The following is a 45,819-nucleotide window of genomic DNA, read 5'->3' on the forward strand; positions in this document are numbered from 1 at the left end:
ATCCCAGCCACCATATTGGCGGGGAAGCTGCGGATCAGCACGTTGTAGGTTTGCACCGCTTCGTTGTAACGCTTTCTCTCGACGGCGATCCGGTTTTCCGTTCCGGCCAGCTCATCCTGGAGCCGCAGAAAATTTACATTGGACTTTAAATCCGGGTACTTTTCGACAACGACCAAAAGCCTGCTCAAGGCGCCGGTAAGCTCGTTATTGGCAGTTATTTTATCGGGAACGTTTGACGCCCCGCCTACCCTGGCGCGCGCGTTGGTCACCTCGACGAGAACGTCCTTTTCCTGTTTCGCATAGCCCTTTACCGTTTCCACCAGATTCGGGATCAGGTCGTATCGGCGCTGGAGCTGATTTTCCACCTGTGCCCAAGACGCCTTGACCCCCTCGTCGAGGGTGACGAACTGGTTATACGTGCCCTTGAAAAAGGAGTAAAAGGCGCCAGCCAGCAACACGATCACAATGACAGCGATCAAAAATATTTTCTTTCCACTTGTCATAACATCCTCCTGTAAATGTTGTAAAACCAATAAATGTAACCGTTTCCGGTTATCGGTTTCCAGTTTCCGGCTATCCAATTTAAGAACATCGTATTTTGCTAACCGCGAACCGGTAACCGGTAACCGTGAACCGCCAACCGTGAACCGTGAACCGCCAACCGTGAACCGCCAACCGTGAACCGGTAACCGGTAACCGGTAACCGGAAACCGTGAACCCATGTCCTTCCATTACATCTCCAGCCGGTCGATCTGTTTGCAGAGGCGGCCGACGGACAGCAAATAGTTTTGGAAGAGCGTTTTTATTTCCGCTGCGGAAAAATGATCGGCCCCCCTACGGACATCCTCGCAATTCAGAAAGACGTGAGCATTGAAACCGAAGGTATCCCCTGCGGCAGTTATAATATCTCGTTTATTGTTGGGAATTTCTATACCTTTCATATAGAGAAGGGCGCTGAAGAGGGAGATGAAGGAGGTCAGCGAAAGGCCGATCAGCTCCCTGATTTTTTTAGGCTTTCCTTCCGTCGCCAGCCAGCCTGTCCTCAAATGCAGCAGTTTTCCCCGGAGTTCCCGCTCGATCTGGAGACGGACGTATTTATTGTCGAAGGAGAGAGGCGCCAGCATGTCTTCGCCGTAAACGAGCTTGTACCGGTGTTTGATGTTCAAGAATTCCACCGGGTACGAGTCCAGGGAGCCGGATATGTAAGAAGGGGTGAAGAAGAGGGGCAGCGCCACGGCGCCTTTGCGCCACCTCTTGATCATTTCCATCGCTTTTTCCAGTGATTCGATCCCCCCATCGGTCAGGGTTATCATGAAATTGAGGTCCGATTTGCCGGGCAGGTAATCAGCCCCGGCGCCGCTGCCGTAAAGAATAATTGATAGCAGTTCATCGCCAAAAACCGCCTGGCAGTCAGCGATGATAACAGGGAAAATATCTTCAGGCTTTTTGGGTATTTTGGACATGCGCCACCCCCTTGTTCAGAATCCGCGGCTCGAGCCGCCCCCGCCGCTCATACCGCCGCCAAACCCGCCGAAGCCGCCGCCGAAACCGTCGTCGCCGCCGCGCCTTCCCCCGCCGCCGCTGTTCATCAGCAACAGCAGAATCCAGGGCAGCATGGCCCGGCCCTGTTTTGTCCCGAGGAGAAATCCCGCGGCGACAATCAGCAATAATAATTGGAAAATGCTTATTTTTCTTTGCGGTTTTACCTGTTTTTGAGGCGGGCTGTTCACGCCTTCGGCGCCGATGGTTACGCCGGCGTCTTTGGCGACGATCTTGGCAATAACCGATAATGTTTCATAAAGGCCCTTGCCGTAATCGCCGGCGCGAAAATTGGGAACGGCGTGCTGATCGAGAATTTCGCCGGTCAGGCCGTCGGGCAGAATGCCCTCTACCCCGTAACCTGTTTCGATGCGAACCCGCCGCTCCTTGACGGTCAGAAGGATCAGCGCCCCCTTGTCCTCGCCTTTTTTCCCGATTCCCCACGCCTGGTAAAGGCGGTTGGCATAGTCGTTCAGGTCGCCCTCCCCGATCGTGGGTATGGTGGCGACAACCAGCGCCGTCCCCGTGCTTTGAAAAATTTCCCGGGCGATATTTTCCATTGGGGCTTTATAGACGTCCGGAATTACGCCGGCGAAGTCGTTGATCGCCCCCGCTGGTTTCGGAAAAGCGGCATCGGCTGCCGAAGCCACTGACGCGAAAGTCATGAATGCCAGGGCAAACAGCAGGGAGACGATTATTTTGAAAGAGGATTTGTTTTTCATCCGCGTATCATAACCATAAGAGAGTAAAATAGCAATAGCTACAGACTCTCATCCAGCGGCATTATGAAAAGGCGGACACCGGCATGGGGACTTTCGCTCTCCAACTCGCGGATATATTTCCGGATATGCGGGAGTTCCTCATCAGGAAGGGTGAAAAAGAGGACATTATTTTTACCGGGCCAGATGTGTGTGCCCAGCTTCGGTTCGGTTTGGGTTCCCTCGCCGCGGGCCTCGACCATCTTGGTGTAACCGTTGATTCCCGCTTCCTTGACAGCCGCAATTACCAACTCATCGGCTGCCTCTGTATAGACAAGCATGCACATCTTCATGGCTTTTCACCTTCCTGCGTCATTTTTTAGATGGCGTCCTTTTTTACCAGGCCGCTTTTCACTTTCCTGTTCCGCGTGAAGAAATTCTGGAAGTCGTCAAACAGGTCGTAGGCGGCGGGAACCACGACCAGCGTCAGAAAGAGGGATGTTAGCAGGCCGCCGATCACCGCGATCCCCATCGGCGCCCTTGTCTCGGCTCCTTCCCCCACCCCGAAGGCAACCGGAATCATCCCGAAAACCATCGCAAAGGTCGTCATCAGAATCGGCCTCAGCCGGACCGGGCCGGCATGGAGGATTGCCTCGCGTTTGGAATAGCCGCGTTCCCGCAAAATGTTTGCGTAATCGACAAGGAGGATCGCGTTTTTCTTGACGAGCCCCATTAACAGAATCAGGCCGATGAAACTGAAAATGCTCAGGGTCTGCCCGGTTAGCAGCAGCGCGCCGAAGGCCCCGATAAAGGAAAGGGGCATCGCCAGAAGCACCGTGAACGGGTGGACAAAGCTTTCGAACTGGGCGGCCAGCACCATGTAGGCCATGCCCACCCCAAGCATGATCGCGAACATTAGAAAGCCGAACGATTCCGTCATTGTATCTGCTTGCCCGCTGTATTTGGGGATGTAATCGGGGGGCAGGATGCCCGCGGCGATTTCGTTCAAATCGGTCATGGCCGCGCCCAGCGGCTTGTCTTCCAGACTGGCGAAGAGGGTGATTGCCCTCTGCCGGTCAACCCGGTTGATGACGCTGGGCCCGCCTCCCTCGTGAATCCAGATCAGGTTGCGCAACTCAACGAGGTTCCCGCTCTTTGAGCGCACGTAAAGCAGACCGAGATCGTCGGGATTGCTCCTATCTTCGGGATTAAGGCGGATGCGCAGGTCGTAGCGCTTGCCCCGGCTGTCGTCCTTGAACTTGGTAACCTCCGCCTCGCCGCTGACGAGCAGGTTGATCGCTTCGGCAATAGTCGCCACGTCAACGCCGAGATCGGCCGCCTTGTCGCGGTCGATCGTCACCTTCAGCTCCGGTTTTCCCATTTCGAGCGAGGTGTCGATATCGACGAATCCCTGTTTTTTTGCCAATGTCGAGGAAATCTGCCGGGTATAATCCCGGAGCGCCTCGATATCGTTTCCCCGAATGCTGTACTGGATCGGCACCTGCCGCTGCCCGCCGCCGATCATCGAAAAATCCTCTGCCGAGGCTTTAAGACCAGGAAATTCGTGTAATCTTTGACGAATTTCCTTTTTCAGATCCATTTGGGTTTTGGCGCGCTCGCTTTTCGGCTTCAGCGAGACCATCATAATCGCCCGATACACCGTTCCCCCGATTCCCTGAACGTAATAAACCGCCCGAACCTCCGGCATTCCCCGGACGATCTGCTCCGCCGGCTGGAAGAGTTCATCCGCCTTGGCGACCGAGTAGTCGATTGGCGCCTCGAGACGGACGAGGAACTGCCCCTGATCTTCAGGCGGGGTGAGTTCCTTGCCGAGAAAGCGGGTCATGTAGATGCTGCCGATAAAAAGAACAAGCGCTCCGATCAGCATGAGCCCTCGATGATTCAGCGAAAAGCGCAGAACATGGCGGTAGCCGTTTTCTACTTTCTTATAGCCATTTTCGAAGAGCGCTGAAAAGCGGCTGGTTATGCCGGGGCGGGAAGAAGCAGCGGCGCCTTTATGAAGATCAACGCGTTTGAGAAAAATAGAGGCGAGCATCGGCGTCAGCGTAAAGGAAACCAGAAGCGAGATGAGCACCGAAAAGACGACCGTTAGGGCGAACTGGATGAAAAAGCGGCCGATCATTCCCTTCATGAACGCGACGGGCAAAAAGATCGCGACAATCGCGAAGGTGGTCGCCATGACGGCCAGACCGATCTCCGAGGTTGCAAATGTTGCCGCCTCGCGCGGGGCCATTCCCTCTTCGACATGCCGGTAGATGTTTTCGATGACGATGATCGCGTCGTCGATTAGCAGGCCGACGGAGAGGGTGAGGGCAAGCATCGTCATGTTATTGAAGGTGAAATCGAAGGCGCGCAAAAGCGCAAATGTGGAGATGATCGAGATCGGGAGCGCCACGGCGCTGATCAGCGTCGTCCGGACGTTGCGCAGAAAGATGAAGACGGCGAGGATGGCAAACAGGCTTCCCAGAATAAGGTGTTTTTTCACCTCGTCGATCGAGCGGCGGATGAAGTTGGACTGGTCGATCGCGATGTTGAGGGTCATCCCCGGCGGCAGCGTGGCGCGGATATTATCAATTTCCTTCCTGACCGCGTTGACGACGGCGACGGTGTTCGTCCCCGACTGTTTCTGAATCCCCATTGCCACCGCCGGCACGCCGTTGAAGCGGACGATGGAGCGTTGTTCCTCCATCCCGTCTTCCGCCCGGCCGACGTCGCGCAGGCGGATCGGGGCGCCCTTGTCATAGGCAACGACCAGATCGTTGAAAGCGGCGACGTTGGGAAATTCCCCTTTGATTTTGACCGTGTACTCCTTCGTCAGGCTCTCGATCCGGCCGGCCGGCAGTTCGATGTTCTGTCGCTGGAGGGCGGAAGCTATATCGCCGGCTGTCAGTCCGTAGGCCTTGAGCCTTTTCGCGTCGAGCCAGACCCGCACCTGCCGGAGCCGCAATCCCCAGAGCTGGATGTCGCCGACGCCGTTTATCCGCTGGAGTTTTTCCTTGAGCACCTCATCGACGTAAGTGGATATATCTCTGACCGATTTCTGTCCGGCCAGATTCAGCCACATTACCGCCGTTGCGTCGGGATCTACCTTCGCGATCCGCGGCTCTTCGATGTCTTCAGGGAGCTTGTTTCGGATCAGCGCCACCTTTTCCCGGACATCCTGCACGGCCAGATCAATGTCCCGCTCCAGGACGAACTCCACTGTGATGCGCGAGCCTCCTTCGGTGCTGCTCGACGTGATCGATTTTACCCCGTTGATCGTATTTACCGCTCCTTCGATCTTGTCGGTGATGTCAACGTCAATTACCTCGGGGCTTGCCCCATTGAGGTGGGTGGAAATAGTCACGATCGGGAAATCGACCTTCGGAAAGAGATCGACGCCGATTTCCGGATAACTGACCACGCCCAAAACCACCAGGGCCATGATGAACATGGTGGCGAAAACCGGTCTCTTGACGGAGGTGTCAGCGAGCCACATGAACCAGCGCTCCTTCCATCAGATTGTTTTGTCCCACGGTCACAATGACTTCCTTGTCGTGCAGGCCTTCGACGATTTCCATGTATTCCCCGTATTTACTTCCTGTTATCACGTTTTTCTCCCGGGCCTTCTCTCCCTCGACGACAAAAAGTTTCGTTTTGGAGTTATCATAGAGGAGGGAGGTAACCGGCGCGACGACCCTCTCCCGCGCGGGGCCGGTATAGAGGGTTATCCGCGCGAAGAGGCCCGGTTTGAGACGTCCGTCGGCATTGGCGACGAGCGCCTCCACCTGGAGGGTGCGGGTGCGTTCATCGAGGGCCGGCAGGATGGCGGAAAGCCGGCCGCGAAATTTTTGATCAGGAAATGAATCAGTAATAAAGTCAACCTCCTGTCCCAGTTTTAGACTTCCGACATCCTTTTCGGAGACGGAAAAGATCAGCTTCAGCAGATCGGTCCGGACGATTGACGCCAGAAAGGAGCCATTGCGGACGTAATCGCCCGCCGTTGCCCTTTTTTCCTTAACGGTTCCCGCAAGCGGGGAAAAGATTCTGGTGCGGGCAAGCCGTTCTTTTGCCAGGTTTTGTCCGGAGTGGGCCCGGGCGACCTCCGCTTCGGCCAGCTTGACGCGCGCGGCAATATCGTCAAATTGCTGCTTAGTCAAAAGCTCCTCCCGGTAGAGGGCCTCCTTGCGCTCATACTCCTGCCTTGCGTTGGCAAGGCCCGTTTCACTCTGGGCAAGCTGGGCAGCCGCCTGTTCGAGCGCCAGCCGATAATCCGTGGGCCGGATCTCGGCGATTGCCTGACCCTTCTTGACGGCAGTGCCCTCATCAACGGAAATTGAATCGAGAATGCCGTCCAACTCGGAGCTGACAGTGACTTGATCGCGGGGTGCGAGCGAACCTATTGATTCCACAAACGGTCGGAGCGAGCGTGTTTCCGCTGCTTGCACCCGCACGTTTACCGCCGCCTGTTTGCGAACTTTTTCCGGCGGTTTAGTGCAGCCGATGAAGCCGATTATAATAAATACGATTAGAATCAAGATGGTCTGCCGATTGATGAACATATCTGGCGACAGAGATTCCTGTCGATCCGGGAACTGCCGGTTTTTACTCATTTACCGCTCCTTCTAATGCTGATTTTTCCCTCTTATTTTCACGCGAAATGCATGCCGATAAATTGTTGATTTATAAATGGTTCCCTTCCAGGCAACCTCGACGGGCATTAAAATTCGTTTTTTGAACATTAAACTTCGTTTTCATCCTTCTTTGTGACGGCAAGCCGTCATGAGGGTTTCACTTTCCCGGCGCGGGGATGCCAATTGCTGCCAGGGCCCACGGCAGACCGGCGGCTTTTTTGAGACGCAACGACGCCAGTTGGAGACGGAAAGCTGCCGCTGCCGCCTTCCGTTCCGCTGAAACCAGTAGCGTATTGGCATCCATCACGTCAAGGCTGTTGGCCAGCCCGACTTCAAACTGTCGAAAAACCGCATGATAATTTTCGCGGGCAAAAAGCAGTTGGTCTTCGAGAAAGCGCAGGATGCCCTGTTGCGTCGTCAGCTCCAGGTGGGCAGCCTTCACCTCAATAGCAATCTCCTTTTTTACATCCTCTATTCGCAGATCTGCCTGGCGTTCGCGCACCCTCGCCTCGGAAACGTCTGCCTTCCTGAGGCCACCGTCGAAAAGCGGAAAATTCAGGGCGATTCCCCCATAAAAACTATCCCTGTTGAGGCTGCTGGTAGCCGGTTGCTGATCGGCGCCGGCGTACGCGCCGGTAACAGTCAGCGAAGGCAGAAACGCCCCTTGGGCAAAGCTGATCTGGCTGCTTGCCATCTTTTTTTGCATCTTGAGGCTTTTAATTTCCGCCCGACGAAAAAGAGCCTGTTTCTGGAGTTCGTCCAGTTCCGGGATCTCAACTTTTCGGGCAGGTTCCGGCTGGAGCGTGAAGGGGGGCTGAATTCCTACCTGGCTGGCCAGGACGGCGATCGCCAGCTCGAGGGTATTTTGAGCCTGGAGCTGATCGGATTTTGCCCCGGAAAGCTCGCTTTCGGCACGCAGCAGCGCCGTTTTGGTCACGTCGCCGATGCGTAGCCGTTTTTCGGCCGCATCCCGATAGCGGCTCAACCTCTCCAGATTCACAGCGGCGATCTCGAGATTGCGCCCGGCCAGCAGGACGTCGTAATAGGCCGCCGCGACATTGCCGAGCAGGTAATCATCGCGCAGCGCCTCGACATCATAACGGGTTTTGAGAAGCGATTGCCGGGAAATTTCGAGCGCCGTCAACTCGCGGCCGCTGAGCGAAAGGGTTTCGTCCATCCTGACGCCCCAAGTGGAGGCGCTCTCCGGCTGCAAGACGCTGCCGGCGCTTGTAAATTTACGTTCGGAATACCGTGTCATGCCGCCCGCCGCTGTAAGGCGCGGATAAAGGTAGGAACGGGCCTTTTCGGTTCCGATTTCTGCAAGCGCGATGTTCTGCTCGGCGAGTTTCAGCTTTTCCGAGGAGGCCAGGGCGATTCGGCAGAGATCCTCCAAGGTGTAAGAATCGGCAAAAAGAGGGGCGGGCGCAGCCGCCATAATCAACAGCAGGATTCCTGCCTGCATAAATCTCATACTTTGCTTCATCACTGTTCCTTAATATGAAAATACCCCGTCCGCCATCTTTTCCTTAACGGGAGAGGGTTGTTCTGGGAGTGATTTTCATCCTTCGCAATGTCTGTCACGGGCATGATCTGAAAACTTAAAAACTGGCTACCCCATATTTTATGAGAGAATGGTATGAAGAGCGCCCACAATTGTCAAGGGGAATTTATTCTAAAATCATTTCTGTTGACACTTTTTCCTATTTAGGTTTAAACAACTCCACACTCATCGGCAGTTTATCCGAAAACCACAGAGCCTTTGGAATAATTGTATGGGAAGGCAAATATTACATAAACAGACGTATTCCTCTCTGGCCATCTTTCTGGTTGCCATTGCGGTGTTTTTTATAGCCTTTAGGGGCCCTCTTTATGCCGGATTCTGGGATAAGATCAATGAAAATCTGCTGCTGATGCGCTTGGTCGGGATCGGGCAGTTCATTGGCTATCAGCGAAACGTTGATACTAAAGACCCGCTTTTCCCGATTGAGGTTGTCAGCGACGGTTTCAAAATGATCCGTGTTTACCAGGATCTTAGGGGCGCCTATCTGGTTGAGTGGAGTTGGCGGGTGCTTTTGAAAAACAAGTCATCCCGCGCGCTGGGAATCACCTTAGAGTACAAACTGCAAGATGAAGATGACTTTCTGGTGGCCGCAAGCAAGGAATCTTTGCCGAAAATTGAGGCAGGGGGGACGGTTGCCCTCGAAAAAACCGACTATCTCCTCTATGATACAGCCAAAAGGGTTGTGAACAGCAACTGGTACGTCCATCTTCAAAACTGAGGGGCGGAGGTTTTTCGCTGGATAATTCATCTTTTTCTTAATCTTGACAGCCGCAACGATTTTGTTTAAGCTCTCGGCCCAATGTGCAACCGGTTATTATCAGAAGATGAGCCGGGCGCCGGAAAAGGGGATGGGGGAACTCTAAAAGCTGTACTGCTTTGCCATTGCCCCTGCGAATGAATGACCACGCGGACGGAGGGTTAGACAAATTCAAGGTTTTATAATTAAATTTTGAGGGGAATGGAGTTTATGAAGAAAAAAGCGGTTTTAGGAATTTTTTTGGGGTTATCGGCGGTTTTCATGATGCTTGCGGCAGCGGCTGTTGCTGCGGAAAAGGTTTATATCAACGGGATTGACGCCAATTTCCCGCCGTTCGCGTATGTTGACAAGGCCGGCAATCCGGATGGATTCGACGTCAAGGCGCTGGACTGGATTGCCAGGGAGATGAAATTCAAGGTCAAACATCAGCCGATGGACTGGGACGGCATTATTCCCAGCCTGAAGGCAAAAAAGATCGATGTAGTCGCCTCCGGGATGAGCATCACCGAGGAGCGCAAAAAACAGGTTGATTTTACGACTGCCTACTGGAAGATTAAACAGGTTCTCGTCGCGAAGAAGAATGCCGCGGTAACCGCCGAGAAGGCCCTCGCCGACGGCAACAAGATCGGGGTGCAACGCGGCACCACCGAGGCGAAGTGGATCGAGGAGAATCTGATCAAAAAGGGCGGCAAGAAATTCGAGCTCGTCCAGTACGATTCCGCGCCGCTGGCAATCGAAGATGTGGTGAACGGTCGGATTATTGCAGCCGCGATGGATGACGCCCCGGCGCTCGACGCGGTCAAGAAGAAGCCCGTCAAGATTCTGGGCGGTTTCGGGATGAAGGATGAAGAGTTCGGCTACGCAGTGCGCAAGGATGACAGGGAGTTTCTGAAAAAGCTTAACGATGGGCTGAAAAAACTGATGAAGTCGCCCTACTGGGCTGAGCTGAAAAAGAGCTACCTTGACAAATGATGTTGGCGCGGAGGAAGTCAGACCAGAGCTTTGAAAAATGCTGAATTACCGGGGCGAAGAAAAACTCTTAAGACATTAAGACAGATGCCGGAAGGTCAGCGTGCCGACGCCTTTTAAAATTGTGCGTTTCGTTTCCGTAGAAGCGCGTATCGGGAAGGCCCCTCCAGAAAGGGGCCTTCCATTTTTCAGGGTCTTGTTAAGCCAATGCCGGAAAGTTTGATCGCTATTATCGACGCCCTTCCGTATCTGTTGCAGGGTTCACTGGTTACCATCGCCGTTGTCGCCGGGGCGCTGAGTTTTGGTTTTCTGATTGGCGTTCCGCTGGCGGCCGGGCAGGTCTATGGCGGCGCGGCGATCCGCCGGAGCGTCGGAGTTTATGTCTGGTTTTTTCGCGGCATCCCGCTGCTTGTTTTTCTTTTTCTCTTTTACTTCGGTCTCTGCACGGCCCTGGGGATCAACCTTTCGGCCTTTACCGTCGCAATCATTGTGCTGGGTCTGATCAGCTCCGCCTACCAGTCCCAGATCATCCGCGGGGCGATTCAGGCGCTGCCGGAGGGACAGTTGAAGGCGGCGCGGGCGCTGGGTATGAGCGATTTTATGGCGATCTCCTCCATTATTATTCCCCAGGCGCTACGGCTTTCCATCCCCGGTTTTTCCAACGAATACTCCATTCTGCTGAAGGATTCGGCGGTTACCTACGCGCTCGGCGTGGCCGAGATCATGGCGCGCACGCACTTTGTGGCGACCAGAACCTATCAGCACTTCCCGCTCTATTTTGCGGCGGGGGTTATTTTCATGATCCTTACCTGGCTTGGCGTAAAAGGGTTGCGGCTTCTTGAAGACAAGGTAAGAATCCCCGGATATTCACATAATTGAACGCAGGAATGAAATGACGTCTCCTATTTTGCGGATTGAAAATCTATCGAAAAGATATGGGCAGCGGGAAGTTCTGAGAGGGGTGTCGCTGGAGGTGGACAAGGGCGACTTGAAAATCCTCATCGGTCCCTCCGGAGCGGGGAAAAGCACGTTTCTACACTGCATCAATTTTTTGGTGAAGCCGGATCAGGGGCGGGTCTGGCTGGACGAGCGGGAGATTCATCCCGAGCGCAAACGCGAACTGTACGCCTACCGCCAGAAGGTGGGGATGATCTTTCAGGATTTCAACCTCTTCGATCACCTCAACGCCTTGGAGAACGTCCGGATCGGTCTTACTAAGGTCAAGGGGATAGGCCGGGAGGAGGCGGGTGAGCGCGCACGGCTGGAACTCGAACGGGTCGGTTTGAAAGAGCATATCCAGAAGTACCCGGCCCAGTTGTCGGGGGGGCAGAAACAGCGGGTCTCGATCGCGCGGGCGCTGGCTATGGACCCGGAGGTGATGCTTTTGGACGAGCCCACCTCGGCCCTCGATCCGGAATTGATCGGCGAGGTGCACGCGGTTATCCGCGATCTGGGCGCGAACGGGATGACGATGATCATGGCGACTCATCAGATTGGCTTTGCCAGTTCGCTGGCAAGCGAGATCATCTTTATGGAGAACGGCTTGATCGTTGAGCAGGGAACGCCGGACAAGATATTCAACGATGCCGAACATTCGCGAACCCGCGAATTCTGCTCAAAGATCACCGATCTCTATGGGGAACGCGGATGACCGAAGGACTGCTCTATATACAAACAGAAGTCCTGCCCGCGCTTTTCCGGGGGTTCGGGGTCAGTTTGCAGCTCATTGTTCCCTCGGCGCTCGCCGGCCTCACACTCGGAACAGCCGTCGGGGTTTTCCGGGTGTACGGCAGCAGTCTCGTCCGCCGGGCGGCCGATGTCTATGCCGCCTTGTTTCGGGGGATCCCGCTTGTCATCCAGCTTTTCATCTGGTATTTCGGCTTGCCCTACTTCAACATCTACCTTAGCCCGTTTGCCGCGTCGGTTCTCGGTTTTTCACTCTGCAGCGGGGCTTACAATTCAGAATATGTTCGGGGGGCGCTCTTGTCGATCAAGCGGGGGCAGATGCTTGCCGCCGAATCGCTCGGTTTCAGCCGAATCCGGATGATTGTCTCGATCATCCTGCCGCAGGCGGTGCGCCGAGCCCTGCCCGGGTGCGGAAATGAGGTTATCTACCTGATTAAATATTCCTCGCTGGCCTACATGGTGACCTGTATCGAGCTTACCGGCGAGGGGAAGATCCTGGCGTCGAACTCCTTCCGGTTCACCGAGGTGTTCCTGATAGTCGGGGCCTGCTACCTGCTGATGACGTCGGTTGCGGGGTTGATCCTTGCCCGGATGGAAAATCATTTGAGAATCCCCGGCTTCGAGCAGCAGCGAACGTGAAGTACACCCTGTATCTTGCTTGTCGCAATTCCTTTTCAACACAGGAAATATCAATATTTTGACAAGATATTCACATAGTTACGCTTAAAAATGACGCAAGATGCCATAAGATTATATAGTTATATAGATATACGTTTATAATCTATGTTCTGTAAGCATCCGGAATGTCACTGTAAAAAATGATCTTTGGTAAAGCGCTTGACAAATAAAACAACTTGTAGTCGATTAATCACGCGGAAGCATCATCAACCCCGAAAAAATAAAGCGCCGGTTTCATGCGTTTACCGCCGGTATCTGGAACGGCGAAGTTAATCTCAAGGGCCATGACTTTTACTGAAAAAGGAGGATCGACGAATGAAGAAGCATAGTTGGGGAAAGGTTTGGTTTGCGGCCGCGGTATTTGCGGTGGTGCAGATAATAAGCGGACCCGCAGCATTGTGGGCGAAGACGGAAATAAGACTTTCTAACCAGTTGCCGCCTTCCCACCACATTTCCAAGGGGCTGGCAGTATTTGCCGAAAAGGTAAAGGAGTATTCCAAAGGCGCGGTTGAGGTGAAGGTGTTTGATTCCGCGCAGCTTTTCAAGGATACAGAGATTGTCGAGGCGCTTCAGGAAGGACTGGTCGATTCCGGGCTTGTTCCCATCAACAAATGGTCGGGAATGATTCCCGCTGCCGATGTCTTTGAGATGCCGTTCATTTTCAAGGATTTCTCTTCAACAAAGCAATTCATCGAAGCGGGGGCAGGGGAGCTGCTCGACGCGGAGTTCCAGAAAAAGGCCGTTAAAACCCTTTTTTGGGTTGATTACGGCTACATCCAGTTTTTCAACAACAAACGTCCTCTAACAACCCCCGCTGATTTCAAGGGGCTGAAAATGAGATCCTTCAGCAGTGGCGATGCCGAGACGCTCCGGGCGCTCGGCTCGGCGCCTACGGTCATGAGTTCCTCGGAGATGTATATGGCGCTCCAGCGGGGAACGGTTGACGGGGCGACAACCGGAATGCCTGCCGCGGTTTCCCGCAAGCTTATGGAAGTGCAGAAGTACATGACGGAGGCAAACTATACGACGGCGCAATTTGCCGTGCAGGCGAATCTGAAGAGCTGGCAGAAGCTGCCGAAGGATCAGCAGGAAGCCATCCTGAAAGCAGGGAAAGATGCCGAGGCATGGATCCGTGGGGCAATTGCCGATTCGGAAAAAAAGGCCAGGGAGACGATTGTAAAGGCGGGGGTGGCGATTCAGACGCTGACGCCGGCAAACCGCAAGCTGTTTATCGCGGCGACCGAGCCGGTGCGCAAGAACTTTGCCGACAAGACAGGCGCTTTGGCCAAAAAACTGATGGATATCGCGCTGGGAATGAAATAATTCAGAGGGACGGTGCGGTGCGCTCTTGCTGCCGCACCGTCCCTCAAAAGCGTTAAAGCCGCTGCGGCTGATTTTCCCTGTCTCCGGGAAAAGTGAAAGGGCGTGCCATGATGGAGAAAATCCGGGCGATCATTGAAAAAAGCAACCTCTATTTAGGAATTATCAGCGGGATGGGGATCCTTTTCATGGGACTGATCCTGGCTTACGAGGTTGTCTGCCGCTATATTTTTAACGCACCGACGATCTGGACACAGGAGGTTTCCATCTACCTGTTCATGTGGACGATGCTCGCGGCTTCGTCTTATACGCTTCAGACCGGCAAGCACGTGCGCGTAGATCTGCTCTTGGAGAGAATGCGCGTCAGAACAAGGCTGCTTACGGAGGGGGCGACCGGCATTGTCGGCGCCTTGTATTGCCTGATTGTTGCGCAGCAGGCCTGGCAGATGCTGGCCATGTCGATTGAATACGGAAAGCTGTCGGCCACCCCGCTGCGGGTGCCTCTGTGGATACCTCAGTCGGCCCTGCTGATCGGTTTTGTGCTGCTTACCCTGCAATTTATCATAATCGTTCTGAAGAGGTTATCGGAATTGCGCGCCATAGGAAACAGGGGGGCAGTCAGATGATAACATTTCTCATTGTCCTTGCCCTCATTTTAATTCTGCTTTTTGCCGGATTGCCGGTGGCCTTTTCCCTCGGCTCGGCCTCGGTGTTGCTGCTGTTTTTTTACGACCTGCCGCTGAAGATTATCGGCAGCACCGTTTTCGGCTCGCTGGACAGCTTCGTTCTGCTGGCCATTCCGCTTTTTGTCATGATGAGCCAAGTGCTGCTCGACGGCCGGATCGGGGATGACCTGTTCGATACCGTCAATGTTTGGGTCCGCCATCTGCCGGGAGGGCTCGCGATCGCGACCGTTATTGCCTGCGCGTTCTTCGCGGCGATCACCGGCTCCGGGGCCGCTTCGGCCGCGACGATCGGGATGGTGGCGTATCCCGCGATGCTGGCGCGGGGATATGACAAGAAATTTACGCTGGGATTGCTGGGAACCGGCGGCACGCTGGGGATACTCATCCCGCCCAGCATTCCGCTTATCATCTACGGCGAGGTGGCCGAGGAGTCTGTCGGCAGGCTTTTTATGGCCGGAGTCGTTCCCGGGATTGTCCTGACGACGATTCTGGTTCTGTACGCGGCCTTTCGCAGCGTCAGAGGAGGTTATCAGCGTCTTGAGCCCGCGTCCTGGCCGGAGAGGCTGCGGGTGACGAGAAAGAACCTCTGGGGCATCATGCTGCCGGTTATAATTCTGGGCGGCATTTACAGCGGCATTTTCACGCCTACCGAGGCCGCCGCCGCCGGGCTGGTTTACAGCCTCTTCATCACGCTGTTCATTTATCGCACCATTCGCTTACGCGATGTTCCGGAGATTGGCCTCAAATCGGCAGCCACTTCGTGCATGATCGCGATGATTATCACCGGAGCGATGCTGTTCGGCAGGGTTATGACTTTGCTGGAGATTCCCCAGCAGCTCACGGAACTTATCATTCAGTGGAAACTTTCCCCTCTCATGTTCGTGGTGGCGATGAATATTCTGATGATTCTCCTGGGGTGCATTCTGGAGACCGTCTCGATCATCCTGTTGACGATGCCGCTGGTTGTTCCGATCATCCATACGCTGGGGATCGACCCGATCTGGTACGCGATCGTGCTTACCGTCAATATGGAGATGGCGCTGGTGACGCCGCCCGTCGGGATGAACCTCTACGTCATCAGCGGGCTTGCTCCGGAGATCCGCATGGCGGAGGTGATCAGGGGCATAACGCCCTTTATCATCATCCTCTTTCTTTTCCTTGTTTTAACGATCGCTTTCCCGGCGATGAGCACCTGGTTGCCGTCGGTTATGTGAGCTCTCAAGAGGTCATCCCTTGGCGATATAATCAGCAATCAAATCGCCTACTTCTTTTGTGCCTCGGCCCATGTTTCCGGAAGCGAGGCTGCGGATGTCCTGGATAAGCGCCTTTTTTACCGCATTTTCGACGCGCGCTGCCGCGGCGGATTGTCCCAGATGTTCGAGCATCATGGAGGCCGCCATGATCGCGGCCAGCGGATTGATAACGTTTTGTCCGGCGTATTTCGGCGCCGAACCGCCGATGGGTTCAAACATCGAAACCCCGGCGGGGTTGATGTTGCCGCCGGCGGCGATTCCCAGCCCGCCCTGGATCATCGCGCCGATGTCGGTGATGATGTCTCCGAACAGATTGTCGGTGACGATTACGTCGAACCATTCCGGGTTCTTGATCATCCACATGGAAACCGCGTCAACATGGGCGTAATCGGTGGTTACATCCGGGTATTCCGCCGCCACCAGGTGAAAGACCCGTTCCCAGAGATCAAACGCATAGGTCAGGACGTTCGTTTTGCCGCAGAGCGTCAGTTTCTTGCGTTTGCCCCGTTTTCGGCAGTATTCGAAGGCATAGCGAATACAGCGCTCGACGCCGTAGCGGGTGTTGATTGACTCCTGGATCGCCACTTCCTGTTGAGTTCCTTTTCTCAGGAACCCCCCCCCGCCGGTGTACAGACCCTCCGTGTTTTCCCGGACGACGGCAAAGTCAATCTCTTTGGGGCCCTTGTTCTTCAACGGCGTTTCCACGCCGTCATAAAGGGCAACCGGCCGGAGGTTGATGTACTGATCCAGCCGGAAGCGCAACTCCAAAAGCAGACCCTTTTCCAGGATGCCCGGCTTCACGTCTGGGTGGCCGATTGCCCCGAGCATAATCGCATCCATTTTTGCAATTTCCGCCAGAACGCTTTCCGGAAGGATTTCGCCTGTCTTGAGAAACCGCTCGCCGCCGAGATCATAGTGGTGCAGATCGAAGTGGAGCTGGTCGCGGCTCCCTGCCGCTTCCAGGGCTTTCAGCGCCTCCCGGATCACCTCCGGACCGGTGCCGTCGCCGGGAAGGACGGCGATGGTAAATGTCGTTTTTCCGCTCATGTTTTGTCTCCTTTTTTTGTGGTAAAATTCTGCATCGATCCATCGTTGGGCGGCGGATGTCACAGATGCTGGTTAAAAATGAGGGAGAGGGGATTTCACCCCCCCCCGCTTTAACCCCATTGGTTTCTCTATGTCAAATCTGCGGTCCGGCTTTTGCGTCCCCCGGCGGAGTCAATCCTGACTTGATAAGAACCGCATACTGAAGCGCCAGCAGTAAAAAACCAAGCGGGAGAAAAAGATAGGGAATGAACATCGGCGTGCCGAGCGATGTGGACATCCGGTCATGGTGCTGCCAGGCCTGAATGGTCATCACTGAGCCTTTCCAGATCATCGCGGTGCAGAAAAGAATTCCCAGCGCGCCGCGAAGAACTCCCAGTCGTTGAACAACGCGCCCTGACAACCGCTCGGTCAGAAAGGTGACGCGGATGTGAACCCCGGAACTCAGAACATCCGCTGTCGGGATCGTGCAGACGAACAAGAGCAGGAACGTATTAACCTCCAGCGCCCAATGGGTCGGGGCGGCAAAGATGTAGCGCATCAGCACATCGTAAAAGATGCTGACCACCATGAAGGCCATCGCCGCCTGTCCCAGGATGCCTGTAGTTTTGGAAAGCCCTGGAATGATTCCCGCCGGTTCATTCATCTTATTCAGCCTTTCCCCAAGGCGAGGTTAATCGCCTTCTGGCCGGTTTCCTCCCCGACCTGTTTTTTCCACCATGCCCAGACAGGCATGCTCTTTTCTTCAAAGTCCTTCAATTCAGCTGCGGTGGGTTTGAATATCTGGAGCCCCGCCTTTTGCAACTGCGGCCAGAACTGTTCCGGATAAAATTTCCGGTTAATGTCGGCTGCGTAGGTGCGGTCAAACTCTTGGGACGCATCCCAGAAAGCGGCTTTTATCTTGTCGGGGAGTTTGTCCCACTTGTCTTTGAGGAAAAAAATCGCTATCGAGAAACCGGTCATCGGCAGCTTGTAGCAATATTTGACCTGCTCGTAGATTTTTCGCCCCATGATCGTGCTGATGTTGGCAAGCGTTGCATCTACGGTCCCGCGCTGAACGGCGAGGTAAAGCTCCGAAGAGGGTACGCGCGCGCCGCCGACGCCATAAGCTTTCAGCACCTCTTCCGCTTCGAAGGCGACCGTCCGGATGCGCTTTCCTTTCAGGTCGGCAAGGCTGGCGATTCTGTTCTTTCCGCTCCAGATGTATTCCGGCTCGAGGATGCCGCCGCCCGCGGTCAGCATGAAGGTATTGTCCTTTGCCAGGGAATCGTTGATCAGCTTCCACAGGGGGCTTTCCATCGCGAGTCGCTCCCCGTGTTCGTAGAGGTTGTCACAGAGGCTGGGGAGCCCGAGAAGGCCAAGAATCGGGTAGTTGCGCGTGATGTACGAGGTCGTGTGGAACATGAACTGGATTGTCCCCGCCCGCAGCGCCGACACCTGTTCGTCCGCCTTGACAAGGGTTCCGGAATCGAAGAAGTCCATCTTCAGCAGGTCGGGATGTTTCTTCAGGCGATCAACAAACGTGACGATCGGCGGGAAGAGGTCTTTGTAGGCGGGGGTCAGATAGGTGACGCCCGTATAAGTCGGCGGCGCGGCAAACGCCTCGGTGAGCCAGCGATCGGACAAGCCGAGCATGACAATGCCTGTCCCTGCCGTTGTTAAGAAATCTCTGCGTGTGATTTTTCCCATAGCTTTTTCCTCCTTGTCCTTTCTTTTGTTTGGGTTTTCCCTGTTTAAAAATTACTTGACCATGCCTGGCAGCCAGAGGCTTAACGGTGGATATAACGTAAACAGTATTAAACACAGCAACTGAATCATCAGAAACGGGATGCTGCTTCTGATAATTTCCTGAAGCGAAAGCGACGGGACGCAGCTTTTTAGTGTGTAGAGGTTCAGCCCGACGGGAGGCGTCACGACGGCCAGCTCGAGATTGATAACCAGGACAATGCCATACCAGAGCGGATCGTAGCCGAGGGCTTTCACCAGGGGCAGTAGAATTGGGGTGGTGATGACGATGAGCGAGGCGGCATCCACGAACATTCCTCCTATAATCAGGAGGAGCTGGATCGCGAAGATCAGAACCAGCGGATGCAGATGGAGGTCGATCAGAAAATTGCTCAGCAACTCCGGGACACGCACCATGTTGAGATAGGAGCCAAAGATCATCGCGCAGCCGATGATGACCATAATGGCAACGCTGATCCTCATGCTTTCCTTGATGATTTCGATAATCCGGCGCAGATTGACGGTGCGGTAGGCGATACTGGCAATAATTAAAGCCCCGACGACCCCGATCGCCGAAGCCTCCGTCGGGGTCGCGATGCCGGCGTAGATTGAACCCAGCACCATAATGATCAGGATGCCAGTGTGCCATACCTCTAAAAGGCTGGACCAGCGCTCTTTCCAGGTAAATCCGGCGTTGGCGCCCCGGGGCGCCAGCTCGGGCGAGATGAGGCACCTGATGAGGACGTAGAGGCTGAGCATGGTGGCCATAACCAGCCCCGGGACGATGCCGCCGATGAAAAGCTTGGCGATGGACTCGCCGGAGATGGCGCTGTAGATTATGAAGGGAACGCTGGGCGGGATCAGCATCGCGAGGGCGCCCGCCGTGACGACGGAGCCAGCGGCTATTTTTGAAGAATACCCGCGTTTGAGCATCTCCGGAACCGCCATCGAGCCGATCGCTGCAACGCCGGCGACGCTGACGCCGCTTACCGCGCCGAAGACGGTGCAGGCGCCGATTGAGGCAATGGCCAGACCGCCGGGCAGCCAGGAGAGCCATCTGGTCGCCATAGTGTAAAGATCGCCGCCGATCGGGCTTTTGGCCAGGATATTGCCCATCAGCACGAACAGGGGAAGCGCCAGCAATTCGAAGGTAGTTTCCTGGCCGAAAAAGGCCGTTGCCGCGAGCGTCAGCGCATCGGGGCCGCGGAAAAGCAGTATCCCCAGAACGCCGGATAAGCCAAGGGAGATGAAGATATCCACCCCTATGGCGATCATGAGCAAAAGCAGCAGAAGCACGAATATCGTCAGCATTAAATTCCCTCTTTATGGGCAAAAAAACCAGTACCCCGCGAATTGCTGTCGCTGATTGTTCAGGCTATGTTTCAGGGGTAATTATATCCCCATTGCGCACTGATTACGAGAATTTCTTTTCCAGGGCGCGCATTTCGCCTACGCCGACAAGGTTGTTGAACTCTTCAAAGCTGACGAGGTCTTCAAGACAATTCTCCGTGGAGCCTTTCTCCCGCAAGTGGGTCAAGACCTTCATCATTGCCTTGGTTGCTGCGTATAGGGTTGAAACTGGGTAGATCGCGATCTTGTAGCCGATTTGCTCCAGTTCCTCCGCGGGGAGAAAAGGCGTCTTTCCCTTTTCGACCATATTGGCGATCAGCGGAAGTTTCAGTTCGCGGGCGATCTCCTTCATCTCCGCTATAGTCTGCGGCGCCTCGACGAAGAGCACATCCGCGCCGGCCTCGGCATAGGCAACCGCTCGGGCGATCGCGTCCTTCAGGTTGGTTACCGCCCGGGCATCGGTGCGGGCGACAATGACGAAATCTTCGGACTGCCTCGCATAAACGGCGGCGCGTACCTTTGCCGCCATTTCTTCTTGGGGGATGAGTTGTTTTCCTTCCATGTGTCCGCAGCGCTTGGGAAAAACCTGATCTTCGAGTTGCAGGCCGGCGATGCCCGCTTTTTCGAACTCGCGCACCGTTCGCATGACGTTCAGAACCCCGCCGTAACCGGTATCCCCGTCGGCGATAAACGGGATAGCGACGGCGGAAGCCATATTCCCGGCTTGACTGACCACCTCCGACATCGTCATCAAGCCGATATCGGGCTGGCCGAGAACGCTTGCCGAGGCGCCATAGCCGGTCATATAGACGGCAGAAAAACCCGCCATTTCCACCAGGCGCGCGGACCAGGCGTCGAAAGCGCCAGGGGCTCGCACAAGGCCCGGTTTCTGTAGAAGCTCACGTAATTTTTTCCTTTTCATGCTCCAATGTCTCCTGTTCCTGAATTTATCCGTTATAAGTCGTCTGTCCCTGCTCTCAGTTTTCAGTGGCGCCAGGAGCGGCAAAGACAGCGCCTGCATTGAGTAAAGCGTCTATTTCTGCTTCCGGATAGCCCAGCTCACGCAATACCGAAACGGTATTCTCGCCGATCTGGGGCGACGGTTTATGCAGTCGGGCGGACGTTCTGGAGAACTTGACCGGAAATCCCGGCATCTTGACCGGCCCGCCGGGCTGAGCCGACTCGATCACCATCTCCTGATGGAGCACCTGGGGATCGGAAAAAACCTGCTTCAGATTGTTTACTGGACCGCAGGGCACCCCGGCCTGGTTGAGCAGCTCGATCCACTCGTCCCGTTTTTTGGTCGCTATTATTCCTTGAATTATTTCATTTATTTCACTTCTGTTCTGACGGCGTTTCTGCTGGGTGTCAAAACGCGGGTCGGTGGGGAGATCGTCCCGCTTCAGCGCGGCGCAGAGCTGAAGCCAGTTTTTTTCAGCGCTGGGAGCGATGGCTACCGGGCCGTCGGCGGCATTGAAGAGTCCATACGGAGAGACAACCATGTGATCATTGCCGTTGCGGGGCGGGAGTTCCCCGGTCGCAAAAAAGGCGGAAGAGGCGAAGGTGAACATGCTGATCAGCCCGTCCACCATCGCTGTCTGGATTTCCTGGCCCCGCCCGCTCTTCTCCCGCTCCCGCAGGGCGGCCAATATTCCGAACGCCGCATAGAGCCCCGCGATCGTGTCGCTGATGGGGACTCCGACCCGGAGCGGTGGCATCTGTTCGTTGCCGTTGAGGCTCATAAAGCCCGACATCGCCTGGGCGATGAAATCAAAGGCGGGGCGATCCTTGTAGGGGCCCGATTTGCCGAAGCCGCTGATTGCGGCGTAGATCAAGGAGGGGTTCAGCGCGCTCAATTCCTTGTACCCGAGGCCGAGGCGGTCCATCACCCCCGGCCGGAAATTTTCTACAACGATATCCGCTTTTTCAGCGAGACGCCGAATGATCTCCTTGCCTTCTGGTTTTTTCATGTCAACCGTAATGGCCCTTTTATTTCTGTTGAGGTTTACAAAATAGGGATTCTCGCCCTTGCCCATGATCCCGGTAACGCGGGACGGATCGCCTTCAGGCGCCTCTATTTTGATGACGTCCGCCCCCAGATCGGCCAGGAGCATTGTGCAGAAGGGGCCTGATACGACCCTGGTCAAATCAAGAACCTTTAATCCTGTAAGTGGCATGGCTGGCAACTCCTGTCTTTTAAAATTAATGGGTTATGCCGCAGATTGCGGCCGCCAGCAGAGGATCGCGGGGGCCGCTTTTCATCACCTGCCCGGGCAGCGTTCTGCCGAGAATTGACTCAAGCTGCTGTGCGGCTTCTATAATTTTCAGCAGATCGATGCCGGTATCATACCCCATGTCTTCCAGCATGAAAACCACGTCCTCCGTGGGAAGATTGCCGGCGGCCAGTGGAACGTTCGGGCAGCCGCCGATCCCGCCCAAAGCCGCGTCAAACGTGTCGGCGCCCGCTTCCAGCGCTGCGTAGAGATTGGCCATCGCAGTCCCCCGGTTGTTGTGCAGATGGAGGGAGTAGGGGATTTGGGGGAAGCGGCTCGTGAATCCCTTGATCATTTTAATTATTCTGGTCGGCGTCGCCATTCCCGTCGTATCGGCAAGAATGACCGAGGCTGCGCCGCCATTGATATAGGCGTCGGCGAGGCGATAAACCTCGTCATCCGACACATCGCCCTGGTACGGACAGCCGAAGGCGACGGCCAGGGCGCCCATCACCGGTTTGTTCCGCTCCCGGGCAAGCGTAAAGATTGCCTGCAAATCCGTCACTGACTCCGCCACGGTTCTGCGCACGTTTGCCAGATTATGGGCATCAGTTGTTGAAATCACTACTACCAGCTTATCCGCGCCGTGGTCGAGCGCGAGCTGGGCCCCCTTGAGGTTCGGGACGAGCGGGCTGTGGATGCATCTGTTTTTGGGGAGTCCCGCCATAACTTCTGCCGCGTCGCGCATCTGGGGTATCGCCTTGGGGCTCACAAAGGAGGTGGTTTCCATCTCCGTTATCCCCGCTTCGAGCAGCCGGCGGATGACGGTGATTTTTTTTTCGGTCGGGACGAATTCCGGCCAGGACTGGAAACCGTCGCGGGGCGCGACTTCGCGAATATGTATCTTTCTTGATTCTGACGATTTCATTTAAATCACCCTTCTAAAAAGATATTTTTGTTTTATAGACGTATAGGTCGCCGCGAAAATGGATGCAGGAGACTTCGACCGGCGCTTGGGACATGTCCATGTAGGTATTTTCAACAAGGAACAACGCCTCTCCGAAACCTATTCCCAGTTTTGCGGAGGTATCGATGTCGGCGACGGTTGCGCGCACCATTTGTTCGACGCTGGCCAACTGCACGCCGCAATGATCGCGAAAGACGGTGAGAAAGGGCTGTTTTAAGAACATTTCCTTATTGACGCCGGACATCAGCTCGGGAAGGGCGTAGTTGACGATAAAGGAGGCAGGATGTCCATTTAACTTTCTAATCCGCTTCATGCGCCATATCGGGGCACTGCCTTTTGTGTGGAGCAACTCGGCTATCCTTCGGGGACAGGGAACGGTGGCAAGCTCCAGCACCTCTGTCTCCGTCTGCAAATTTCTGGTCAGCGCGGAATCGGCCCAGTTCCAAAAATTGCCGGACAATTTAAGTTCCACAATTTCCTCGGGGCGCTTGGTAACCCTTGTTCCCACGCCCTGTTTCGGTTCTACATACCCCTCCTGAACGAGGATGCTCATCGCCTTGCGGATGGTTATGGCGCTTACCCCGAATTCCTGTTCAAGATCGCGGGCGGGGGCGAGCAGCTCCCCTGCCCGGTATTCCTCCTGCAGGATGCGGCCTTTCAGTGTTTCGGCAAGCTGGACGTAGATGGGTGCTTTTCGATTGTCGCTCATGGCAGGAAGTGTCCCGGAAAGATAGTTTTTAATGATATCAAACGCATATACTGAAAAAAGTCGGCTTTCCACTAAACAACGCCGGTAGCGGAGGACGATCAATTTGTATATGTTTATACAAATATCATGTCTGACTGTCAAGAAAAATATAAATCAATAAAAAATTCGGGCAAGCGGTCTACCAGGTGCGAACCTTTTCTGATATTTTTTTGAAATTATTTGCCATCCCGGAATGAGGGGAGGCAAGAACGGCTATTTTCTGCGTGAGGATAGACTGGGATGCCAGTTCATCGTTGAGGATATGGCCGGTATAATGGAGATCGAAGCCCAGAAACTTTTTGCAGATGGAATTGATATGGTTGAAAAGCCGCATCGCCTCGTTTTCGTTGGCTACGGCATTGGCGATAATGCCGAAATCCTTGCGCTCAAATACCTGAAACATCACCTTGATCATGGAATAGGCGTCGGTAAGGCAGGTAAGCTCCTTGTTGATTATAACGATGTTTTTGGAGGCGAGCAGATTGAACTGCAGCACAACCTCGGAAATGCCGGCGCCGGTGTCGAGCATGATCATATCGTAATCGGTGAACTCCAGGATCATCGCTTTTACCAATTCGATCTTTTCAAAAAGGAGCTGCGCCATATCCCTGACCCCGGAACTTGACGGAATCAGATCGAAGCCGCCTTTTGTCGGAATCACTATATCCCGCAGGTTTTTGTCTCCAAAAATCACATCCTGCAGCGTATGGGGAGGGTTAATTCCCAGCATGATATCAATATTGGCCAGTCCCAGATCGCAATCCACGACAAGGATTTTCTTTTTTGTCTGAGCCAGCGTCGCGGCCAGATTGAGGGTGGTGAATGTCTTGCCAACGCCGCCCTTCCCGCTGGTTACCGAGAGGATTAGAGGCTTTTTTTTCATTGCTTTTCCATTTCGTTTATTTCGGCAAAGCGCACGGAAAGCGCTTTTCTTTCCGCATTGTTGACGGCGGTGTTTTCAGCTTTCGCATCGAGGTCGTGGAAGATATGGTTTTTACCTGTTTTTTTTGCTTGGCAAAGATTGCCGTCCGCCTGTTGGAAAAAGGCGTCAACACTCATCTTGTGAGACGATTTATAAATGGCAAGGCCGACACTCACCGACACGCGTCGGCCTTCGGCCGTATAAACCGTGAAATCAAAGCTTTTCAGAGAATTTTGGATTCGTTTGGCGACACCGATGCCTTCGGTAAGCCCGGAGGAGGGCATGATTATGAAAAACTCGTCCCCGCCGAAACGGCAGGCAAAGTCGGTTGGTCGGACGCTTTTGCCCAAGATGCCGGCGAACTGAGACAGGAGCTGGTCCCCGATATAATGTCCGAAGGTATCATTGACATTCTTGAAGTTGTCCAGGTCCAGAGCAATTAAGGTGCAGGGCTGACCGGTGCGTCTGGCCCGAGTAGTTTCCACCTCCAGTTGCAGATAAAAGAAGCGCTTGTTGTACAAACCAGTCAGTTCATCGGTAAGAAGCAGGGATTTCAGCCGCTCGTTCTCATTTTCCAGTTCTGTTACCCGCCTTAGCAGCTCATCCAAGGGAGTTATCTTTTGCCTTTTTGTTTCAGCCATCTTTTACCCCGACTGTCATCCTGAAATATATCCCCCTGCAAGCGCCTTTTGCGTTCGCGGAAAATACCCGCTCTTCTGATAATAATCGCAGGGCGCAACCATTCGTGAGGGGCTCTTTACAACATATTTGGCCTATATAAAACAAATTTTTTGGATAAGAAAATTATTGCTGCCGGCAAGTATCAGAAAAAATAGCCAGTTAGACGCAGCTCCTTAACGCGCCGGTCCCTTGTTTTCCATATATCCGAATTCCTTCAGTAAACGAGGGTCGCTGGTCCAGTCTTTCGCCACGCGGACAAAGAGTTCCAGAAAGACCCGGGAAGCGAAGAACCTCTCCATCTCCAGCCGCGCCTTTGTGCCTATCTCCTTGAGCATCGCGCCCCCCCTGCCGATGACGATCCCCTTTTGTGAATCCTTTTCAACATTGATCGTAGCCTTGATGCGGATCATGTTTTTGGCCTCGTCTTCCTGGAAGGAATCGACGACGACGGCGGTTACGTATGGTATTTCCTGATGCAGACGGAGGGTGATCTTTTCTCTGATGATTTCGGCGGCGATAAAGCGCTCGGAGCGGTCTGTCATCATCTCTTCGGGGAAGTAGCGGGGCCCCTCGGGAAGGAGCTTCCAAATCTCGGAGACAAGGTGCGCTACTCCGTCATTTTTTAAAGCGGAAACGGGAATGATTTCGCGAAATGGGTAAAGGGCGCTGAAGGAGTCGATAAGGGGCAGAAGGCGCTGCTTTTCGATGAGGTCGGTCTTGTTGATAACCAGGATTACGGGTTTTGTCAGACCTGCCAGCGATTCGATGATGAAGCGGTCGTCACTGCGCGGCGCCTCCTCCGCTTCGACTAAAAGCAGAAGCAGATCAACATCGCCGATGGTTCCAGAGGCCGTCTCCACCATGGCCTTTCCCAAGGGAGTCTTAGCCCTGTGAATGCCGGGCGTGTCGAGAAAGATCAGTTGCCCGGGGTTCGGTTCATCAAGGTTTTTTATCCCCATGATCCGGTTGCGCGTCGTCTGGGGTTTACGGGTGGCAATGGCGATTGTCTCCCCTACGAGCTGATTGAGCAGGGTGGATTTGCCGACGTTGGGCCGCCCGATGATGCCGATGAAGCCTGATTTGAACAAGTCTGCCTCCGTTTTAAAGGAAAAACTCCCTGCCTTATCCACATTTCGCAAATAAAGTGTCCGGTATTGATATCACGCCGGGACTATCTATGCAAACATTTTGCCGAACGCTGAGCGCCGCCGGCAAAAAACGACAGCCGGCAGTTCAAAGTTCGTCAATCCTTCCGGAAAAATCCGTCCTTAATTTTTTGCCCTCGTCGGCAATGACCAGGGTTCCCCTTGCCAGCGAGGGATCAACTTCCACATGGATATTTTCTAACCGATAGTTTTCCTTCAGCGTGGCAATGTTTCCCCGCCGCAAACCCTGGAGGTTGGAAACGTCTTGAGGGGAGACGATAAATTTGATTTCTTTTTTTCTTCCAGCGGCAACATTGAGGAGCGTTTCGGCCATTTCGAGAAAGATTGCCGCCTCGACAAGCGCTCGGAAGGCCGGATGAAAAGGCCCACCGAGCACGGCGCCCGGCTCTTCCAGTTCGCCCGTTGTCTGCAGGCCCAGGCGGATAACGGGAATGCCCGCTTTTGTAAACTTTTTGAGAGCCTCTTTAGACAGTTCCGTTGCCTCCAAAAGAGTAAGCGGCTGGTATTTTTTCTTTATGAAATCCCTGGCCAGGGCGGTGTTTTCAAGGACAATGGTCGGGTGGATCCGCACTGTGTCGGGACGCAGGGCGATCGCCGTCTCCACCGTTTTGGCGAAGCGTTCCGGGGTGTCCCCGGGAAGCCCGACCATCAGGTGAATCCCGGTTGTAAACCCCCCTTCCTTGAGCAGTTTTATCGCCCGGATATTGTCCGCCGCGGTATGCCCCCGCCGGGACTGAAGCAGAACCCCGTCGTCAAAGGACTGTACCCCTATTTCGACGGCAGCTACGCCCGACCGCTTTAAAAAAGCGAGATTATCGGGGGCGATCTCGTCCGGGCGGGTGGAAATCCGGATGCTTTCAACCCTGCCTTCCCTCAAAAAAGGGGCGGCGAGCATAAGCAGTCTTTCCTGTTCCGCATGCTCCATGCCGGTAAAGGTTCCCCCGTAAAAGGCGATCTGAACGGGGCCCTGCTTGCGGGAGGGCTTGGCCAGGTGGGTGCGGATGATGTCGTTGAAGTCATCATCGGTTATCCGGGCCGGGTGGCTGCCCGCGGTAAGGATTTCATTGCAGAAGATGCAGCGATGCGTGCAGCCCCCGTTCATTATGAAGATCGGAATGATCACCCGCCTGTTTCCTCTTGCTCCCGCCGGAGAGTTAAAAGCGCAGTCCGTGCCGCTTGCTTTTCGGCCTCTTTCTTGCTTTTCCCGCTTCCCGCGGCAATGAATCTCTCCCCGATAAAGAGACCCATTTCAAAGAGTTTGTCGTGGTCAGGGCCGGTTTCGGACAGCACGCTGTAGCGGGGGATTGTTTTAAAGAGGAGCATGCTTCGCTCCTGGAGGGCGGTCTTGTAGTCCAGACAGGTTGAGTCGGCATCCCCTTCCCGGAGAAGGGGTTCAAAAATTGTGCCGAGAAAGGCGGCTGCACATTCAAAGCCCTTGTCCAGAAAAATCGCAGCGATAACGGATTCAAGGGCGTTTGCCAAAAGCGACGGTTTTGTCCTTCCCCCGGAGGCCTCTTCCCCTTTTCCAAGCAGCAGGTGCTCTCCGATTGTGAATTTACGGGACAGTTCGGCAAGCGGATGTTCGTTAACGGCAGAGGCGCGGAGTTTTGAGAGCTGCCCCTCTGTGTAGGTGGGGAATATTTTCATCAGCATGTCGCTTACAATCAACTGCAATACCGCGTCTCCGAGAAACTCCAGCCGCTCATTGTCGCCGTTCGCTATGGATGCGTTTTCATTGGCGAAAGATCGGTGGGTAAGCGCCCGGTTGAGGAGGGACTTATCGGTGAAATTCCAGCCGAGACGCGCTTCAAGTTCGGCAAGGCTTTGCAGTCGTTCATTATCCATTATTTCGATCCTCAAAATGTCAGCAACCTATGGCGTTCGCAATGAGGCGCTCACCGTCCAGAGATTCCGGGACAACTCTTACGATGCTGTTGACTTTCACCCCGCTGCCGCGGACGGCCACGGGGATGTAGTTTTCTGAAAATCCGGTCGGGTGCCCTGTCTCTTTATCGGTTCGGCGTTCGATGAGCACCTTGAGCGGCTTTCCCAGGAAGCGCTCCGCAAAGCTGCGACGCTTTGCCGCTCCCGCTTCCCGGAGAAGCTTTACGCGGTTTTTCTTTACATTATCAGTGACTTGTCCAGGCATCGTCGCCGCGGGCGTGCCTGGCCTGCGGGAGAAGGGAAATGCGTGCAGGTATGCCAGAGGCAGCTCTTCGATCAAACTTAGAGTTTCGGCGAACTCCTCCTCCGTCTCTCCGGGGAAGCCCGCGATCACGTCTATCCCGATGGCAAGACCAGGAATTGCGCATTGGAGCTTCAAGACGAGTTCCCGGAAAAAAGCCGTATCGTAATTGCGCCGCATCTGCTTAAGGATTCTGTTGCTGCCGCTTTGCAGCGACAGGTGCAGATGGGGACAGATAATATCGGAGCCCCTGATCAGGGAGAGCAGTCCCGTGGTCACCTCGCGCGGTTCCAGGGAGCTGATGCGGAGACGTTCAAACAGTCGTTTTTCCACAATTTTCCCCAGAAGGGAGGTAAAATTGGAGGGAGGGCGTAGGTCGCGTCCCCAGGCGCCGAGATGGATTCCGGTCAGGACGATTTCCCGATAGCCGTTGGCGGCCAGTCGCGCCAGCCTCTGCATGGTCTCCTCCGGAAAAAGGCTGCGGCTTGTTCCCCGCGTGTAGGGTACTATGCAGTAACTGCAAAAGGCGTCGCAGCCATCCTGAATCTTCAGGAAAGCCCGGGTATGTTCGGGAAAGACCGCTGCTCCCAGCGGGGAGATGGCCTTTTCCTTACGGATATCGCCGACAATAATTTCATTCTTGGCGATCTCAGGAAAGAAGCTTTCTTCGCCGCTATTTGTTAAATTTAAGCTGCGCTTGCCCGTCTGAAGCAGCAGATCGGGGATCAATGCCTTTTCGGTGTTGCCGATGACGAAATTAACCCCGGCAAGCGAGGATAGTTCCTGGGGCGCCCTTTGAGCGTAGCAGCCGGTGACGATAATTATTGCCTCCGGATTCTTTCGGAGGGCCCGGCCGACGAGCTGCCGGGACTGATAATCGGTTTTTCCTGTAACTGTGCAGGTATTGATTATATAGGCATCCGACTTTTCATTAAACGGGACAATCGTCAATCCCCGGGCGCCAAGCATTTCGGATATTGACGCCGATTCGCACTGGTTTAACTTGCAGCCGAGGGTGGCGACCGCTGCCGTCATGATTTTCCCAATTTTTTTTGGATCTTTTTGTGCAGTCAATCTTGCCGCTTCCTTTTTAGCCCTTCCTCTAATCGCCGCAGCTCGCGTTGTCAAGTAAAACCGCTTTTTTAACCGCGGCGCTGCTGCAGCCGAGACATTTCAGCGGATTTCCAAATCAATGGCACAAGCCGCTTTGGCGACCATTTCCAGAATTGTCTGAAAAATACGCTAAGGCGAAGCTTGATATTTCGACAAACCTTATTGACAATTGCTCCCGACTTAGTGTAGTCTTTTAGACTAATCAGCTTGTTATTGGACTTCATCAACCGGGAAATCGCGATTCCTGCCCTGAGCAGCGCTGCAAATTACAGGGCAACCGGAAAGCGGACAACAATTCATTAATGCTTTAGGGGGAGACGATTATGAAAATAGATATTTTTAATCACATTTTTCCACAGGCGTACTTTGACAAAATGGTAGAGCTGGCGCCGAACGGCGCCGATATGCACAAGCGGGTGCGCAACATACCTTGTATTGTGAACCTTGATGAGCGTTTCCGCATCATGGATTTGTTCGGCGATTATCAGCAGGTCATCTGTCTGGGGGCGCCCCCGATTGAGGTTTTTGGCCCGCCCGCGGTTGCCAATGAACTGGCCCGTTTGGCCAATGACGAGATGGCGAAACTCGTCCGTAAATATCCGGACCGTTTCCCCGGCTTTATTGCTTCACTGCCGATGAATGATCCCGAGGGGTTGCTCAAGGAAGCAAAGAGAGCCGTTTCCGAGCTGGGCGCGGTTGGGGTGCAGGTGTATTCGAACGTGCTCGGCAGTCCCTTGACCAGACCAGAAACCATGCCCTTGTTCGATCTGATGGTGGAACTCGACCGGCCCATTTGGCTCCACCCGGCCCGGGGGGCGGATTTCCCTGATTACAAGAATGAAAAAAAGAGCCACTATGAAATCTGGTGGACCTTCGGCTGGCCCTATGAGACCAGTGTGGCGATGGCGCATATCGTTTTTGCCGGGCTTTTTGACCGGCTCCCTTCGCTGAAGATTATTGCCCACCATCTGGGCGCCATGATTCCCTATTTTGCCGGCCGGGTCGGGCCGGGCTGGGATCAACTCGGCAGCCGCACATCCGACGAGGACTATACTACGCTGCTCCGGCAGTTAAAGAAACGGCCCATTGATTATTTCCGCATGTTTTATGTGGATACCGCTATCTTTGGCGCTCGCGACGCCACGATTTGCGGCTTGAACTTTTATGGAGCGGAAAAGGCGTTATTTGCCTCCGACATGCCCTTTGATCCGGAAAAAGGGACGGCGTATATCAGGTGGACGATCGATATTATCGACAGCCTGGACATAACGCCGGCCGAGCGTCAGGCCATCTATGAAGGCAATGCCCGCAAACTGCTGCATCTCTAAAGTTTGTTGGGCAATACCTTATTCGGGATTATTTTCAAGGGGTTATTAATATAGTATGGAGAGAATAATCGGCATCGCCTCCGAATACCATCTAATCGCTATAGCGATAGGTTTTTTGATTTTACTGGTGGTCTATTTCTTCCTCAAAAGCTTGATGAAAATCGCTCTTTTTGTATTGATAATCGTAATCGCGATCGGGAGTTATTTTTACTTCCAGCACCCGGGGACAGACCAGGTAAGCGTTAAAGACGCCTTCAATAGGGCGAAAACCGATTCCGAAAAGGTTGTGGAAAAGGGGCAGGATGCCTGGGGAAAGGGTAAAAAGTTGGTGGGGGAGGGCAGAAAGGCATACGAAAAAGGGAAAAAAACCATAGAAAACGGCAAAGAGTTGCTTGATAAGGGGGTCGAAAAGGGGGACGATTTTGTTGAAAAAGTGAAAAAGATTGTGAGAAAAATATATCTTCTTTTCGAGACGAAAACTGATGACGGCGCACAGCAGAAAAAGTGACTTGCAGGAAAATATTAACGCTTTGATGGGGCCGGGTTTACTTACACCCGGACAGGAGTCCTCTTCTTATGAACATTAAGCTTTACTGGCCAAAGCAGTCTTCTACCAGAGAAGATCAACCCCCATCGCCCGCACCGGGCATGCCAAAACGCATAGTTCACAGCCTGTGCAAAGCTCCGTATCGAAATTAACCCGCCATGATTCGCGATCCAGATGCAGGGCGCCGGTGGGACAGACGCCGGTGCAGGTTCCGCAGTGGATGCACTTTTCGGTGTTTTGACTGACGCTTTTGGAAAGCGGTTCGACGCCGAGTCCGAGCGACTTGAGGTAACGAATGCCGTCGTCGAAATTTTCTTTTGTGCCGCTCAGCTCCAGAACGAGGAGCCCTTCGCGTCTGGGCAGGATTCTGGCCTTCAGGATATTCAACATCAGATCGTACCGCTTCACCAACTCGTAGATAATCGGTCTCTCCGAAGATTCCGCAGGGTAGTGGATAACCACCTTTTTTGAGTGCATTTTTCTTATGATCTCCTTATTTCCAAAAGATTGTCCCATTCTATTGCCGGGAATGTCGCAAGCAGGCTGTGGTCGTCTTTGACGAGGCGATAATCGAGATTCCGAAAAATAGACTGCGCGACCTCGCAAGTAGGTTCCGGAAGAACGACGGTGTCTTCGCTTCCCTGGTAGAGTGTGACTGGCATCTGAAGTGGCTCGCGGCAGCGGGCGTGGAAGTCTGCATAGGCGAGGGCCGGGGCGAGCAGCACGAGACGCCGGACGCGCTTTTCGTTCTCACAGGCGAAAATTGCCGCCATGAGACCGCCGAAACTTGAGCCAACGATGATTATATTGTCTTTACTTCCAATATATTCCGAGAGTTTGCTCATCCTTTCATTTAACGTTCCCTGGTAGTCACCGACCATCATCTCGGGGTATCTTTTTCTGAAGTATCTTCCCTTTGTTCCCTGGCTGCTGCTGTCCAACCCGTGGATAAATACGTGTGTAATATCGTCCATTCCCACACTCCCGTTTTATAGATTTCTTCTTGGGGCGCAGGTAGGCTGAAATCGAAGATTAATGTTCATAAATCGAAGATTAATGTTCATAAAGCGTCCGCCTACCCCGTTTTTTTAAAAAATTCTGCAAGAATTATTGCTTTCCTTATCCCGGTATGTTAAAAATTTGCAAGCAAAATGAATGAAACGGCAGCCGTTTTTGTTATAAAATGCCATACTTCTCAATAATTGACGCGCCGTTCGGAAAGAAGGGAGAGGAAGATGTCGATAGTGGTGCCGTTCAGGGCGCTGCGGCCGCGGGGTGAGTTTGTCGGCGCAGTCGCCGCGCTTCCCTATGATGTTATGAGTGTGGAGGAGGCGCGGCAGCAGATAAAAAAAAATCCGCTCAGTTTCCTGCGGGTGGAGAAGGCCGAATGCGATTTTCCCGGTGAAGAGGAGACTGCTGAACAGATTGTCTGTCAAAGAGCCAAGGATAATCTGGAAAGGATGATTAAAGAGGGCATCCTTGGTCAGGATGAATCTGCCTCGTTTTATCTCTATCGGCAGCAAATGGGTGGGCATGTGCAAACGGGTGTCGTGGCCTGTGTCAGCGTTGATGAATACAGAAAAGGCCGGATAAAAGCCCATGAGCTTACCCTGGAAGCCAAGGAAAGGGGACGGACGCTGCATATCGACAGCATTGGGGCGCAGACCGGGCCGGTATTTCTTACCTATCGGGGCCAGGAACAGATAGACAGTTTGCTGGCGAAAGTGGCAAAACAGGTTCCCGAGTATGATTTTACGGCGGACGACGGAATTCGTCACACTGCGTGGATAATTGGCGAGCTTGCGGATATAAAGGCGCTTCAAAAGGCCTTTTTGCCGGTTGAGTACCTTTACATAGCCGATGGCCACCACCGCGCCGCCGCCGCCGTCCGGGTAGCCGGTCTGCGGGCGGAACTTTCGTCCGGGAAATCGAAGATTAATGTTCATAAATCGAAGATTAATGTTCATAAAGCGGAGCTTAGTGTTCATAAAAAGGCGGTCAGCGAGCATGATTTTATGCTGGCGGTACTGTTTCCCAGCGACCAGTTGCGGATCATGGATTACAACCGTGCCGTCAGGGATTTAAACGGCCTTGCCAGGGACGAGTTTTTGGAAGAGATAGCGGATAAATTTCTTATAGCGAAAGACTTTCCGGAGAAAGCGGAGCTTAATGTTCATAAATCGAAGATTAGTGTTCATAAATTGCCCCGGCGGCCCCATGACTTCGGCATGTATCTGCAGGGAAAATGGTATCTTCTGTCGGCCCGTGAAAAGGCGCTGCCAAAGGCAAAACAGGCCGCCGCGCTTGATGTTTCCGTTTTGCAGGATAACATCCTGGGGCCGGTTCTCGGGATCGAGAACCCGCGCACGGATAAGCGAATTGCCTTCATTGGAGGGGCACGCGGTGCAGCCGGTCTGGAGAGCATTGTTGACAGGGATGGTTTTGCCGTCGCCTTTTCCCTTTTTCCGCCGACAGTTGAGCAGATGATGGCCGTGGCTGATGCAGGGATGGTCATGCCGCCCAAATCCACCTGGTTTGAGCCGAAGCTGCGGAGCGGCTTGTTCGTCCATCTTATCGATTAGCTATGAGTGGCAATTTTTTGCAGCGGGAAGGGGAGAAGATCGATCGGATCCTCGCCGGCCGGCTCCGGATCATTCAGAAGGAGAGGGGTTATCGCTTTTCGATAGATGCCCTTTTGCTTGCCCATTTCGTCAATTTAAATGCCGGCGATGACCTTATTGAGCTGGGAACGGGAAGTGGGATTGTTGCGCTTATCCTGGCGCAACACCCTGGCCTCGGGCGTGTTTTGGGGATCGAGATTCAGGAACAGCTTGTTGCCATTGCCCGAAGCAATGTTTCCCTGAACGGCCTGACCGACAGGGTTGAAATCAGGCAGGCAGACGTCCGCTTTCCGGAATCCCTTTGTCGGCCGCAAGCCTTTTCCGTCGCGGTATTCAACCCCCCTTACCGGCGGATGCGCTCGGGCAGGCTCAATCCCGATGCGGAGAAGGCCGCCGCCCGCCACGAAGTCTTCGGAACGGTGAAGGATTTTATCGCCGCTGCCGCTTACGCCCTGCGGCCGGGCGGACGGATGTTTGCAATTTATCCCGCGACCAGAATGGTGGAGTTGATCGCACGGATGCGATCATTCCGGATCGAGCCCCGGCGGCTGCGACTTGTCTATTCCCGAACCGGCGTGGCGGCTGTTTTTGTTCTCGTGGAGGGAACAAAGGGGGGCGGTGAGAGCCTGGACGTTCTGCCGCCGCTTCTCATTTACGAGGCAAAGGGGGAATATACAGCCGCAATGAACGATATTTTCAAGGATCTTGCCGCTTTTGAATCGCCCGGCGCCGGCTGATCTCCCTGATCATCGTCCTTTCGATCGCCGCTCGGAGTTCCGGATCCCCGATCGCAGCGAGGCTCTGCTCCACCATTTGCCGGTCTCGTAATCGGAGCTTCTGGATGACCAAAGCGGGGGGGGGCTTGTCGGGCGCCTGGGAAGGGCTCTCAGGAACCTCGCCGATCGAGAAAAAAAGACGCCTGAATTCGTCCGTGCCGGACAGTTCGTTAAGCTTGACGAGGATTTCCTCCTTGAGAAACTGCAGTTGATGAAGCCAGACCGTGGTAGAAACGATCACGTACAGCGAACCCCTTTTGAGATTTTCCGGCAGGGTGCGCGAGGCGATCAGGGGGCCAACAGCGCGTTCCCACAAATCTACAAGACGGCGGTCTGTCCTTTGGTGGGGAATGTCCATTTTTTTTAGAACCTTGTGGAGGATATCCCCGAGCGGTTCCGGTTTTCTGGATGAAGTTCTCTTGCGCATGGTCTCTTTTCTCACATTTTGCGGTTGCGGGTCAAGCAGCAGGGTTTTCCCGGGGTAAAATATTTCGCTTGACCTCTTCGCTGTTGCCGGGTTAGCAGAAACAAACGCTTTATCGGCTTGACAGGGGCGTATTTTGAATGAGGGAGGGAAAACTGTATGAGTTTAACAGCCATGATCGACAGTATCAAGGGACAACCCGATTACAAACGAGTGGGGATGATTGTCTGTCACAACGGGGTTGTGCGGGGAACAGCGAGGGACGGCAGAGTGGTGAACGAGATCGAGGTAACCGCTGATCGCCGCCGGCTTGACGATATAATTGCGGAAATGAGAACCCGGCCAGGAATCATCGCTGTTCTGGTGGAGGTTTATGAGGGAAGACTGAAGGTCGGCGACGATATCATGTGTGTGGCGGTGGCCGGCGATATCCGGGAGAACACCTTTCCCGTCCTGGAGGATGCGGTCAACGCGATTAAGCGGGATGTTGTAACGAAGGTTGAAATCTAAGGAATTTTCAGGATGGGAATGTGGCGGACATCTTTCAGAAACAAAGACTAAAAATGGTTGACCTCCAGGTGCGGGGAAGGGGGATATCCGATCAGCGGTTGCTCAGGGCAATGGAGAAGATTCCGCGCCATCTCTTCATCGCGGAGGGCTTGCGCGACCAGGCGTACAACGACCGTCCCCTTCCCATTGAAGAGCAGCAGACGATCTCGCAGCCCTATATCGTGGCTTTGATGTCCGCAGCGCTGGAACTGACGGGAAGAGAAAGGGTGCTGGAGATCGGAACCGGTTCCGGATATCAAACGGCGATTCTTGCCGAGCTGGCCGAACGGGTCTTTTCCATCGAGCGCATTGCCGCTTTGGCCGCCGGGGCAAGAAGGACTCTCGATGCCCTCGCTTATTTCAATGTTGCCATCCGCGTTGGCGACGGAACCTTCGGGTGGCGCGAGGAGTCGCCTTTTGCGGCGATCATGGCGACCGCCGGCGCCCCGCAAGTTCCCAGACTGTTAATCGAACAACTGGCCATCGGCGGCCGTCTGGTGATTCCTGTGGGTGGGCGCAATTCCCAAACCCTGCTCAGACTGACCAGGCTCTCGGATGATCCTGAAGATCTCAGGCAGGAAGAACTATGCGGGTGCCGTTTTGTAGATCTGATTGGGGAACACGGATGGAAAAACTGAACAAAGAGTTTTATCGTCCTATTTCTCCAGCGGGAAGATGGGGCGCCCTTGCCTTTTTTCTGCTTTTATTTATCATCATTTCCTGTTCAGGGTTGCCCTTTAAGGAAGCCGGACCGAGTGGGGTTTATCACCGGGTAAAAAGCGGGGAGACACTCTCTGCCATTGCCAAAGCTTACCACACCGATCTGCAGAGTCTGGCCGAGATTAACAATATAACCAATCCTTCCCTGATCGAGAAGGACAGCGTGATCTTTATCCCCCATGCACAAATGGTTATCGACGAAATAGAAATTATCGCCAGAGCTAAAAAAACAAAGACAAAAAGCACCGTAAAGGAACCCGTCCTTGAAAAGAGAACCTTCCCCACTGGCCAAGTTGTTCAAGATCCCCGGAAAAAATCGGACGTTGCCCAAAAAAATCGGAAAAATGTTTCAGACGACCTTCTGAAGGAAGAGACCATATACCCCTCCCAGGAGACCGCCAGGAAAAGCGCCGCGGGAAGTCCTGAAGAAAAAATCACATTGTGGAAACCCGAGAAAGCGGCGGGTAAAAATGAAAAACAGGAGCAGGTGCGTTTTAATAAAAACATTTTCATTTGGCCGGTTAAAGGAAAGGTTGTCTCTTTTTTTGGCGTACAGCCCAACCGAATGGTTTTCAACGGGATTCGGATTGCGGCCCCTGAAGGCGCCGTTGTTGTTGCAGCCGGGGATGGCGTTGTCATCCATTCGGACCCTTTAAAATATTATGGCGAGACAATAATCATCCAGCATGCGGATGATTATGCATCTGTTTATGCCAATCTGGGCGTCCGTATCGCCGGTTTAAACGAGCGGGTGAAAAAGGGCGACAGGATTGGTTTTATCGGCAGCGACTCCAGAACGGGGGAGGCAACTCTCCATTTTGAGATCAGAAATAAAAATAAGGCCAGAAATCCCCTTTTTTTCCTTCCCTGAAAACGGAGTTTAGTGTTCATAAAGCGGAGCTTAGTGTTCATAAAACGAAAAAGCCTTGTCGGACATATAAAAAACTGGTTTCCGGCAAGTGGAGTTCATAACCCGCAAGCTTCTCGAAACATCGCGAATCGCATTGACTATTCTTGAAAAATCTGATATCATCGCTATCCAAAACTAAACACTATAGGTGTAAAAATGTTCAATGTTGGCGATTTAGCGGTATATCCAGCGCAGGGAGTGGGAATCATCGAGGCAATTGAAAACAGGGAAGTTGGAGGCGCCAGGCAGAAGTTCTACATAATGAAAATTATGAGCAATGGGATGAAAATCATGATCCCCCTGGATGGCGCCCAGACTGCCGGTTTGCGCAAGGTGATCAAGGAAAAGGAGATCCCCAAGATATACGAGATTCTGAAAAACAGGGATTTTACGATTGACAAGCAGACGTGGAACAAAAGATACAGGGAATATCTGGAAAAGATAAAAACGGGCTCGGTATTTGAGATAGCCAGGGTTCTGCGGGATCTTTGCGTTCTTAAAATCGACAAGAACCTCTCTTTTGGCGAGCGGAAGATGATGGATACGGCCAAGGGGCTCCTCGTCAAGGAGATTTCCGTTGCGACCAATGCCGAGGAGGCGAAGATCGAAGAGGATATCAATACGATCTTTACCGTGCAGTGAAGTTTTATCTCGCCTGTTAGGGGGAAGGAGTTTTTGCAGATGAAGGGGGGTGAATAGAACTGATTGTAAAGGCGATACTGATTATTTTATGTTCCTTGAGCGGTTATTTCATCGCCTATCACAGCTATTACGACTGGTGGAAATGGATCGTCGGCGTTGTTGTCGGGGCGCTGGCGGCAGTGCTGGTAATCCAGATCGAGAAGATTGCCCGCCGGGTTTCATTGCGGGTTATCCTCGGCGGCGTTGTCGGGATGCTGATTGGTCTTTTAATTGCTTTTTTACTTGCCTATGGTTTGAATTTCGTCAGCAATATTATGGAGAACCGCCAGGTTGTCCCCTGGATTTATACGCTTCTTACCGCGGCATTGGGTTATATGGGGCTGGTTCTCGGCTCGCAGAAGGTCGAGGAAGTCAGCATGTTCGGCTGGGGGCCCGCTCGGGAAATCAGTGATTATCGGATACTGGATACCAGCGTTATCATCGATGGACGGATTGCCGATATTGCGGATACCGGTTTTCTGGAAGGCAATCTGATTGTTCCCCGCTTTGTGCTCGATGAACTCCAGTATGTTGCCGATTCCGCCGATTCCCTCAAAAGGGCGCGCGGCCGGCGAGGGCTCGATATCCTCAACCGGATGCAGCGCAGCAATGGGATTTTTATTGATGTCGTAGATCATGATTTTCCGAAGATCAAAGGCGTTGATTCGAAACTTGTTGCCCTGGCGAAAAAGACGAATGGCCGGATTATTACCAATGATTTTAACCTCAACAAGGTCGCCGAGCTGCAGGGGATCAGGATTCTCAATGTAAACGAACTGGCCAATGCCCTGAAGCCGGTTGTTCTGCCGGGAGAACTGATGACGGTGAAAATAATCAAGGACGGCAAGGAACCGGGGCAGGGGGTTGCGTACTTGGAAGACGGCACCATGATCATTGTTGATAACGCGCAGCGCTACCAGGGAGAGAATGTCGAGGCCCTGGTAACCAGTGTTTTGCAGACAACCGCCGGACGGATGATTTTTTCCGAAATGAAGACGGCGGCAAACGATAAAAAATCTTGAAATATATTAAAAAACACTATTGCCATTCGGAACGGAACCGGAGTCATTTCGGGTCAGGGGATTGGGGTGGATGGCGAAAACGAAGTTTAATGTTCACAAATCGAAGATCAATGTTCATAAAGCGCGTATTTGCCATTCGCCGTTCGTTTCCCAGGTCTGCGGCATGAAAACGAAGTTTAATGTTCATAAAACAGTGGCGATAATACCCGCCGGGGGAACGGGAAGGAGAATGGGCGGCAGCATCTCCAAACAGTACCTGCTCCTTTCCGGGAAACCGGTTCTTGTTCGCGCCTTACAGCCATTTCAGGATTCACCATTAATAGATGAAATAATGCTCGCCGTTCCGGAGGAAGATGTTGTGCAGGTGCGGGAAAACATTGTTGAAAGATACTTCCTGTCGAAGCTTAACCGCGTTGTTGCCGGGGGAAAAGAACGACAGGATTCCATCAGAAATGCGCTTGCCTGTATTGCCGATGAAACGGAGATCATTGTCATTCACGATGGAGTCCGTCCGCTTGTTACGACTGAGCTGATTGAGATGGCAATCGAACGTGCGGGAAAGTTGGGCGCTGTTGCGACGGGCATTGGCATCCGGGATACGGTGAAACGGGTCGATAAAACAGGAAAAATCGAAGAGACAGTGCTTAGGGACGGTTTGTGGCTGACGCAAACTCCCCAGGCCTTTAAGCGGGACATTCTTCTCGCCGCTTACCGCGTGGCGGAGGAAACGGGATTTTACGGTACCGACGACGCCTCGCTCGTCGAGAAGGCCGGAATACCCGTCTGGATGATTCCCGGCGACAGGGAAAATCTCAAGGTGACGACGCAAGAGGACATGATGATCTGCGCAAGGATCCTGCAGTACCGAGAAAAAGACTTGAGTGATATCAGGCGGATCTGATGAAAACCGGTTTCGGATATGACAGCCACCGCCTTACGGCTGGACGCAGACTTATCCTGGGGGGGGTGGAGATTCCCCATGAAAAGGGGCTTGCCGGCCATTCGGATGCCGATGTTCTTGTTCACGCCGTTTGCGATGCGCTAATTGGCGCCCTGGCCATTGGCGACATCGGCAGGCTTTTCCCCGATGATGACCGCGCCTTCAAGGATATTTCCAGTCTGATTTTGTTGAAGCGGGTCGGGACGCTGGTTTCTGAACATGGTTATCAGGTGCGCAATATCGATGCGACGATCGTTCTGGAGAAGCCAAAATTGGCCGGCTATCTGCCCGTGATGGCGCAAAATATTGCCGACGTTCTGGCGATCTCCGGGTCTGCTGTAAGCGTCAAGGCCAAAACAAATGAAGGAATGGGCATGATCGGCGCAGGAGAAGGGGCCGCGGCATTTGCCGTTATCTTGATCGAAGAAGCCTGACGGCAGCCGGAAACTGAAAAAGGGTTTTCCCCGATATTTCAGCAGGGCAGGGGACGATTATAACGCAGGAACTGACTAAGGAGGCATCATGAAATTCATAGACGAATTAGACATTCATGAAAAAAAGGTGTTGTTCCGCTTCGATTTTAACGTTCCCTTGGACAGTTCTCAAAACATTACCGACGATATCCGCATCCGGTCGGCCCTCCCCTCGATAAATTACGCCCTCGATGAAAAGGCCAGGGTGATTATCGTTTCGCATCTTGGCCGTCCCAAGGGAAAGGTTGTGCCGGAGATGAGTCTGGCCCCGGTGGCGAAACGCCTCTCGCGGCTTCTGGGTAAGGATGTCCAGTTTGCCCCGGATTGCATTGGTGAGGATGTCCGCCGGAGGGTGGATGCCTTGCAAGCCGGCGACGTGCTGCTTTTGGAAAACCTGAGATTTCATAAAGAGGAAGAGAAAAACGACGAGGCATTCGCCGCCGAACTGGGCGGTCTTGCTGATATTTATATTGACGACGCTTTCGGCAACGCCCATCGTGCGCATGCCTCCAACGTCGGCATTACCCGGTTTGTGAAGGTGCGCGGCGCAGGGTTTCTGATCAAAAAGGAGCTCGAATATCTTGGCGGGGCGCTGGAAAAGCCGGCCCGGCCGTTTGTTGCGATTGTCGGCGGCTCCAAGATCTCCGGAAAGCTGGAGGCCGTTGCCAACCTGATTCGGAAGGTTGATAAGATCATCCTGGGCGGGGGCATGGCCTTTACGTTTTTGAAGGCCCTTGGCTACGGCATCGGTAAATCCGTTGTGGAGGATGAGCTGATCGGCAGGGCTGCCGAGGTGATGAAGGCGGTAAAGGAACTGGGTGTAAAGCTCTATCTGCCGGTTGACTGCGTGATCGCCGAAAGCAGGGAAGCGGGCGCCCAGATCAAAGTAGTGCCTGTTCAGGAGATTACTCCGGGCTGGATGGGGCTGGATATTGGCCCTGCAACGGTAACCCTCTTTGCCGAGGCGTTGGAAAATGCCAAGACGATACTCTGGAACGGGCCGATGGGCGTCTTTGAGATACCGGCCTTCAGCCACGGCACAACAGCGATGGCAAGAACTCTCGCGAACTCTGCGGCGGTAACGATTGTGGGCGGCGGCGATACGGACGTGGCCATCCAGCAGGCTGGTGAAAGCGACAAGATTACCTATATTTCAACCGGCGGCGGCGCCTCGCTGGAACTTCTTGAGGGCAAGGTATTGCCGGGGGTGGCCGCTTTGGAGCAGGACGGCCAATAGGCGTAACGAACAAGACGAGAGAGTTCGATATATTTGGATTCGCAGGTTAAAGACGGCAGGAGAAACATCCGGCTGACAGTCGAATATGATGGCACTGATTATTGCGGCTGGCAGTGGCAGAAAAACGGGCTTTCCCTTCAGCAGGTTATCGAGGAGGCAATCGGCCGGATAACCGGGGAAAAAATCAGGATCAACGGCTCGGGGAGGACGGACAGCGGGGTACATGCCTTGGGCCAGGTTGCCAATTTTCATACAAATTCAATACTTCCGGAAAGGAGCCTCCTGCTGGGGATCAACAGTCTGCTGCCGCCGGATATCGCCGTCCGCGAGCTGGAGGAGGCCGACCCGGAGTTTCACGCCCGGTTTTCCGTAAAGAGCAAGGTTTATCTGTATTATATCTGCAACCGTCCGGTCCGTCCGGTCCGGGAAAGGCGTTACTCCTGGTTTATCTGGGAGCCTCTTCGTGTCGAGAAGATGCGGGAGGCTCTAACTGTTTTTCAGGGAAGGCATGATTTTACCTCGTTTTGTTCAACCCATACCGACAGCGCCGATCACGTGCGCACGATTCTTGGCGCGACTCTGGAAAAAGACGCCGGGGAGATGATAACGATCTCGATTGAGGCGGATGGGTTTTTGCGCTACATGGTGCGGACGCTCGTTGGCACGCTTGCTTATGCGGGGCTGGGAAAATGCACGCAAGCGGAGGTGTCCGCGATTCTTGAGGCAAAAGACAGGCGCAAGGCCAAACTGACCGCGCCGCCGCAGGGATTGTTTCTCAAACAGGTGAATTATTGATGAAGATACTGATTTTGGGCGCGAAGGGGATGCTGGGATGCGATCTGCTCAGGCAGCTTGCAGGGTCGCACCAGGCAACCGGGTTGGATTCAGCCGAGTGCGATATTGCTTCGCTTGAAGATTGCCGGCGCGCCGTTGCGGAATATGCCCCGGATGTTGTCGTCGACGCCGCCGCCTATACGGATGTTGACGGCTGCGAAACAAAGCGGGAGGCATGCTTTGCCGTTAATGCCGAAGGTGTGAAAAACATCGCTCTGGCCTGCCGGGGCACGGGGGCGCTGGTCGTTCATTTCAGCACCGACTACGTGTTTGACGGCAGCGCCGATGCGCCCTATCTTGAAGATGATACCCCGGCCCCGATCAATGTTTACGGTTCTTCCAAACTGCAGGGAGAGCGGTATCTTGAGGAATTTGCCGACCGCTGGCTGCTTATTCGCACGTCCTGGCTTTACGGTCCTTGCGGCCGGAACTTTGTCAAGGCCATTCTGGCGAAGGCTGAAACCGTGAGTATCCTGGAGGTGGTAAACGATCAGATCGGCTCTCCCACCTTTACCCGCGATTTTGCCTCTGCTGCGGGTGTTTTGATAGAGGGTATGAAGACGGGCGTCTATCACCTGACCAACCGCGGCCAGTGCAGTTGGTACGAATTTGCGTGCAAAATATTGAAATGCGTTGGGAAAACCGACGTCGTTGTCCGGCCGATCAGCTCCGATATGCTGAAGAGGGCGGCCTCCCGCCCCTCCTGGAGCGTACTTTCAACGGACAAGTTTACAAAAGATACCGGCCTGGAGATGAGACATTGGGAGGTTGCGCTCAGGGATTATCTGACGCAGACCGGCGCGCTTAAAGCTGGTATGACTGATTGAGGGCACGAAAATGGTTTACGCGGTTCCCGATGGCGGCTTTGTTCGTTCCTGGATAATTGCGACCGAGGATGGTCTGATTGTTGTGGATCCGGGCAGCGTCGGTGTTGCCGAATCGGTAAAGGCTTTCATTCGCGGGAAGCCGGGCTGGAAAATGGGAGACGTCCGAGGGATTGTTGCCACCCATTTCCACATCGACCACATAGGCGGAATCGGGCGGCTGCTGCGGGCCTGCCCAGAAGAAACGGTTGTGTTTTTTCACTGGCGCATCCAGGATTACCTGACCGGCGAGCGAGATTTGCCCCGTCTGCAGAACTGGTCATCTGAATTCCTGCCGGTTGCCCTGAAAAGCCTCCGGCTTTGCCGACACCCGCTCCAGCTTGTCGTGGAAAGCCTTGCCGGCATTCCGCTTTGGGGATTCGGGAACCGTTTTCGCCTGCCGATTCCGCTCGAAAAAATTTACTGGCTTTGCGGGGAGGAACTGAAGCGCTGCGCGCTTGGGTTCGGAGACTGGGAAGTAATTGAAACGCCCGGCCATACCGCCGATTCCCTTTCCCTGTACAGCGAATCATCCCGAGAGCTTATCTGCGGCGACCTTATCTTGAATATGGACAACGACGGCGGCCATCTCAATGCCTTTTGTGAAAACGTGGAGGAGACGGAGGAGACATTCATCTCTCTCTCCGCCTCCATCCAGCCCCGGACCATTTACCCCGCGCACGGGGAGGAAATTCATCACGGAACCAACGCCCTGCTTCTGGTAAAAACTGGTTAAACAGGGTAGTGCTGATATTTTGCCACCGGTGACCGCCGGGATTTTGCCGTCTGTTCGGCCATGTTTTGCACGGGGTAAAAATTATGACGCCGGCGGATGCCTTTGACGAGGTGCTAAATTGTCTAATAAAATAATAGTTCTGCCGGAGACCTTGACCCACCGGATTGCGGCGGGCGAGGTGATCGAGCGGCCGGCTTCGATTGTCAAAGAACTCGTCGAAAATTCCCTTGACGCCGGGGCGACTGATCTGGCGGTGGAGCTCGAGAAGGGGGGAACTCAGTCGATTCGCGTGACGGACAACGGGGAGGGGATGGGGCCGGACGATATCCTTTTGGCCTTTTCCCGACACGCCACAAGCAAGATCACCCAATTCGACGATTTGTACAGCGTGCGCTCCTTCGGGTTCCGGGGCGAAGCCCTGCCGAGCATTGCCTCGATCGCCCGCGTGGAAATCACGAGCCGTCCGGCGGAGCGGCCCTTCGGCGCGCGCCTTGTTATCGAGGCGGGGGAGTTGAAAGAGCAGTCAGAGGCCGGGTGTCCGGTTGGCACATCCATTCTCGTGACGGCCATATTCGAACCGGTTCCCGTGAGGAAAAAGTTTCTGAAGGGCGACATGACGGAGCAGGGCTACTGCCTCGACTGGATTACCCGTCTGGCCCTGGCCCGTCCGGATATCCGTATCCGGGTGTCAGCAAACGGCAAAACTACGCTTAATATCCCCGCCGCCCGCGACCTTGCGGAGCGGATTGCCCTGACGATGGGGGCTGATTTCCGGGGGCAGCTTGTGGAGACGTCGCAGAAAAAGAACGGCGCGTCGGTTTATGGTTTTGTCTCCCGCCCGGAATTTACCCGCTCCAATGCAACCCAGATGTACATCTATGTAAATGGAAGATTCGTAAAGGATTCCTTTCTGAGCCATGCGGCGATGACCGCGTATCGCCGTCTCATCGAGCCGCGCCGCTACCCGCTGGCGGTAATTTTCATTGATGTCCCGGCCGGCGAGGTGGACGTAAATGTGCACCCGACCAAGATGGAGGTGCGCTTCCGGAATCCCCGCGAGATATACGGCCTCATTGTGGAGACGCTGGGAGAGGCGATTGGGGTCGGGTTTGCGGAGGGAGGCGGTTCGGCAGCATATAACCGCACTGATAATCGCACGGGGGTGGTGGCGCCTGGTTCATATAATGACCGTGTCGAAGAGGCCCTGAAGCGCTACCGGATTTCTTCCGGCCCGCAGAAACTCTATTTTGGCGGTCAGCCGGG

General features: G+C 54.0%; 48 protein-coding genes (1 of these 48 cut by a window edge). 24 read left to right on the forward strand and 24 right to left on the reverse strand.

Features of this window, described 5'->3' with window-relative positions; all coding sequences use genetic code 11:
- The 7 genes from M0P74_01755 to M0P74_01785 form a co-directional block, all read right to left on the reverse strand.
- Positions 1-503, reverse strand: the 5' portion of a protein-coding gene (locus M0P74_01755) for a LemA family protein (protein MCK9362315.1). Its footprint begins 76 nt before the window's first position; only the first 503 of its 579 coding nucleotides appear in the window; the start codon lies at positions 501-503; its stop codon lies off the left edge, out of view.
- A gap of 228 nt (positions 504-731) precedes the next feature.
- On the reverse strand, positions 732-1,463 hold the full coding sequence (locus tag M0P74_01760; protein MCK9362316.1) for a hypothetical protein: 732 nt from the start codon (positions 1,461-1,463) through the stop codon (positions 732-734).
- Between the two features lie 15 nt (positions 1,464-1,478).
- Positions 1,479-2,261, reverse strand: a complete 783-nt coding sequence (locus tag M0P74_01765) for a TPM domain-containing protein (protein MCK9362317.1) — start codon at positions 2,259-2,261, stop codon at positions 1,479-1,481.
- A 38-nt stretch (positions 2,262-2,299) separates the two neighbouring features.
- Positions 2,300-2,590, reverse strand: coding sequence for a hypothetical protein (locus tag M0P74_01770; GenBank protein MCK9362318.1), 291 nt, complete (start codon positions 2,588-2,590; stop codon positions 2,300-2,302).
- 26 nt (positions 2,591-2,616) lie between these two features.
- Positions 2,617-5,736, reverse strand: coding sequence for an efflux RND transporter permease subunit (locus M0P74_01775; GenBank protein ID MCK9362319.1), 3,120 nt, complete (start codon positions 5,734-5,736; stop codon positions 2,617-2,619).
- The gene (locus tag M0P74_01780; GenBank protein ID MCK9362320.1) at positions 5,723-6,850 is read right to left on the reverse strand and encodes an efflux RND transporter periplasmic adaptor subunit; all 1,128 of its coding nucleotides are present in this window, start codon (positions 6,848-6,850) and stop codon (positions 5,723-5,725) included. The genes M0P74_01775 and M0P74_01780 overlap by 14 nt, the downstream gene beginning before the upstream one ends.
- A 178-nt stretch (positions 6,851-7,028) precedes the next feature.
- Positions 7,029-8,342 carry a TolC family protein gene (locus tag M0P74_01785; GenBank protein MCK9362321.1) on the reverse strand — a complete coding sequence of 438 codons (1,314 nt, stop codon included), beginning with the start codon at positions 8,340-8,342 and terminating at the stop codon, positions 7,029-7,031.
- Positions 8,343-8,643: 301 nt separating this feature from the next.
- Between M0P74_01785 and M0P74_01790 the strand changes: the two genes are divergently transcribed.
- The 8 genes from M0P74_01790 to M0P74_01825 all read left to right on the forward strand — a co-directional run bounded on the left by M0P74_01790 (position 8,644) and on the right by M0P74_01825 (position 15,742).
- Positions 8,644-9,150, forward strand: coding sequence for a hypothetical protein (locus M0P74_01790; protein MCK9362322.1), 507 nt, complete (start codon positions 8,644-8,646; stop codon positions 9,148-9,150).
- Between the two features lie 249 nt (positions 9,151-9,399).
- Positions 9,400-10,161 carry an ABC transporter substrate-binding protein gene (locus M0P74_01795; protein ID MCK9362323.1) on the forward strand — a complete coding sequence of 254 codons (762 nt, stop codon included), beginning with the start codon at positions 9,400-9,402 and terminating at the stop codon, positions 10,159-10,161.
- A gap of 204 nt (positions 10,162-10,365) precedes the next feature.
- Positions 10,366-11,037 carry an amino acid ABC transporter permease gene (locus M0P74_01800; protein MCK9362324.1) on the forward strand — a complete coding sequence of 224 codons (672 nt, stop codon included), beginning with the start codon at positions 10,366-10,368 and terminating at the stop codon, positions 11,035-11,037.
- 13 nt (positions 11,038-11,050) lie between these two features.
- Entirely contained in the window at positions 11,051-11,809 is a 759-nt protein-coding gene (locus M0P74_01805) for an amino acid ABC transporter ATP-binding protein (GenBank protein ID MCK9362325.1), read from the forward strand.
- Complete coding sequence (locus tag M0P74_01810) at positions 11,806-12,483, forward strand: amino acid ABC transporter permease (protein MCK9362326.1); 678 nt, start codon at positions 11,806-11,808, stop codon at positions 12,481-12,483. The genes M0P74_01805 and M0P74_01810 overlap by 4 nt, the downstream gene beginning before the upstream one ends.
- Positions 12,484-12,837: 354 nt before the next feature.
- Entirely contained in the window at positions 12,838-13,845 is a 1,008-nt protein-coding gene (locus M0P74_01815; protein ID MCK9362327.1) for a DctP family TRAP transporter solute-binding subunit, read from the forward strand.
- A 107-nt stretch (positions 13,846-13,952) separates the two neighbouring features.
- A complete protein-coding gene (locus tag M0P74_01820) occupies positions 13,953-14,468 on the forward strand; it encodes a TRAP transporter small permease subunit (protein ID MCK9362328.1) in 516 nt (171 codons plus the stop codon).
- Positions 14,465-15,742 (forward strand): TRAP transporter large permease, encoded by a 1,278-nt coding sequence (locus M0P74_01825; protein ID MCK9362329.1) that lies wholly within the window; start codon positions 14,465-14,467, stop codon positions 15,740-15,742. Before M0P74_01820 ends, M0P74_01825 begins: the two co-directional genes overlap by 4 nt.
- A 12-nt stretch (positions 15,743-15,754) precedes the next feature.
- On the opposite strand, the gene M0P74_01830 is transcribed toward M0P74_01825, so the two are convergent.
- The 14 genes from M0P74_01830 to mtaB form a co-directional block, all read right to left on the reverse strand.
- Positions 15,755-16,828: a 3-isopropylmalate dehydrogenase gene (locus tag M0P74_01830; protein MCK9362330.1), complete on the reverse strand. Its 1,074-nt coding sequence runs from the start codon at positions 16,826-16,828 to the stop codon at positions 15,755-15,757.
- Positions 16,829-16,961: 133 nt separating this feature from the next.
- The gene (locus M0P74_01835; protein ID MCK9362331.1) at positions 16,962-17,471 is read right to left on the reverse strand and encodes a TRAP transporter small permease; all 510 of its coding nucleotides are present in this window, start codon (positions 17,469-17,471) and stop codon (positions 16,962-16,964) included.
- Positions 17,472-17,476: 5 nt separating this feature from the next.
- Positions 17,477-18,514: a TRAP transporter substrate-binding protein DctP gene (gene dctP, locus M0P74_01840; protein MCK9362332.1), complete on the reverse strand. Its 1,038-nt coding sequence runs from the start codon at positions 18,512-18,514 to the stop codon at positions 17,477-17,479.
- Between the two features lie 51 nt (positions 18,515-18,565).
- Complete coding sequence (locus M0P74_01845) at positions 18,566-19,861, reverse strand: TRAP transporter large permease subunit (protein MCK9362333.1); 1,296 nt, start codon at positions 19,859-19,861, stop codon at positions 18,566-18,568.
- A gap of 103 nt (positions 19,862-19,964) precedes the next feature.
- Positions 19,965-20,822, reverse strand: a complete 858-nt coding sequence (locus tag M0P74_01850) for an oxaloacetate decarboxylase (GenBank protein ID MCK9362334.1) — start codon at positions 20,820-20,822, stop codon at positions 19,965-19,967.
- Positions 20,823-20,877: 55 nt separating this feature from the next.
- Entirely contained in the window at positions 20,878-22,077 is a 1,200-nt protein-coding gene (locus M0P74_01855) for a CoA transferase (protein MCK9362335.1), read from the reverse strand.
- 25 nt (positions 22,078-22,102) lie between these two features.
- Positions 22,103-23,041 carry a hydroxymethylglutaryl-CoA lyase gene (locus M0P74_01860; protein MCK9362336.1) on the reverse strand — a complete coding sequence of 313 codons (939 nt, stop codon included), beginning with the start codon at positions 23,039-23,041 and terminating at the stop codon, positions 22,103-22,105.
- A gap of 13 nt (positions 23,042-23,054) precedes the next feature.
- Positions 23,055-23,789 (reverse strand): GntR family transcriptional regulator, encoded by a 735-nt coding sequence (locus M0P74_01865; GenBank protein MCK9362337.1) that lies wholly within the window; start codon positions 23,787-23,789, stop codon positions 23,055-23,057.
- A gap of 178 nt (positions 23,790-23,967) precedes the next feature.
- Positions 23,968-24,711, reverse strand: a complete 744-nt coding sequence (locus tag M0P74_01870) for an AAA family ATPase (GenBank protein ID MCK9362338.1) — start codon at positions 24,709-24,711, stop codon at positions 23,968-23,970.
- Positions 24,708-25,391: a diguanylate cyclase gene (locus M0P74_01875; protein MCK9362339.1), complete on the reverse strand. Its 684-nt coding sequence runs from the start codon at positions 25,389-25,391 to the stop codon at positions 24,708-24,710. Before M0P74_01875 ends, M0P74_01870 begins: the two co-directional genes overlap by 4 nt.
- Before the next feature lie 213 nt (positions 25,392-25,604).
- On the reverse strand, positions 25,605-26,519 hold the full coding sequence (gene era, locus M0P74_01880) for a GTPase Era (GenBank protein MCK9362340.1): 915 nt from the start codon (positions 26,517-26,519) through the stop codon (positions 25,605-25,607).
- 145 nt (positions 26,520-26,664) lie between these two features.
- Positions 26,665-27,720, reverse strand: a complete 1,056-nt coding sequence (locus tag M0P74_01885) for a radical SAM protein (GenBank protein ID MCK9362341.1) — start codon at positions 27,718-27,720, stop codon at positions 26,665-26,667.
- Positions 27,717-28,442 carry a ribonuclease III gene (rnc, locus tag M0P74_01890; GenBank protein MCK9362342.1) on the reverse strand — a complete coding sequence of 242 codons (726 nt, stop codon included), beginning with the start codon at positions 28,440-28,442 and terminating at the stop codon, positions 27,717-27,719. The genes M0P74_01885 and rnc overlap by 4 nt, the downstream gene beginning before the upstream one ends.
- Positions 28,443-28,461: 19 nt before the next feature.
- A complete protein-coding gene (gene mtaB, locus M0P74_01895; GenBank protein ID MCK9362343.1) occupies positions 28,462-29,856 on the reverse strand; it encodes a tRNA (N(6)-L-threonylcarbamoyladenosine(37)-C(2))-methylthiotransferase MtaB in 1,395 nt (464 codons plus the stop codon).
- Between the two features lie 362 nt (positions 29,857-30,218).
- Here mtaB and M0P74_01900 point away from each other — a divergent pair, with 362 nt between their 5' ends.
- The gene (locus tag M0P74_01900; protein ID MCK9362344.1) at positions 30,219-31,223 is read left to right on the forward strand and encodes an amidohydrolase; all 1,005 of its coding nucleotides are present in this window, start codon (positions 30,219-30,221) and stop codon (positions 31,221-31,223) included.
- Between the two features lie 55 nt (positions 31,224-31,278).
- Entirely contained in the window at positions 31,279-31,731 is a 453-nt protein-coding gene (locus M0P74_01905; protein ID MCK9362345.1) for a hypothetical protein, read from the forward strand.
- A gap of 102 nt (positions 31,732-31,833) precedes the next feature.
- Here M0P74_01905 and M0P74_01910 read toward each other — a convergent pair whose 3' ends face one another.
- Together M0P74_01910 and M0P74_01915 are read right to left on the reverse strand one after the other, a co-directional pair.
- A complete protein-coding gene (locus M0P74_01910) occupies positions 31,834-32,247 on the reverse strand; it encodes a 4Fe-4S binding protein (protein ID MCK9362346.1) in 414 nt (137 codons plus the stop codon).
- A 5-nt stretch (positions 32,248-32,252) separates the two neighbouring features.
- On the reverse strand, positions 32,253-32,744 hold the full coding sequence (locus tag M0P74_01915; protein MCK9362347.1) for an alpha/beta fold hydrolase: 492 nt from the start codon (positions 32,742-32,744) through the stop codon (positions 32,253-32,255).
- Between the two features lie 261 nt (positions 32,745-33,005).
- On the opposite strand from M0P74_01915, the gene M0P74_01920 reads away from it, so the two are divergent.
- Together M0P74_01920 and M0P74_01925 are read left to right on the forward strand one after the other, a co-directional pair.
- Complete coding sequence (locus M0P74_01920) at positions 33,006-34,352, forward strand: DUF1015 family protein (protein ID MCK9362348.1); 1,347 nt, start codon at positions 33,006-33,008, stop codon at positions 34,350-34,352.
- Positions 34,353-34,354: 2 nt separating this feature from the next.
- A complete protein-coding gene (locus M0P74_01925) occupies positions 34,355-35,128 on the forward strand; it encodes a methyltransferase (GenBank protein MCK9362349.1) in 774 nt (257 codons plus the stop codon).
- Here M0P74_01925 and M0P74_01930 read toward each other — a convergent pair.
- Positions 35,088-35,594: a DUF721 domain-containing protein gene (locus M0P74_01930; protein MCK9362350.1), complete on the reverse strand. Its 507-nt coding sequence runs from the start codon at positions 35,592-35,594 to the stop codon at positions 35,088-35,090. The two genes, M0P74_01925 and M0P74_01930, sit on opposite strands and share 41 nt — an antisense overlap.
- Positions 35,595-35,750: 156 nt before the next feature.
- Here M0P74_01930 and M0P74_01935 point away from each other — a divergent pair, with 156 nt between their 5' ends.
- The 12 genes from M0P74_01935 to mutL all read left to right on the forward strand — a co-directional run.
- Positions 35,751-36,101: a molybdenum cofactor biosynthesis protein MoaE gene (locus M0P74_01935; GenBank protein ID MCK9362351.1), complete on the forward strand. Its 351-nt coding sequence runs from the start codon at positions 35,751-35,753 to the stop codon at positions 36,099-36,101.
- 20 nt (positions 36,102-36,121) lie between these two features.
- Positions 36,122-36,778, forward strand: a complete 657-nt coding sequence (locus M0P74_01940) for a protein-L-isoaspartate(D-aspartate) O-methyltransferase (protein ID MCK9362352.1) — start codon at positions 36,122-36,124, stop codon at positions 36,776-36,778.
- Entirely contained in the window at positions 36,766-37,731 is a 966-nt protein-coding gene (locus M0P74_01945; GenBank protein MCK9362353.1) for a M23 family metallopeptidase, read from the forward strand. Before M0P74_01940 ends, M0P74_01945 begins: the two co-directional genes overlap by 13 nt.
- A 195-nt stretch (positions 37,732-37,926) precedes the next feature.
- Positions 37,927-38,412: a CarD family transcriptional regulator gene (locus tag M0P74_01950; protein MCK9362354.1), complete on the forward strand. Its 486-nt coding sequence runs from the start codon at positions 37,927-37,929 to the stop codon at positions 38,410-38,412.
- Positions 38,413-38,507: 95 nt separating this feature from the next.
- Positions 38,508-39,473 (forward strand): PIN domain-containing protein, encoded by a 966-nt coding sequence (locus tag M0P74_01955; protein MCK9362355.1) that lies wholly within the window; start codon positions 38,508-38,510, stop codon positions 39,471-39,473.
- Between the two features lie 70 nt (positions 39,474-39,543).
- On the forward strand, positions 39,544-40,374 hold the full coding sequence (gene ispD, locus M0P74_01960) for a 2-C-methyl-D-erythritol 4-phosphate cytidylyltransferase (protein MCK9362356.1): 831 nt from the start codon (positions 39,544-39,546) through the stop codon (positions 40,372-40,374).
- Complete coding sequence (gene ispF, locus M0P74_01965) at positions 40,374-40,847, forward strand: 2-C-methyl-D-erythritol 2,4-cyclodiphosphate synthase (GenBank protein MCK9362357.1); 474 nt, start codon at positions 40,374-40,376, stop codon at positions 40,845-40,847. The genes ispD and ispF overlap by 1 nt, the downstream gene beginning before the upstream one ends.
- Before the next feature lie 88 nt (positions 40,848-40,935).
- Entirely contained in the window at positions 40,936-42,123 is a 1,188-nt protein-coding gene (locus M0P74_01970; GenBank protein MCK9362358.1) for a phosphoglycerate kinase, read from the forward strand.
- A 33-nt stretch (positions 42,124-42,156) separates the two neighbouring features.
- On the forward strand, positions 42,157-42,918 hold the full coding sequence (truA, locus tag M0P74_01975; GenBank protein ID MCK9362359.1) for a tRNA pseudouridine(38-40) synthase TruA: 762 nt from the start codon (positions 42,157-42,159) through the stop codon (positions 42,916-42,918).
- Complete coding sequence (gene rfbD, locus M0P74_01980) at positions 42,918-43,784, forward strand: dTDP-4-dehydrorhamnose reductase (protein MCK9362360.1); 867 nt, start codon at positions 42,918-42,920, stop codon at positions 43,782-43,784. Before truA ends, rfbD begins: the two co-directional genes overlap by 1 nt.
- Positions 43,785-43,794: 10 nt before the next feature.
- Entirely contained in the window at positions 43,795-44,556 is a 762-nt protein-coding gene (locus M0P74_01985; protein MCK9362361.1) for an MBL fold metallo-hydrolase, read from the forward strand.
- A gap of 118 nt (positions 44,557-44,674) precedes the next feature.
- A partial coding sequence (gene mutL / locus M0P74_01990; protein ID MCK9362362.1) for a DNA mismatch repair endonuclease MutL occupies positions 44,675-45,819 on the forward strand: 1,145 nt, incomplete at its 3' end.

The organism is Syntrophales bacterium (assembly GCA_023229765.1).
Taxonomy (GTDB): domain Bacteria; phylum Desulfobacterota; class Syntrophia; order Syntrophales; family UBA5619; genus DYTH01.

Coding starts and splice junctions, on each gene's coding strand:
- M0P74_01760 (MCK9362316.1), bottom strand. CDS start 1,463: ATGTCCAAAATACCCAAAAAGCCTGAAGATATTTTCCCTGTTATCATC.
- M0P74_01765 (MCK9362317.1), bottom strand. CDS start 2,261: ATGAAAAACAAATCCTCTTTCAAAATAATCGTCTCCCTGCTGTTTGCC.
- M0P74_01770 (MCK9362318.1), bottom strand. CDS start 2,590: ATGAAGATGTGCATGCTTGTCTATACAGAGGCAGCCGATGAGTTGGTA.
- M0P74_01775 (MCK9362319.1), bottom strand. CDS start 5,736: ATGTGGCTCGCTGACACCTCCGTCAAGAGACCGGTTTTCGCCACCATG.
- M0P74_01780 (MCK9362320.1), bottom strand. CDS start 6,850: ATGAGTAAAAACCGGCAGTTCCCGGATCGACAGGAATCTCTGTCGCCA.
- M0P74_01785 (MCK9362321.1), bottom strand. CDS start 8,342: ATGAGATTTATGCAGGCAGGAATCCTGCTGTTGATTATGGCGGCTGCG.
- M0P74_01790 (MCK9362322.1), top strand. CDS start 8,644: ATGGGAAGGCAAATATTACATAAACAGACGTATTCCTCTCTGGCCATC.
- M0P74_01795 (MCK9362323.1), top strand. CDS start 9,400: ATGAAGAAAAAAGCGGTTTTAGGAATTTTTTTGGGGTTATCGGCGGTT.
- M0P74_01800 (MCK9362324.1), top strand. CDS start 10,366: ATGCCGGAAAGTTTGATCGCTATTATCGACGCCCTTCCGTATCTGTTG.
- M0P74_01805 (MCK9362325.1), top strand. CDS start 11,051: ATGACGTCTCCTATTTTGCGGATTGAAAATCTATCGAAAAGATATGGG.
- M0P74_01810 (MCK9362326.1), top strand. CDS start 11,806: ATGACCGAAGGACTGCTCTATATACAAACAGAAGTCCTGCCCGCGCTT.
- M0P74_01815 (MCK9362327.1), top strand. CDS start 12,838: ATGAAGAAGCATAGTTGGGGAAAGGTTTGGTTTGCGGCCGCGGTATTT.
- M0P74_01820 (MCK9362328.1), top strand. CDS start 13,953: ATGATGGAGAAAATCCGGGCGATCATTGAAAAAAGCAACCTCTATTTA.
- M0P74_01825 (MCK9362329.1), top strand. CDS start 14,465: ATGATAACATTTCTCATTGTCCTTGCCCTCATTTTAATTCTGCTTTTT.
- M0P74_01830 (MCK9362330.1), bottom strand. CDS start 16,828: ATGAGCGGAAAAACGACATTTACCATCGCCGTCCTTCCCGGCGACGGC.
- M0P74_01835 (MCK9362331.1), bottom strand. CDS start 17,471: ATGAATGAACCGGCGGGAATCATTCCAGGGCTTTCCAAAACTACAGGC.
- dctP (MCK9362332.1), bottom strand. CDS start 18,514: ATGGGAAAAATCACACGCAGAGATTTCTTAACAACGGCAGGGACAGGC.
- M0P74_01845 (MCK9362333.1), bottom strand. CDS start 19,861: ATGCTGACGATATTCGTGCTTCTGCTGCTTTTGCTCATGATCGCCATA.
- M0P74_01850 (MCK9362334.1), bottom strand. CDS start 20,822: ATGAAAAGGAAAAAATTACGTGAGCTTCTACAGAAACCGGGCCTTGTG.
- M0P74_01855 (MCK9362335.1), bottom strand. CDS start 22,077: ATGCCACTTACAGGATTAAAGGTTCTTGATTTGACCAGGGTCGTATCA.
- M0P74_01860 (MCK9362336.1), bottom strand. CDS start 23,041: ATGAAATCGTCAGAATCAAGAAAGATACATATTCGCGAAGTCGCGCCC.
- M0P74_01865 (MCK9362337.1), bottom strand. CDS start 23,789: ATGAGCGACAATCGAAAAGCACCCATCTACGTCCAGCTTGCCGAAACA.
- M0P74_01870 (MCK9362338.1), bottom strand. CDS start 24,711: ATGAAAAAAAAGCCTCTAATCCTCTCGGTAACCAGCGGGAAGGGCGGC.
- M0P74_01875 (MCK9362339.1), bottom strand. CDS start 25,391: ATGGCTGAAACAAAAAGGCAAAAGATAACTCCCTTGGATGAGCTGCTA.
- rnc (MCK9362342.1), bottom strand. CDS start 28,442: ATGGATAATGAACGACTGCAAAGCCTTGCCGAACTTGAAGCGCGTCTC.
- M0P74_01900 (MCK9362344.1), top strand. CDS start 30,219: ATGAAAATAGATATTTTTAATCACATTTTTCCACAGGCGTACTTTGAC.
- M0P74_01905 (MCK9362345.1), top strand. CDS start 31,279: ATGGAGAGAATAATCGGCATCGCCTCCGAATACCATCTAATCGCTATA.
- M0P74_01910 (MCK9362346.1), bottom strand. CDS start 32,247: ATGCACTCAAAAAAGGTGGTTATCCACTACCCTGCGGAATCTTCGGAG.
- M0P74_01915 (MCK9362347.1), bottom strand. CDS start 32,744: ATGGACGATATTACACACGTATTTATCCACGGGTTGGACAGCAGCAGC.
- M0P74_01920 (MCK9362348.1), top strand. CDS start 33,006: ATGTCGATAGTGGTGCCGTTCAGGGCGCTGCGGCCGCGGGGTGAGTTT.
- M0P74_01925 (MCK9362349.1), top strand. CDS start 34,355: ATGAGTGGCAATTTTTTGCAGCGGGAAGGGGAGAAGATCGATCGGATC.
- M0P74_01930 (MCK9362350.1), bottom strand. CDS start 35,594: ATGCGCAAGAGAACTTCATCCAGAAAACCGGAACCGCTCGGGGATATC.
- M0P74_01935 (MCK9362351.1), top strand. CDS start 35,751: ATGAGTTTAACAGCCATGATCGACAGTATCAAGGGACAACCCGATTAC.
- M0P74_01945 (MCK9362353.1), top strand. CDS start 36,766: ATGGAAAAACTGAACAAAGAGTTTTATCGTCCTATTTCTCCAGCGGGA.
- M0P74_01950 (MCK9362354.1), top strand. CDS start 37,927: ATGTTCAATGTTGGCGATTTAGCGGTATATCCAGCGCAGGGAGTGGGA.
- ispD (MCK9362356.1), top strand. CDS start 39,544: ATGGCGAAAACGAAGTTTAATGTTCACAAATCGAAGATCAATGTTCAT.
- ispF (MCK9362357.1), top strand. CDS start 40,374: ATGAAAACCGGTTTCGGATATGACAGCCACCGCCTTACGGCTGGACGC.
- M0P74_01970 (MCK9362358.1), top strand. CDS start 40,936: ATGAAATTCATAGACGAATTAGACATTCATGAAAAAAAGGTGTTGTTC.
- rfbD (MCK9362360.1), top strand. CDS start 42,918: ATGAAGATACTGATTTTGGGCGCGAAGGGGATGCTGGGATGCGATCTG.
- M0P74_01985 (MCK9362361.1), top strand. CDS start 43,795: ATGGTTTACGCGGTTCCCGATGGCGGCTTTGTTCGTTCCTGGATAATT.